At 69.6% G+C, this 54,349-nt stretch carries 57 protein-coding genes and 1 tRNA gene; 22 read left to right on the forward strand and 36 right to left on the reverse strand.

Going from position 1 to position 54,349, the window contains the following annotated elements; translation table 11 throughout:
- Positions 1-171: 171 nt before the first annotated feature.
- From lpdA to BM145_RS07960, 10 genes are all read right to left on the reverse strand, one after another.
- Positions 172-1,572, reverse strand: coding sequence for a dihydrolipoyl dehydrogenase (gene lpdA / locus BM145_RS07915; protein WP_093333077.1), 1,401 nt, complete (start codon positions 1,570-1,572; stop codon positions 172-174).
- 124 nt (positions 1,573-1,696) lie between these two features.
- The gene (gene odhB / locus BM145_RS07920; protein ID WP_093333078.1) at positions 1,697-2,938 is read right to left on the reverse strand and encodes a 2-oxoglutarate dehydrogenase complex dihydrolipoyllysine-residue succinyltransferase; all 1,242 of its coding nucleotides are present in this window, start codon (positions 2,936-2,938) and stop codon (positions 1,697-1,699) included.
- 128 nt (positions 2,939-3,066) lie between these two features.
- Positions 3,067-6,033, reverse strand: coding sequence for a 2-oxoglutarate dehydrogenase E1 component (locus BM145_RS07925; RefSeq protein WP_093333080.1), 2,967 nt, complete (start codon positions 6,031-6,033; stop codon positions 3,067-3,069).
- 92 nt (positions 6,034-6,125) lie between these two features.
- On the reverse strand, positions 6,126-7,010 hold the full coding sequence (gene sucD / locus BM145_RS07930) for a succinate--CoA ligase subunit alpha (RefSeq protein ID WP_093333081.1): 885 nt from the start codon (positions 7,008-7,010) through the stop codon (positions 6,126-6,128).
- Positions 7,011-7,065: 55 nt separating this feature from the next.
- Positions 7,066-7,338 carry a GIY-YIG nuclease family protein gene (locus BM145_RS07935; RefSeq protein WP_093333202.1) on the reverse strand — a complete coding sequence of 91 codons (273 nt, stop codon included), beginning with the start codon at positions 7,336-7,338 and terminating at the stop codon, positions 7,066-7,068.
- Positions 7,339-7,408: 70 nt separating this feature from the next.
- Positions 7,409-8,371 (reverse strand): malate dehydrogenase, encoded by a 963-nt coding sequence (mdh, locus tag BM145_RS07940; protein ID WP_093333083.1) that lies wholly within the window; start codon positions 8,369-8,371, stop codon positions 7,409-7,411.
- 103 nt (positions 8,372-8,474) lie between these two features.
- Positions 8,475-9,563: a cell division protein ZapE gene (gene zapE / locus BM145_RS07945; protein WP_093333084.1), complete on the reverse strand. Its 1,089-nt coding sequence runs from the start codon at positions 9,561-9,563 to the stop codon at positions 8,475-8,477.
- Between the two features lie 72 nt (positions 9,564-9,635).
- Entirely contained in the window at positions 9,636-10,127 is a 492-nt protein-coding gene (locus BM145_RS07950; protein WP_093333086.1) for a PaaI family thioesterase, read from the reverse strand.
- Between the two features lie 128 nt (positions 10,128-10,255).
- Positions 10,256-11,047: a succinate dehydrogenase iron-sulfur subunit gene (locus BM145_RS07955; protein ID WP_093333087.1), complete on the reverse strand. Its 792-nt coding sequence runs from the start codon at positions 11,045-11,047 to the stop codon at positions 10,256-10,258.
- 82 nt (positions 11,048-11,129) lie between these two features.
- On the reverse strand, positions 11,130-11,711 hold the full coding sequence (locus tag BM145_RS07960) for an ATP-dependent Clp protease proteolytic subunit (protein ID WP_093333088.1): 582 nt from the start codon (positions 11,709-11,711) through the stop codon (positions 11,130-11,132).
- A 371-nt stretch (positions 11,712-12,082) separates the two neighbouring features.
- On the opposite strand from BM145_RS07960, the gene BM145_RS07965 reads away from it, so the two are divergent.
- Positions 12,083-13,090: an SDR family oxidoreductase gene (locus BM145_RS07965; protein WP_093333090.1), complete on the forward strand. Its 1,008-nt coding sequence runs from the start codon at positions 12,083-12,085 to the stop codon at positions 13,088-13,090.
- A 160-nt stretch (positions 13,091-13,250) separates the two neighbouring features.
- Here the strand turns inward: BM145_RS07965 and BM145_RS07970 are convergent, their stop codons facing one another.
- From BM145_RS07970 to sdhC, 7 genes are read right to left on the reverse strand one after another with little or no spacing between them, the layout of a single operon-like run.
- A complete protein-coding gene (locus BM145_RS07970; RefSeq protein WP_245739179.1) occupies positions 13,251-14,129 on the reverse strand; it encodes a glycoside hydrolase in 879 nt (292 codons plus the stop codon).
- Complete coding sequence (locus BM145_RS07975; protein WP_245739181.1) at positions 14,129-14,302, reverse strand: type II toxin-antitoxin system HicA family toxin; 174 nt, start codon at positions 14,300-14,302, stop codon at positions 14,129-14,131. The genes BM145_RS07970 and BM145_RS07975 overlap by 1 nt, the downstream gene beginning before the upstream one ends.
- Before the next feature lie 23 nt (positions 14,303-14,325).
- Positions 14,326-14,571 carry a DUF1902 domain-containing protein gene (locus tag BM145_RS07980; RefSeq protein ID WP_093333093.1) on the reverse strand — a complete coding sequence of 82 codons (246 nt, stop codon included), beginning with the start codon at positions 14,569-14,571 and terminating at the stop codon, positions 14,326-14,328.
- The gene (locus tag BM145_RS15670; protein WP_143090136.1) at positions 14,572-14,829 is read right to left on the reverse strand and encodes a hypothetical protein; all 258 of its coding nucleotides are present in this window, start codon (positions 14,827-14,829) and stop codon (positions 14,572-14,574) included.
- Entirely contained in the window at positions 14,826-16,625 is a 1,800-nt protein-coding gene (gene sdhA / locus BM145_RS07985) for a succinate dehydrogenase flavoprotein subunit (protein WP_093333094.1), read from the reverse strand. The genes BM145_RS15670 and sdhA overlap by 4 nt, the downstream gene beginning before the upstream one ends.
- Entirely contained in the window at positions 16,622-16,999 is a 378-nt protein-coding gene (sdhD, locus tag BM145_RS07990; RefSeq protein WP_093333095.1) for a succinate dehydrogenase, hydrophobic membrane anchor protein, read from the reverse strand. The genes sdhA and sdhD overlap by 4 nt, the downstream gene beginning before the upstream one ends.
- A complete protein-coding gene (gene sdhC / locus BM145_RS07995) occupies positions 16,999-17,409 on the reverse strand; it encodes a succinate dehydrogenase, cytochrome b556 subunit (protein ID WP_093333097.1) in 411 nt (136 codons plus the stop codon). The genes sdhD and sdhC overlap by 1 nt, the downstream gene beginning before the upstream one ends.
- Before the next feature lie 143 nt (positions 17,410-17,552).
- Between sdhC and BM145_RS08000 the strand changes: the two genes are divergently transcribed.
- The 3 genes from BM145_RS08000 (at position 17,553) to BM145_RS08010 (ending at position 20,869) form a co-directional block, all read left to right on the forward strand.
- A complete protein-coding gene (locus BM145_RS08000; protein WP_093333098.1) occupies positions 17,553-18,917 on the forward strand; it encodes a methyl-accepting chemotaxis protein in 1,365 nt (454 codons plus the stop codon).
- Between the two features lie 310 nt (positions 18,918-19,227).
- Positions 19,228-19,917: an SDR family NAD(P)-dependent oxidoreductase gene (locus BM145_RS08005; RefSeq protein WP_093333099.1), complete on the forward strand. Its 690-nt coding sequence runs from the start codon at positions 19,228-19,230 to the stop codon at positions 19,915-19,917.
- Positions 19,907-20,869: a 50S ribosomal protein L11 methyltransferase gene (locus tag BM145_RS08010; protein WP_093333100.1), complete on the forward strand. Its 963-nt coding sequence runs from the start codon at positions 19,907-19,909 to the stop codon at positions 20,867-20,869. The genes BM145_RS08005 and BM145_RS08010 overlap by 11 nt, the downstream gene beginning before the upstream one ends.
- 302 nt (positions 20,870-21,171) lie before the next feature.
- Here the strand turns inward: BM145_RS08010 and phhA are convergent, their stop codons facing one another.
- Positions 21,172-22,026 carry a phenylalanine 4-monooxygenase gene (gene phhA, locus BM145_RS08015; RefSeq protein WP_093333102.1) on the reverse strand — a complete coding sequence of 285 codons (855 nt, stop codon included), beginning with the start codon at positions 22,024-22,026 and terminating at the stop codon, positions 21,172-21,174.
- Between the two features lie 52 nt (positions 22,027-22,078).
- Here phhA and BM145_RS08020 point away from each other — a divergent pair, with 52 nt between their 5' ends.
- Positions 22,079-22,717: a TIGR02117 family protein gene (locus BM145_RS08020; protein ID WP_342741798.1), complete on the forward strand. Its 639-nt coding sequence runs from the start codon at positions 22,079-22,081 to the stop codon at positions 22,715-22,717.
- A gap of 93 nt (positions 22,718-22,810) precedes the next feature.
- On the opposite strand, the gene BM145_RS08025 is transcribed toward BM145_RS08020, so the two are convergent.
- A complete protein-coding gene (locus BM145_RS08025) occupies positions 22,811-23,095 on the reverse strand; it encodes a hypothetical protein (RefSeq protein WP_093333103.1) in 285 nt (94 codons plus the stop codon).
- Positions 23,095-24,075 carry a glycerophosphodiester phosphodiesterase gene (locus tag BM145_RS08030; RefSeq protein WP_093333104.1) on the reverse strand — a complete coding sequence of 327 codons (981 nt, stop codon included), beginning with the start codon at positions 24,073-24,075 and terminating at the stop codon, positions 23,095-23,097. The genes BM145_RS08025 and BM145_RS08030 overlap by 1 nt, the downstream gene beginning before the upstream one ends.
- Before the next feature lie 105 nt (positions 24,076-24,180).
- On the opposite strand from BM145_RS08030, the gene BM145_RS08035 reads away from it, so the two are divergent.
- The 6 genes from BM145_RS08035 to BM145_RS08060 all read left to right on the forward strand — a co-directional run bounded on the left by BM145_RS08035 (position 24,181) and on the right by BM145_RS08060 (position 31,907).
- The gene (locus tag BM145_RS08035; protein WP_093333106.1) at positions 24,181-24,717 is read left to right on the forward strand and encodes a 2Fe-2S iron-sulfur cluster-binding protein; all 537 of its coding nucleotides are present in this window, start codon (positions 24,181-24,183) and stop codon (positions 24,715-24,717) included.
- Positions 24,714-25,700, forward strand: coding sequence for an FAD binding domain-containing protein (locus tag BM145_RS08040; protein ID WP_093333107.1), 987 nt, complete (start codon positions 24,714-24,716; stop codon positions 25,698-25,700). Before BM145_RS08035 ends, BM145_RS08040 begins: the two co-directional genes overlap by 4 nt.
- A complete protein-coding gene (locus tag BM145_RS08045) occupies positions 25,700-27,943 on the forward strand; it encodes a xanthine dehydrogenase family protein molybdopterin-binding subunit (RefSeq protein ID WP_093333108.1) in 2,244 nt (747 codons plus the stop codon). The genes BM145_RS08040 and BM145_RS08045 overlap by 1 nt, the downstream gene beginning before the upstream one ends.
- A gap of 43 nt (positions 27,944-27,986) precedes the next feature.
- Positions 27,987-30,203, forward strand: a complete 2,217-nt coding sequence (locus tag BM145_RS08050; RefSeq protein ID WP_093333109.1) for a xanthine dehydrogenase family protein molybdopterin-binding subunit — start codon at positions 27,987-27,989, stop codon at positions 30,201-30,203.
- A 146-nt stretch (positions 30,204-30,349) separates the two neighbouring features.
- Positions 30,350-31,282: an XdhC family protein gene (locus tag BM145_RS08055; RefSeq protein ID WP_093333111.1), complete on the forward strand. Its 933-nt coding sequence runs from the start codon at positions 30,350-30,352 to the stop codon at positions 31,280-31,282.
- Entirely contained in the window at positions 31,263-31,907 is a 645-nt protein-coding gene (locus tag BM145_RS08060; RefSeq protein WP_093333112.1) for a nucleotidyltransferase family protein, read from the forward strand. Before BM145_RS08055 ends, BM145_RS08060 begins: the two co-directional genes overlap by 20 nt.
- On the opposite strand, the gene BM145_RS08065 is transcribed toward BM145_RS08060, so the two are convergent.
- From BM145_RS08065 to BM145_RS08080, 4 genes are all read right to left on the reverse strand, one after another.
- The gene (locus tag BM145_RS08065) at positions 31,876-33,081 is read right to left on the reverse strand and encodes an ABC transporter permease (protein ID WP_093333113.1); all 1,206 of its coding nucleotides are present in this window, start codon (positions 33,079-33,081) and stop codon (positions 31,876-31,878) included. The genes BM145_RS08060 and BM145_RS08065 overlap by 32 nt on opposite strands.
- Before the next feature lie 141 nt (positions 33,082-33,222).
- A complete protein-coding gene (locus BM145_RS08070; protein WP_093333205.1) occupies positions 33,223-33,942 on the reverse strand; it encodes an ABC transporter ATP-binding protein in 720 nt (239 codons plus the stop codon).
- A gap of 101 nt (positions 33,943-34,043) precedes the next feature.
- A complete protein-coding gene (locus BM145_RS08075; protein ID WP_093333115.1) occupies positions 34,044-35,438 on the reverse strand; it encodes an efflux RND transporter periplasmic adaptor subunit in 1,395 nt (464 codons plus the stop codon).
- Entirely contained in the window at positions 35,439-36,956 is a 1,518-nt protein-coding gene (locus tag BM145_RS08080) for an efflux transporter outer membrane subunit (RefSeq protein ID WP_093333117.1), read from the reverse strand. It lies immediately after the preceding gene.
- A gap of 305 nt (positions 36,957-37,261) precedes the next feature.
- On the opposite strand from BM145_RS08080, the gene infA reads away from it, so the two are divergent.
- The 5 genes from infA to BM145_RS08105 all read left to right on the forward strand — a co-directional run bounded on the left by infA (position 37,262) and on the right by BM145_RS08105 (position 39,415).
- Complete coding sequence (gene infA / locus BM145_RS08085; RefSeq protein WP_093333118.1) at positions 37,262-37,480, forward strand: translation initiation factor IF-1; 219 nt, start codon at positions 37,262-37,264, stop codon at positions 37,478-37,480.
- Between the two features lie 106 nt (positions 37,481-37,586).
- The gene (locus BM145_RS08090; protein WP_218149638.1) at positions 37,587-38,174 is read left to right on the forward strand and encodes a Maf family protein; all 588 of its coding nucleotides are present in this window, start codon (positions 37,587-37,589) and stop codon (positions 38,172-38,174) included.
- Between the two features lie 6 nt (positions 38,175-38,180).
- On the forward strand, positions 38,181-39,128 hold the full coding sequence (locus BM145_RS08095) for a ribonuclease (RefSeq protein WP_093333206.1): 948 nt from the start codon (positions 38,181-38,183) through the stop codon (positions 39,126-39,128).
- Complete coding sequence (gene yacG, locus BM145_RS08100; protein ID WP_093333121.1) at positions 39,125-39,310, forward strand: DNA gyrase inhibitor YacG; 186 nt, start codon at positions 39,125-39,127, stop codon at positions 39,308-39,310. The genes BM145_RS08095 and yacG overlap by 4 nt, the downstream gene beginning before the upstream one ends.
- A gap of 29 nt (positions 39,311-39,339) precedes the next feature.
- A tRNA-Phe gene (locus tag BM145_RS08105) sits at positions 39,340-39,415 on the forward strand.
- A gap of 187 nt (positions 39,416-39,602) precedes the next feature.
- Here BM145_RS08105 and BM145_RS08110 read toward each other — a convergent pair.
- The 7 genes from BM145_RS08110 to BM145_RS08140 all read right to left on the reverse strand — a co-directional run bounded on the left by BM145_RS08110 (position 39,603) and on the right by BM145_RS08140 (position 44,751).
- Positions 39,603-40,169, reverse strand: coding sequence for an acyltransferase (locus tag BM145_RS08110; protein ID WP_093333123.1), 567 nt, complete (start codon positions 40,167-40,169; stop codon positions 39,603-39,605).
- A gap of 18 nt (positions 40,170-40,187) precedes the next feature.
- Positions 40,188-40,451 carry a hypothetical protein gene (locus BM145_RS08115; RefSeq protein ID WP_143090137.1) on the reverse strand — a complete coding sequence of 88 codons (264 nt, stop codon included), beginning with the start codon at positions 40,449-40,451 and terminating at the stop codon, positions 40,188-40,190.
- Between the two features lie 105 nt (positions 40,452-40,556).
- A complete protein-coding gene (locus BM145_RS08120) occupies positions 40,557-41,672 on the reverse strand; it encodes a sensor histidine kinase (protein ID WP_245739183.1) in 1,116 nt (371 codons plus the stop codon).
- 156 nt (positions 41,673-41,828) lie between these two features.
- Positions 41,829-42,848 (reverse strand): patatin-like phospholipase family protein, encoded by a 1,020-nt coding sequence (locus BM145_RS08125; protein WP_177200125.1) that lies wholly within the window; start codon positions 42,846-42,848, stop codon positions 41,829-41,831.
- Complete coding sequence (locus BM145_RS08130; protein WP_093333129.1) at positions 42,845-43,699, reverse strand: MBL fold metallo-hydrolase; 855 nt, start codon at positions 43,697-43,699, stop codon at positions 42,845-42,847. The genes BM145_RS08125 and BM145_RS08130 overlap by 4 nt, the downstream gene beginning before the upstream one ends.
- A 153-nt stretch (positions 43,700-43,852) precedes the next feature.
- Positions 43,853-44,176, reverse strand: coding sequence for a hypothetical protein (locus BM145_RS08135; RefSeq protein WP_093333131.1), 324 nt, complete (start codon positions 44,174-44,176; stop codon positions 43,853-43,855).
- 71 nt (positions 44,177-44,247) lie between these two features.
- Entirely contained in the window at positions 44,248-44,751 is a 504-nt protein-coding gene (locus BM145_RS08140) for a ferritin-like domain-containing protein (protein WP_093333133.1), read from the reverse strand.
- A gap of 219 nt (positions 44,752-44,970) precedes the next feature.
- Between BM145_RS08140 and BM145_RS08145 the strand changes: the two genes are divergently transcribed.
- The 3 genes from BM145_RS08145 to BM145_RS08155 all read left to right on the forward strand — a co-directional run bounded on the left by BM145_RS08145 (position 44,971) and on the right by BM145_RS08155 (position 46,578).
- Positions 44,971-45,252: a CsbD family protein gene (locus BM145_RS08145; protein WP_093333134.1), complete on the forward strand. Its 282-nt coding sequence runs from the start codon at positions 44,971-44,973 to the stop codon at positions 45,250-45,252.
- 171 nt (positions 45,253-45,423) lie between these two features.
- A complete protein-coding gene (locus BM145_RS08150; RefSeq protein WP_093333136.1) occupies positions 45,424-46,035 on the forward strand; it encodes a TetR/AcrR family transcriptional regulator in 612 nt (203 codons plus the stop codon).
- A gap of 138 nt (positions 46,036-46,173) precedes the next feature.
- Positions 46,174-46,578, forward strand: coding sequence for a hypothetical protein (locus BM145_RS08155; protein ID WP_093333207.1), 405 nt, complete (start codon positions 46,174-46,176; stop codon positions 46,576-46,578).
- A gap of 21 nt (positions 46,579-46,599) precedes the next feature.
- Here the strand turns inward: BM145_RS08155 and BM145_RS08160 are convergent, their stop codons facing one another.
- From BM145_RS08160 to BM145_RS08175, 4 genes are read right to left on the reverse strand one after another with little or no spacing between them, the layout of a single operon-like run.
- A complete protein-coding gene (locus tag BM145_RS08160) occupies positions 46,600-48,150 on the reverse strand; it encodes a DHA2 family efflux MFS transporter permease subunit (RefSeq protein WP_093333138.1) in 1,551 nt (516 codons plus the stop codon).
- Positions 48,150-49,319 carry an HlyD/EmrA/EmrK family protein gene (locus tag BM145_RS08165; protein WP_093333139.1) on the reverse strand — a complete coding sequence of 390 codons (1,170 nt, stop codon included), beginning with the start codon at positions 49,317-49,319 and terminating at the stop codon, positions 48,150-48,152. Before BM145_RS08165 ends, BM145_RS08160 begins: the two co-directional genes overlap by 1 nt.
- The gene (locus tag BM145_RS08170; protein WP_093333140.1) at positions 49,316-50,722 is read right to left on the reverse strand and encodes an efflux transporter outer membrane subunit; all 1,407 of its coding nucleotides are present in this window, start codon (positions 50,720-50,722) and stop codon (positions 49,316-49,318) included. Before BM145_RS08170 ends, BM145_RS08165 begins: the two co-directional genes overlap by 4 nt.
- The gene (locus tag BM145_RS08175) at positions 50,713-51,177 is read right to left on the reverse strand and encodes a MarR family winged helix-turn-helix transcriptional regulator (RefSeq protein ID WP_093333142.1); all 465 of its coding nucleotides are present in this window, start codon (positions 51,175-51,177) and stop codon (positions 50,713-50,715) included. The genes BM145_RS08170 and BM145_RS08175 overlap by 10 nt, the downstream gene beginning before the upstream one ends.
- A gap of 149 nt (positions 51,178-51,326) precedes the next feature.
- Here BM145_RS08175 and BM145_RS16015 point away from each other — a divergent pair, with 149 nt between their 5' ends.
- The 3 genes from BM145_RS16015 to BM145_RS08190 all read left to right on the forward strand — a co-directional run bounded on the left by BM145_RS16015 (position 51,327) and on the right by BM145_RS08190 (position 53,872).
- Positions 51,327-52,076, forward strand: a complete 750-nt coding sequence (locus BM145_RS16015) for a hypothetical protein (protein WP_093333143.1) — start codon at positions 51,327-51,329, stop codon at positions 52,074-52,076.
- A 217-nt stretch (positions 52,077-52,293) separates the two neighbouring features.
- Positions 52,294-53,028 (forward strand): hypothetical protein, encoded by a 735-nt coding sequence (locus BM145_RS08185; RefSeq protein WP_093333145.1) that lies wholly within the window; start codon positions 52,294-52,296, stop codon positions 53,026-53,028.
- On the forward strand, positions 53,021-53,872 hold the full coding sequence (locus BM145_RS08190; protein WP_177200126.1) for a phytanoyl-CoA dioxygenase family protein: 852 nt from the start codon (positions 53,021-53,023) through the stop codon (positions 53,870-53,872). The genes BM145_RS08185 and BM145_RS08190 overlap by 8 nt, the downstream gene beginning before the upstream one ends.
- A 4-nt stretch (positions 53,873-53,876) precedes the next feature.
- Here the strand turns inward: BM145_RS08190 and BM145_RS16615 are convergent, their stop codons facing one another.
- Positions 53,877-54,338: a winged helix DNA-binding protein gene (locus BM145_RS16615; protein WP_143090140.1), complete on the reverse strand. Its 462-nt coding sequence runs from the start codon at positions 54,336-54,338 to the stop codon at positions 53,877-53,879.
- Positions 54,339-54,349: the final 11 nt, after the last annotated feature.

Consider the following 54,349-nt stretch of genomic DNA (forward strand, 5'->3'; position numbering starts at 1 on the left):
CGGGGTGCTGCGGAAGCAAAGCGCGGTGGTCTTTTGGATGGCTATGAACGCGACTGGCTATGGTCGTTTCGCTCGACGGCCCGTCATTAGGAGTAAATCCCCATGACGTCGGACCGCGCGGGAGCGCCGCCGGCCGGGCCGTGACCGGCAAGCCCTGCGTCTAGCCGGAGGCTAGACGTGGATGGGCTTGCCGGTCACGGCCATCGCCGCTTCCTTGATCGCCTCCGAGTGCGTCGGGTGCGCGTGGCAGGTATAGGCGATGTCCTCCGACGTGGCGCCGAACTCCATCGCCTGCGCGACCTGCGCGATCATCGTGCCGGCGAGCGACGAGATGATCCAGGCGCCGAGCACGCGGTCGGTCTTCGCATCGGCGATCACCTTGACGAAGCCGTCGGTGTCGCGGTTGGTCTTGGCGCGGCTGTTGGCGGCGAAGGGGAATTTGCCGACCTTGATCTCGCCGACCTTCTCCTTCGCGGCTTCCTCGCTCAGGCCGACGCCGGCGATCTCGGGCATGGTGTAGACGACGGACGGGATCACGTCGTGGTTCACGATCCCCGTCTGGCCGGCGATGTTCTCCGCCACGGCGACGCCCTCGTCCTCCGCCTTGTGCGCGAGCATCAGGCCGGGCGCGACATCGCCGATCGCCCAGATGCCGGGCACGTTGGTGCGGAAATCGTGGTCGATGCCGACCTGGCCACGCTCGGTCAATTTCACGCCGGCGGCCTCCAGGTCGAGCCCGTCGATGTTGGGCTTGCGGCCGATCGCCACCAGCACGGCGTCCGCCGCCAACGTCGTCGCCTCGCCGCCCTTCGCGGGCTCCACCGACACGGTGGCGCGGTCTCCGTCCACCGTCACGCCGGTGACCTTGGTGCCGGTCATCAGCTCGAAGCCCTGCTTCTTGAACAGCTTGGCCGATTCCTTACGGACCTCGCCGTCGAAGCCGGGCAGGATCTGATCGAGATACTCGACCACCGTTACCTTGGCGCCGAGCCGCCGCCAGACGCTGCCGAGCTCCAGCCCGATCACGCCGCCGCCGATCACCACCAGATGCTCGGGCACCTTGGGCAGCGCCAGCGCGCCGGTCGAGTCGACCACCACCTTCTGGTCGATCTCGACGCCCGGCAACGGGGTCACGACCGAGCCGGTGGCGATCACCACGTCCTTGGCGGTGACGGTCTGGTCGCCGACCTTCACCGTGTGGCCGTCTTGGAACGCGGCGCGGCCCTTCAGCCACGTCACCTTGTTCTTCTTGAACAGGAATTCGATGCCGCCGGTCAGCTCCTTGACCGCCTTCGCCTTTTCAGAATGCATCTGGTCGAGGTTGAGCGTCGCGCCCTGGATCTCGACGCCGAACTTGGCGAGATGGCCGCCGGTCGCTTCCTCGTACAGTTCCGACGCGTGGAGCAGCGCCTTGGACGGGATACAGCCGACGTTGAGGCAGGTGCCGCCCAGCGTCTCGCGCGCCTCGGCACAGGCGGTGCGCAGGCCGAGCTGCGCGGCGCGGATCGCGGCGACGTAGCCACCGGGGCCGGCACCGATCACGAGGACGTCGTAGTCGTATTGGTCTGCCATGGTTCTTCTCACTTCCCCGGCGGAGGCCGGGGTCCAGTTGGGGGACATATGGGAAGAGTGTGGCGTGTCGTCACCGCCCCCTTCCCAACTGGACCCCGGCCTCCGCCGGGGTGGTGTTCCGGATTTATAGGTCGATCAGGATGCGGGTCGGGTCCTCGATCGCGTTCTTGAGCGCGACCAGGAAGGTCACCGCCTCACGACCGTCGATCAGGCGGTGGTCGTAGCTGAGCGCGAGATACATCATCGGGCGTACCACGACCTGACCGTTCACCACCACCGGCCGATCCTCGATGCGGTGCAGGCCGAGCACCGCCGACTGCGGCGGGTTGATGATCGGCGTCGACATCAGCGACCCGAACACGCCGCCGTTCGAGATGGTGAAGGTGCCGCCCTTCATCTCGTCCATCTTGAGCTCGCCCGACTTGGCGCGGCGGCCGAAGTCGCCGATCGTCTTCTCGATACCGGCGACGGACAGGTCCTGGGCGTCGCGGATGACCGGCACGACGAGGCCGTTGGGCGCGGAGACCGCGACGGAGATGTCGGCGTAGTCGTGGTAGACGATCTCGTCACCCTCGATCGAGGCGTTGACCGAGGGAATGTCCTTCAAGGCCATCGTCGCGGCCTTCACGAAGAAGCCCATGAAGCCGAGGCGAACGCCGTGCTTCTTCTCGAACAGATCCTTGTACTTGGCGCGCGCCTCGATCACCGCGGTCATGTCGACGTCGTTGAACGTCGTCAGCATGGCGGCGGTGTTCTGCGCTTCCTTCAGGCGGCGCGCGATGGTCTGGCGCAGGCGCGTCATCTTGACGCGCTCTTCCTTGCGGCGGGCGGGGGCGGAGTCCGCGTCCGCCCGGCCGGCGGCGGCGCCGTCCGACGGCGCGTTCGCGGAGGCGGACGCGGCGGGTGCCTGAGGCTTGGCGCTAGCGGCGGCGGCGACGTCCTCCTTGGTCAGGCGGCCGTCCTTGCCGGTGCCCTTGATCGTTGCGGGGTCGACGCCGTGCTCCAGCACCGCGCGGCGGACCGACGGCGACAGTGCCGCCGCGGTGTCGCCCTGTGGCTCGTCCTTCGCAGGTGCCGCGCTCTCGGTCACGGCCGGCTGCGGCGCGTCCGTCTTCGCCGGGGCGCTGCCGCCCGCGTCGACGGTCGCGAGCATCGCGCCGACCTGCACCGTGTCGCCGACCGCAACGGCGTGCTGCCCCATCACGCCCGCCACCGGGCTGGGCACCTCGACCGAGACCTTGTCGGTTTCCAGGCTGGCGATCGGCTCGTCGGCGGCGACGGCGTCGCCCGGCTGCTTCAGCCACTCGCCGAGCGTCGCCTCGGTGATCGATTCGCCCAGTGTGGGGACCAGAACTTCGGTTGCCATCTTCTCTGCCCTCGTACCCCGGCGAAGGCCGGGGCCCAGTTGCGGAACGATCATGATCGATCGTTGCGCGTGATTACTACCATTCTCCCGACTGGACCCCGGCCTTCGCCGGGGAACAGCCGCTCATGTCAGCTGCCCGCCTTGCCGCCCTTCTGGTCGGATTCGCGGGTCCGGCGTACTTCCTCGCGCACCGAATGGCCGAGCGCGTCGGCGACCAGCGCGCCCTGCTCCAGCTGGTGGCGCTTCATCAGGCCGGTGGCGGGCGACGCGGCGGCGGCGCGGCCGGCGTAGCGGGCACGCGACACGCCCGCCTTCGCCTGCCCCAGCGCTTCCTCGATCAGCGGCTCGACGAAGAACCAATAACCCTGGTTCTTCGGCTCCTCCTGCGCCCAGACGACATCCTGGAGGTTCGGCATGCGCGCGATGCGTTGGGTCAGCGGCTCGCCCGGGAAGGGGTAGAGCTGCTCGATCCGGACGATCTGGGTGCCCCCATCCACCTTCGGGTCACCCGCCGCGTCGCGCGCCTCGATCAGGTCGTAGGCGACCTTGCCGGTGCACAGCACCAGCCGCGTCGTCGCCTCGTCGGCGGCGCCGTTGGTGTCGGACAGGATGCGCTGGAAGTGCGTCTCGCCCTGGAAGTCGGCTGCCTGGCTGACCGCCAGCTTGTGCCGGAGCAGCGACTTGGGCGTCATCACGATCAGCGGCTTGCGGAACGACCGGTGCATCTGCCGGCGCAGCAGGTGGAAGTAATTGGCCGGCGTGGTGCAGTTGGCGACCTGCATGTTGTCGCCCGCGCACAATTGCAGGAACCGCTCCGGCCGTGCCGACGAATGCTCCGGCCCCTGCCCCTCGTAACCGTGCGGCAGCAGCATGACCAAGCCATTAGCGCGCAGCCACTTGGCTTCGCCCGATGCGATGAACTGGTCGATCATGATCTGCGCGCCGTTGACGAAATCGCCGAACTGCGCCTCCCACATGACCAGCGTCTTGGGATCGGCGAGCGCGTAGCCGTATTCGAAGCCGAGCACGCCGTACTCCGACAAGGGCGAGTCGAGCACCTCGAAGCGGCCATGCTCGCTGGTGGAGAGCGGCACGTATTTGTGCTCGTCGGTCTGGTCGACCCATACCGCGTGACGCTGCGAGAAGGTGCCGCGGCCCGAATCCTGGCCCGACAGGCGAACGCCGTACCCTTCCGACAACAGCGAGCCGAAGGCCAGTGCCTCGCCGGTCGCCCAGTCGAAATTGCCACCGCCGGCGAACATCTGGCGCTTGGCGTCGAGCACGCGGGCGAGCGTCTTGTGCACCGACAGATGGTCCGGAACCGTCGTCAGCGTGCGGCCGAGCGCGTCGAACAACTTGGGCGCGATACCGGTCTCGGCGGTGCGGCGCGCGGCCTCGCCCTCGGTCGGGGCGCTGAGACCGGTCCAGCGGCCGGCGAACCAGTCGGCCTTGTTGGGCTTGTACGACGCCCCCGCCTCGAACTCGCCTTCCAGCCGCGTCACATACTGGTGGACGTTGTCGTCGAGCCAATTCTGGTCGACCACGCCCTCGGCGGCGAGGCGCTTGGCGTAGATCGCGCTGACCGGCGGGTGATCCTTGATCGCCTTGTACATCAGCGGCTGGGTGAAGCCCGGCTCGTCGCCCTCGTTATGGCCGAAGCGGCGATAGCACCACATGTCGATGACGATGTCGCGGTGGAACTTCTGGCGGAACTCGATCGCCATCTTGGTGGCGAAGGTCACCGCCTCCGGATCGTCGCCGTTGACGTGGAACACCGGCGCCTGCACGCCCTTCGCCACGTCCGACGGATAGGGCGACGAGCGCGCGAACTGCGGGCTGGTGGTGAAGCCGACCTGGTTGTTGATGATGAAGTGGACGCAGCCGCCGGTATTGTAGCCGCGGATGCCGGAGAAGCCGAGGCATTCCCACACGATCCCCTGGCCCGCGAAGGCGGCGTCGCCGTGGATCAGCACGGGCAGGCCGCGGCTGTGGTCCTTGAGGTCGCTGGCGATCGTCTGGATCGCGCGCACCTTGCCGAGCACGACCGGATCGGCCGCCTCCAGGTGCGACGGGTTGGCGACCAGCGACATATGCACGTGATGGCCGTCGAACTCGCGATCGGACGAGGTGCCGAGATGGTATTTGACGTCGCCCGAGCCGCCGATCTCGTCGGGGTTGGCCGAGCCGCCCGCGAATTCGTGGAAGATCACGCGCAGCGGCTTGCCCATCACGTTGGCGAGCACGTTGAGCCGGCCGCGATGCGCCATGCCGAAGACGATCTCGTTGACGCCCATCGCGCCGCCATACTTGATGACCGACTCGAGCGCGGGGATCATCGACTCGCCGCCGTCCAGGCCGAAGCGCTTGGTGCCGACATATTTGCGGCCCAGGAACTTCTCCCACTGCTCGGCCTCGACGACCTTGTTCAGGATCGCCTTCTTGCCGTCGGCGGTGAACTCGATCGCCTTGTCCTGGCCCTCCATCCGCTCCTGGAGGAAGCGGCGCTCCTCCACGTCGACGATGTGCATGTATTCGAGGCCGACATTGCCGCAATAATTGCGGCGCAGCGTGTCGACGAGCTGGCGAATCGTCGCCCACTCATACCCCATCGTGCCGCCGAGATAGACGGGGCGATCGATGTCGGCGTCGGTGAAGCCGTAATATTCGGTGCGCAGATCCTCGGGCATCTCGCGCCGGGCAAGGCCGAGCGGGTCGAGGTTGGCGGCGAGGTGGCCACGCACCCGGTAGGTGCGGATCAGCAGTTGCGCGCGGATCGCGTCGGAGGCCGCACGGACGACGTCCGCCTCACTCGCGGCGGGGGCGGCGGGGGGCGCGGGCTTGCCCTTGGCGGGCTTGGGCGCGGGCTCCATCTGCGTCGGGTCGAGCCCGGCGGTGAGGTCGTCGGTGGAGGTCAGCGGCCAGCGGTCGCTCTCCCAGCTCGGCCCCTGCGGCCCTGCTTCGAGGCCCTGGAAGAAGCTCTGCCACGCCGGCTCCACGGAGCCGGGCGAGGTCTGGTACTTGGCGTACAGCGCCTCGATGAACGCCGGGCTGACGCCGCCGGCGATGTCGCTGAAATCCTGGCCTTCGTAGCCCATCGTATCACCTCCGCCACCACCCCGGCAAAGGCCGGGGTCCAGCATCGGGCCGCTCGCAACCGGACCCCGGCCTTTGCCGGGGCGGTTGGAGATCAGCCCTTCAGAACTTCCAGCAGCGTCGAGCCGAGCTCGCTCGGGCTCGCCGCGACCTTGATGCCGGCGGCTTCCATCGCCGCGATCTTGTCCTCGGCGCCGCCCTGGCCGCCCGACACGATCGCGCCGGCATGGCCCATGCGGCGGCCCGGGGGCGCGGTGCGCCCGGCGATGAAGCCCGCCATCGGCTTGGAACGCCCGCGCTTCGCCTCGTCGCGAAGGAACTGCGCCGCCTCTTCCTCGGCCGAGCCGCCGATCTCGCCGATCATGATGATCGACTGGGTCGCGTCGTCGGCCAGGAACAGCTCGAGCACGTCGATGAAGTTGGTGCCGTTGACCGGATCGCCGCCGATGCCGACCGCGGTGGTCTGGCCGAGCCCGGCGTTGGAGGTCTGGAACACCGCCTCGTAGGTCAGCGTGCCCGAGCGCGAGACCACGCCGACCGAGCCCTGCTTGAAGATCGAGCCGGGCATGATGCCGATCTTGCACTGGCCGGGCGTCAGCACGCCGGGGCAGTTGGGGCCGATCAGCCGCGACTTGGAGCCCGACAGCGCGCGCTTGACCTTGACCATGTCGAGCACCGGAATGCCCTCCGTGATCGTGACGATCAGCGGGATCTCGGCGTCGATCGCCTCCAGGATCGAGTCGGCGGCGAACGGCGGCGGCACGTAGATGACGCTCGCGTCGGCACCGGTCTTCGACTTGGCCTCGGCGACGGTGTTGAAGACGGGCAAGCCGAGATGCTCGGTGCCGCCCTTGCCCGGCGTGACGCCGCCGACCATCTGCGTGCCGTATTCCAGCGCCGCCTTGGTGTGGAAGCTGCCGGTCTCGCCGGTCATGCCCTGGGTGATGACCTTGGTGTTCCGGTCGACGAGGATGCTCATTGGTTCTCCGTTCTTGAACCACCCCGGCGAAGGCCGGGGTCTAGTCGGGAAACGATCATGGCTGCGCGATCCGGTCGTAAAGGTCTTCCCAATCGGGATTGAGCCCTTCGATCTCCCGCACCTTCCAGCTTCGCTTCCACTCCTTCATCTGCAGCTCGCGCTGCCGTGCGGCTTCCCAGCTACCGAGTACCTCGTACCACACGAGGGCCTTGCAGCCGTACTTCTTTGTGAACCCGGAGACGACGCCGTTGCGATGTTCCCACGCGCGTTTCGCCAGATTCCCCGTCGAGCCGAGATACAGCGTACCGTTCCTGCCGCTCGCCATCATGTAGACGCAGGCCTGTTCGCTCACTCGCAGGCACTCCGCTACTGGGCCCCGGCCTTCGCCGGGGTGGTATTCACTTCAACGTTTCGTCGATGCCCTTGCACGCGACCAGCAGTTCCTTGACCGCGTCGACCGACACCTGGAGGTTCGCCTTCGCCTCGTCGTCGAGCTTCACCTCGACGATCTCCTCGACTCCCCCGGCACCGATGATGACCGGCACGCCGACGTAGAGGCCGTCGACGCCGTACTGGCCCTCGACGTACGCGGCGCAGGGCAGCAGGCGCTTGGCGTCGTCGAGATACGCCTCCGCCATCGCGATGCCGCTGGTGGCGGGCGCGTAATAGGCCGAGCCGGTCTTGAGCAGCGCGACGATCTCGCCGCCGCCCGAGCGGGTGCGCTGGACGATCGCGTCGATCCGCTCCTTGGTCGAGCGACCCATGGCGATCAGGTCGGGCACGGGGATGCCGGCGACCGTCGAATACTGGACCACCGGCACCATCGTATCGCCGTGGCCACCGAGGACGAAGGTGTTGACGTCCTTCACCGCGACCTTGAACTCGTCGGCGATGAAGTGGCTGAAGCGCGAGCTGTCGAGCACGCCCGCCATGCCGACGACCATGTGGTGCGGCAGGCCGGAGAATTCGCGCAGCGCCCAGACCATCGCGTCGAGCGGGTTGGTGATGCAGATCACGAAGGCGTCGGGGGCGTGCGCCTTGATACCCTCGCCCACCGCCTTCATCACCTTGAGGTTGATGCCGAGCAGGTCGTCGCGGCTCATCCCCGGCTTGCGGGCGACACCGGCGGTGACGATGATGACGTCGGCGCCCGCGATGTCATGGTAATCGTTGGAGCCGGTGATGGTACTGTCGAAGCCCTCGACGGGGCCGCACTGCGACAGGTCGAGCGCCTTGCCCTGCGGGATGCCCTCCGCCACGTCGAACAGGACGATGTCGCCCAGGTTCTTCAGCGCCGCGAGGTGCGCGAGCGTGCCGCCGATATTTCCGGCGCCGATCAGCGCGATCTTCGCTCTAGCCATCCAATCCTTCTCCGTGTCGCCGGTGATTGGCAGTGGCGCGTACGCTTGTTGACGCTGCGGAGCAACCGCTAAATACGTTTAATGATATTGTTTCGCAGCATCATTAGGCAGCGCCATGGCCTTCGCACAGGTAATCGTCGGCGCGCATCTCCTCCAGGCGCGACACGGTGCGCTGGAATTCGAAGCGACCGTCGCCAGCGGGGTAAAGCTGGTCGGGCGGCGCATCGGCGGCGGCGAGGAGCTTTACCTTGTGCTCGTAGAGGGCGTCGATCAGCGACACGAAGCGCGCCGCCTCGTTGCGGTTCTCGGGGCCGAGCCGGGGAATGCCGACGAGTATCACCGTGTGAAAACGTCGGGCGACGGCGAGATAGTCGGCCGCCCCCCTCGCCTCGCCGCACAGCTTTCTGAAGGAGAAGACGGCGACGCCTTTGAGCGCCTTGGGCACGTGAAGCGTGCGGCCCTGGACCGTCAGATCCTCCGAGGGGATCGGCTCGGTCACCTCATGGTCGGTGAGGCGGAAGAAGGCGGCGGAGAGGTTTGCAGTGGCGGCAGGGCCGTTGGGGACGAGCCAGGTGTCCTGGCTGCCGAGACGGTCGCGGCGATAGTCGACGGGGCCGTTCAGGGCGAGCACGTCGAGACGGCTCTCGACCAGGGCGATAAATGGCAGGAAATGCTCGCGATTAAGCCCGTTCTTGTAGAGATCGCGCGGCGGGCGGTTGGACGTGGTGACGATCGTCGTACCGCCCTCGATCAGCGCGGTGAACAGCCGCGACAGGATCATCGCGTCCGGGCTGTTGGTCACCATCATCTCGTCGAACGCCAGGAACCGGGTCTCGCCGGCGATCGCGGCGGCCACGACCGGGACGGGATCGGGCGTGCGGCGCTGCCGCTCGGTGCCGAGGCGGGCGTGGACCTCCAACATGAACTCGGCGAAGTGGACGCGGCGTTTGCGGTCGATGGCGACGTGGTCGTAGACGAGATCCATCAGCATCGACTTGCCGCGGCCGACATCGCCCCACAGGTAGACGCCGCGCGCCGGCACCGGGCGTCGGCGGAAGAAGCCGGTGGTATGCGGGTGCTCCAGTTCGGCCGCGAGCGCGTCGAGGCGGCGGGCGGCGGCGGCCTGCTCGGGATCGGGGCGCAGTTCGCCGGCGGCGACGAGCGCGTCGTAGGCGGCGAGGACGGTGCTCACCTTCTTTTCACCCCGGCGCAGGCCGGGGCCCAGGTGGAAGCGGGTCGGAAAAGAGGCGTAGCGATCGCCAACTCAGGCCTTCCCAGCTGGGCCCCGGCCTTCGCCGGGGTGGAGCGTCGGGGGCGAGGGCTTGCGGATCGTCGCGGAGAAGGCGGCGACCTTGGCGCGCTCCTCGCCCTGGACCACCAGGCCGCGCAGGAAGAGGAGGCGGCCGGTCTCGCGCAGCACCTCGACCTCCGCCTCCAGCGGCTCGTCGATGCGGCCCTCGCCGATGAACTGGGTGTCCAGGCCGAGCGTCACCGCGGTGCCGGCGGTGACCAGGCCGAAGCCGCGCGCGGCGGCGAACAGCGCTACGTCGATGAAGGCGAGCGTGACGCCGCCGTGGACGCGGTCGCGGACGTTTGAGTGCTGATGCCGCGGAGTCAGGCGCACGCGCGCGACGTCGACGTCGACGCGGTAGCTGATCGGGCCGAGCAGCGAGTTGAAGCGGGTCGGGTCGGTGGGGTGCCAGTAACGCCAGCCGGGCTGGCCGGGCACCTCCTCCTCGGTGAAGGGGTCGGTCATGCGATAGGCGCTCGTGGTTCGTGCAGTAGCGACGTGGCAAAGCCACGCCGTCGGTCCTCGCTGGTGCGAGGCCGGCCGAGGTCGGACCCGCGACGCGGATCAGCGAACGCTGATCCGCTGGCCCGACCTCAGACGATCCGCTCGGCTTCCATCTTCTTGATCTCGGCGATCGCCTTGGCGGGGTTGAGGCCCTTGGGACAGACGTTCGCGCAGTTCATGATCGTGTGGCAGCGATAGAGGCGGAACGGGTCCTCCAGCTCGTCGAGCCGCTCGCCCGTCATCTCGTCGCGGCTGTCGGCGAGCCAGCGATAGGCCTGGAGCAGGATCGCCGGGCCCAGGAACTTGTCGCTGTTCCACCAGTAGCTGGGGCAGGAGGTCGAGCAGCAGGCGCACAGGATGCACTCGTAGAGGCCGTCGAGCTTGTTGCGGTCGTCGGGCGACTGGAGCCGCTCCTTGCCCGATGGCGGCGGCGATACCGTCTGCAGCCACGGCTTGATCGAGCTGTACTGCGCGTAGAAATGGGTGAAGTCGGGGACGAGGTCCTTGACCACGTCCATGTGCGGCAGCGGCGTGATCCGCACCTCGCCCTTCACGTCCTCGATCGCGGTGGTGCAGGCGAGGCCGTTGCGGCCGTCGATGTTCATCGAGCACGACCCGCAGATCCCCTCGCGGCACGAGCGGCGGAAGGTGAGCGACGAATCCTGCTCCGACTTCATCTTGATGAGCGCGTCGAGCACCATCGGCCCGGTCTCGTCCAGGTTCAGCTCGAACGTGTCGTAGCGCGGGTTCTCACCGCTGTCGGGATCGTAGCGATAGACCTTGAACTTGCGCATCCGGCCCTTCTCCGCCGAGGCGGTGGGCGCGGGATGGTGGATGCCCTTCCCGATCTTGCTGTTCTTGGGGAGCGCGAATTCGGCCATGGGGGTTTCCGACGAGGAGGTTTGCCGTTCCGGCTAGGCCCGTCGTCGCCGCGACGCAACCCTTGCGCCGCGCCGACGCAACTCAGATCACGTCGAGGACGAGTCCCAGCTCCTTGGCCTCCTGCGCCTCGATGTACCAGTTGGAGGGTGCCTTCTGGATCAGGTCGTCCAGCTTGACCTGCGTGCCCTTCACCAAGTCGGCGAACCCCTCGTTCTGGATGCGGATCGAATCCTCGATCTCGTTGAGCTTGGCTTCCAGCTTGTATCGGAGCGTGTTGAGCGGACCGTCCAGCTCGACGGTGGCGTTCATCTTGCGCTCGTGGATCATCAGCCGGCTTTCCTTGGTCAGGAAGCGGCTATGCGCGGGAAAGGCCGACATGAAGGTGGCGCCGGCCGAGTAAACCGCGACCTTGCCCAGGAACAGCGTCTCGCGGCCGGTATATTCGCGCAACAGGCGGATCGAATCGCCCATCGCGCGCGCCATCTCCGGATCGCCGCCGAGCGTGGTCAGCGACACCACCAGCGGCCCCTCGGTCGAGGCGTTCTGGAGCTGGGCGGTGAAATTGGCGTACATCAGCCCGTCGACCGGCCCGTGCAGCTGGATATGAGGCTGGGCGAGCAGCGGATAGTTGCGGGCGTTGCTGACGGGGGAGGTGTCGGTCATGGCGCGGCAACCGCTTCGCCGCGACCATGGTTCCGAAGCGGACGCGATCCGTCGTCGAGCAGGCTGACGGCGGGGCGACAGACCGACGCGCCGAGCGGCTGGCGCTTGCGCAGCGCACGGTTGACCAGCGCGTCGCCGAAGAAGGTCCAGACCGCGGTTACTCCGGCGGGTGGGCGGGCGGCACTTCCTGCCGGGCGCGGCCGGGCACGGCAATCAGCAGGCCGAGCAGCAAGGCGAGTGTCCGCAGCGTCCTGTTACCCCGTGCCCCCTGCCCTGCCTTCGGTGATCTTCGGCCACCGTCAAGCGGTTGCCGGAACTTGGGCGCCCCGCCCCCTGTTGCAGCCGCGACCTCTTGTTCGGGACCCTGCACCATGCGCATCCATCTGAAACCCCTCCGCGATCAGGTGATCGTCATCACCGGCGCCAGTTCCGGCATCGGCCTGGTCACCGCGCGCACCGCGGCGGCGAAGGGCGCCAAGGTGCTGATGGTCGCCCGGTCGGAAGACGTGCTGCGCGGGCTGGTCGCGGAGATGCAGGGCGCCGGGCACCGGGTGGAGGCCAAGGCGGCGGACGTCGGCGACGCCGCGGGCGTGCAGGCGGCGGCGGATTACGCGGTGGAGGTGTTCGGGCGGATCGACACCTGGGTCAACGACGCGGGCTCGGCGATCTTCGGCGCCGTGCTCGACACGCCGCTGGACGAGCAGGAACGGCTGTTCCGGACCAATTACTTCGGCACGGTCAACGGCTGCGTGGCAGCGGTGCCGTACCTGAAGAAGCAGGGCGGCGCCTTGATTACGGTGGGGTCGCTCGCCTCCGACATGCCGGCGCCGCCGATGGGGATATACTCGGCGACCAAGCACGCGACCAAGGCGTATGTCGAGGTGCTGCGGATGGAGCTGGCGGCGGACCAGGTGCCGATATCGGTGACGCTGGTGAAGCCGTCGGGCATCGACACGCCGATCGGCCAGCACGCGGAGAACCACGGGTCGGACGGCGAGGCGCAGATCCCGCCGCCGATCTACGACCCGCAGCTGGTGGCGGACGCGATCCTCGACTGCGCGGTCCATCCACGGGCCGAGGTGACGGTGGGCGGCGGCGGTCGCGCGCAGGTGCTGTTCTCGCAGCATTTCCCCGGCCTGTACGAGTGGCTGGCGCCGCGCGTCGCCAAGGGCGCCTACGCGCCGAACACGCCGCAGCCGCGGCCGTCCAACCTGAAATGGGGTGTCGGCGCCGGGCGCGAGCGATCCGGCGAGCATCCGCACGCGCGGAAAACCAGTCTCTACACCACCGCCGCGCTGCATCCGAAGACGACGGCGCTGGGGCTGGGCGGCCTGGCGCTTGCGGCAGGGTTGCTGATCGCGCGGCGACGGGACGCCTAAAGCGGATCGACATTCAACGCTTCGCCTCATCATCCACCCCCGGCGAAGGCCGGGGTCCGGTTGGGAGACGCGAACGGTCGGTCGTCGTACCTCTTCCACGACCTTCCCGACTGGACCCCGGCCTTCGCCGGGGTGGAAAAATGTCGAATGTCAATCCGTTCTAGCAGACCTCGGCGGTGTAGGCGGGGAGCGGGCCGGGCGGCACGCGGTCGGGGTGGTTGTGGAACAGGTCGCCCGCGGCCTGGTGGCCGCGATATACCTCGCTCAGCACCGCGTAGAGGCCGGGATCGTAGGCGCGCAGATCCGCATCCGACAGGACGCGGGTTTCGCCAAAGCTGGCGATGCGCGCGGTGTTGAACCAGTATTGGGTGCCGACCGCCCAATATTCGTCGACGGTGGTGGAGGCGTACTCGCCGGCCCACAAGCCCTTCTCCATGGCGCGGGCATAGGCGGCTGCGACGCGGGCGTGGAGCGCGGGATCGACCGCTAGCGCGGCGCGCAGGATGGCGTGGCTGAACTCGTGCACCAGGATGCTGGAGCCGTGATAGCGATCGTTCGGCCCGGCGAGCAAATTCTCCGCGCCGACCGAGGTGAGCGGGCCGCCCATGCCGCGGGCGCGCGCGTCCCAGTAGGTGCGGTCGGTGAGGGCGCCGATCCGTGTCGCATAATGTTTGCGCTCGCACCGTGTCAGGCGTGGATCAGTGGCGGCGGGCTTTTTCCAGTCGCGCTGCTCGGGGATGTCGAGCGTCGTCTCGTCCGGCGCCATGATCGCGACGCGCTGACCCTGGCGAACGAGCTCGGCGGCGAGGTCGGGCCGGGCGGAGAGCATCGACCGCACGATCTCGCGCGCGAGCAGGATTGCGCGGTCAGGCGTGCGGGTGGAGGCGAGGATCGGAATGCCGTCCGCATCGGCGTAGCGCGCGTAAAAGGGGTCGGTCGCCCATTTTGCGGGTGGCGCGGTGACGATGGGGCGCTGTGCGGCGGCGGGAGTAATGGCGAGGAGCAGCGCAACGGACACCTGCCGCGTGATCCGACGCATCAGACTCGCACCTTGATCCCAGCCTGCTTGAGGATCGCCTCCGCTGTAAAACGCTTGCGGGTGCCGGCATCGACGGTGAAGGTCAGGTTGGTAATCGGACTAAACCAGATCTCGTGATCGCCCTTGCCATGGCGGACGAAGCGGCAACCGTGGTCGAGGAGGATGCGCTTCAACTCCCGCCCATACGCGCCACCCATCAAGCGGCGACCGGGATGGTGCTCTCGTGGAAAGCGACCAGCCGCAGTTGATGCGGACCTTGCCGGCGATCGTCCGAAATCAACGCGGCATTATCCGCCAACAATTCCGGCATCACTGCGGCAGCTCGGTCGCGAAGCTTCTCTAAGGTCTCGCCTTCGGTTACGAGTCCAGGAACGTCGCAATCCATCGTGTACCAGACCCGAGCCTCCGGGTCATATGCAGCATGAAGAGTCCAGAGCGACATCTATTCAAACCAAATCGCGGCACCAGCACCGGCTAAGGCAAACATACCACCAAAACCCGCGGCAATGAAGGCACCAATGCCCAGCCATGGATCACTCATGTTCGCACCTGAGAGAAGCGATCCGATTGTCCAAATGATAACTGCGATGCTCGCACCCGCAATCAAACATACAGCTAAAGACATATTCCAGAAACGACGCAGCAAATAAGCCGGCAATATAGCCACTGCGTAAGTGGCCCATATTGTTAATTCGCTCAATACACCCGCTTCTTCGGCTTGATGTAGTCCACGTCGTCGGTCAGCGTGTAGTCGTGGACCGGGCGGTAATCGATCGCGGTCGCGCCGCCCTCGCCGCCCCAGCCAGTGAAGGTGGTAATGGTGTGCTTCATCCACTCGGCGTCGTTCCGCTCGGGAAAATCCTCGTGCATGTGGGCGCCGCGCGACTCGGTGCGGTTGGCGGCCGAGTTCATCGTCACCACCGCCTGGCCGATCAGATTGTCGAGTTCCAGCGTCTCGACCAGATCGGTGTTCCAGATCAGCGAGCGGTCCTTCACCGACACGTCGGTCATCCGCTTGTAGGTCTGCGCGATCTTGCCGACGCCCTCGGTCAGCAGTTCGGTGTCGCGGAAGACGGCGCAGTGCTTCTGCATCGTCTGCTGCATCTCCAGCCGGATCTGCGCGGTCGGCGAGCCGCCCGACGCGTGGCGGAACTTGTCGAGCCGGGTGAGCGCCAGCTCCTCCGAGCCCTTGGGCAGCGGGTTGTGCGGCGTCGACGGCTTCTGGATGTCCTTGATGCGCAGGCCCGTGGCACGGCCGAACACGACCAGGTCGATCAGGCTGTTCGAACCCAGGCGGTTGGCGCCGTGGACGGAGACGCACGCCGCCTCCCCGACCGCGAACAGGCCGGGGACGACGCTGTCGGGGTTGCCGTCCTTCAGGCGCACGACCTCGCCGTGGAAGTTCGTCGGGATGCCGCCCATGTTGTAGTGGACGGTGGGCGTGACGGGCAGCGGCTGGCGCGTCAGGTCGACGCCGGCGAAGACCTTGCCGGTCTCGGTGATGCCGGGCAGCCGCTCGTGCAGCACCTTGGGATCGATATGGTCGAGGTGCAGGAAGATGTGGTCGCCGTTCTTGCCGACGCCGCGCCCCTCGCGCATCTCCATCGCCATCGACCGCGACACCACGTCGCGGCTGGCGAGATCCTTGGCGGAGGGGGCGTAGCGTTCCATAAACCGCTCGCCCTCGGAGTTGGTGAGGTAGCCGCCCTCGCCGCGCGCGCCCTCGGTAATCAGCACGCCCGCGCCGTAGATCCCGGTCGGGTGGAACTGCACGAACTCCATGTCCTGCAAGGGCAGGCCGGCGCGCAGCACCATGGCGTTGCCGTCGCCGGTGCAAGTGTGCGCGGAGGTGGCGGAGAAATAGACGCGGCCGTAGCCACCCGTCGCCAGCACCGTCTGGTGCGCGCGGAAGCGATGGATCGAGCCGTCTTCCATGCACAAGGCGATGACGCCGCGGCAGGCGCCGTCCTCCATGATGAGGTCGAGCGCGAAATATTCGACGAAGAAGTCGGCGTCGTACTTCAGCGATTGCTGGTAGAGCGCGTGAAGCATCGCGTGGCCGGTACGGTCGGCGGCGGCGGCGGTGCGCTGGACCGGCGGCCCCTCGCCCATGTTCTGCATGTGGCCGCCGAAGGGACGCTGGTAGATCGTCCCGTCCTCGTTGCGGCTGAACGGCATGCCGGCATGTTCCAGCTCGTACACCGCCTGCGGCGCCTCGCGGCACAGATACTCGATCGCGTCCTGGTCGCCGAGCCAGTCCGACCCCTTGACGGTGTCGTACATGTGCCACGTCCAGTGGTCGGGCGAGTTGTTGCCGAGGCTGGCCGCGATGCCGCCCTGCGCCGCGACGGTGTGGCTGCGGGTCGGGAACACCTTGGTGATGCAGGCGGTCTTGAGGCCCGATTCGGCGATGCCCATGGTGGCGCGCAGGCCCGAGCCACCTGCGCCGACGACGACCGCGTCGTAGGTGTGGTCGATGATCTTGTAGGAGGTCACGCGGCGGCTCCGAGGGCGATCTTCATGATCGAGAAGAGGGCGACCGCGCCCGTCGCGATCACGAAGAAGTTGAGAAGGACCATCAGCACGACGCGGCTCTCGTCATGCTGATAGTCCTCGATCACCACCTGGAGGCCCAGGCGGAAATGGTAGAAGACGGAGACCACGAGCAACGCCATCGGGATCGCCACCCAGCCGCTCTCCATCCACATCCGCATCGCGGCATAGTCGAACGACGACTGCCGGGCGATGGAGATCAGCAGCCAGGACATGAGGAGGAGGTTGGCGCCGGCGGTCAGCCGCTGATACCACCAATGGTGCGTGCCTTCCTTGGCGGAGCCGAGGCCCCGAACACGTCCGATCGCGCTGCGCATCAGTTCAACCCCATCACGAGCCAGAAGATCGCGGTGAGCGCGACCGAGGCGACCATCGTCGCCATGGCATAGGTCTTGTTGGTCTTGAGCTCGTAACCGGCGCCGGTGTCGAGCACGAGATGGCGGATGCCGGTCATCATGTGCTGGAACAGCGACAGCGTCAGCCCGACCGCAACGACGAGGCCGATCACGTTGAGATGGCCGGCCTCCGTCGTGAATACGTCGCGGAAGGTGGCGTAGCTCTCCGCCCCGCCGGCCAGCGCGGCGAGCCACCAGACGAGCAGCAGCGTGCCCACGGTCGCCATGCCGCTGCCGGTGGCGCGGTGGAGGATGGAGACCAGCATGTGCGGGCCCCAGCGCCAGATCTGGAGATGCGGGCTGAGCGGCCGGGCGGGATTGCGGGATGCCAAGGGATGTCCTCGTCGCGGGGAAAGGCGGATGTCCCCTGCCCTATGAGACGCGGGGCAGCGCGATGCAAGCCGCGCCGCTCGCCCCTAACCGGCCGTTAACCTGTGCGTCTTAACCCGTGGCAGCCAAGCAATCAGGAACCACTATGCCCGCGAGCAGCATCGACCTTCCCGTGCCCGGCAGCATTTCGGCGGGCATCGACATCGACACCCGCATCGTCGCGTTCGGCAGCGACGAGTCGCTCGTCGCCAACGCGCGCGCATTGTGGGACGTGCTGAAGGAGGGCGCCGACGAGATCGTCGAGGCGTATTGGGGCAGCTGGCGCAAGTCCAACCCCGGCGAACCGGAGTTCTCGCCGCTCGACCAGGCACAACGGCGCGAGGCCGGGAAGGCCTATTTGCGCAATCGCTTCTGCGACATGGCGGGGCGCGCCTGGATCGAATCGCTGGAGCGAGCGGTCGCCTCCGCCTACGCGGCGAAGGTGCCGATCATGGAAGTGCTGGCGATGTCCTGCGCCAGCGACGGCGCCGCGCTGCGCTTGCTGATGGCGCGCGTTCCCGCCGACGATCCGCTGCGTACCGTCTATGTCGAGACGCTGCTGCGGATGTTCGGGATGGAAACCGAGCTGACCGTGGAACTCTATTCCGGGCATCAGGCGTACAGCGCGCAGATCGCGCGCGACCGCCTCGCCTCCGATTTCCGCGACAGCATCGCCGGCGCGGTCGAGGCGGCGACGGACGACGGCCGCCAGTTGCGCGACCAGAGCAGCCGCGCCTCCACCCACGCGCGCGGCATGCTGGGCAAGGCTTCCGAGGTGGCGGCCGCGGCCGAACAGTCGGCGGTGGCGATGCGCGAGGCGGCGCAGACCGCCGCCGGGCTGATCCGCGCGATCGAGGACGCGCGCACCGAGGTGGAGGCCGCGGCCGAGATCGCGACCCGCGCCAGCCACCAGGCGGGCGAGGCGGTGGGCATGTCGCAGACCCTGTCCGAGCACGCCAAGTCGATCGAATCGATCCTGGGCCTGATCCGCGACATCGCCGGGCAGACCAACCTGCTCGCGCTCAACGCCACGATCGAGGCGGCGCGCGCGGGCGACGCCGGCCGCGGTTTCGCGGTGGTCGCGCAGGAGGTGAAGAGCCTGGCCAACCAGACCGCGCGCGCCACCGACGACATCGCCGGCAAGATCGCCGCGATCCAGGCCGCCACGCGCTCCACCGTCGACACCAACGCGTCGATCAAGTCGACGGTCGCCGAGGTGCAGGAGAGCGCCGAGCGCATCCGCTACGCGATGGAGGCACAGGCGCAGACGGTGACGGCGATCACCGCCGCCGTCGACGAAACCGCACTCGCCGCCGATTCGATGTCGGGCACGATCGCCGCCATCCGCGAGGACACCGAGACGGTGGCCAGCAAGATCGAGGGCGTCGGCCGCGGCTTCGACGTGCTCGACGACCGGTTGGGCAATCTGAAGAACAGTGCGGGCGATTTCGTCACCAAGGTCGCCGCCTGACGGGGTGACGCACCCGCCGCCGGCGCGCCAGGGTTCAAACTCCATCAGGACAACGGTCGGGACGGAGCCCAAACCGGCGCACAGGTAGGAGCAAGAAGGGAGCGATGCCGAAGCATCGTGATCGACGCGCGACGACGCTGTGCGCCGGTTTGGACCCGCCGCGAAGCGGTCGTCCGGAGAAAGGCACTGGCGGCGTCAGGCCGCTTGCGCGTGGCGCCGCCACGCGACGGCGCAACCTTCCTTGCCAGTGCCTTTCTCCGGACGATCACGACCATTGGCCTGATGGAGTTTGAACCCTAGACGGCCGGGCATGACCATCCTCCTCACCGGATCGAGCCGCGGCATCGGCGCGGCGATCGACCAGGCGCTGCGCGACGCGGGCGCCACCGTGATCGGCCACGGCACGCGCAGCGGCATCCCCGCCGACTTCGACGAGCCCGGCGCCGCCGCCGCGCTGTGGGCGGAGGCGCTGGACCGTAGTGGCGGCGCGATCGACGTGCTGGTCAACAATGCCGGCGTGTTCGAGGCCAATCCGCTGGCGGCCGACGACTGGACCGCGGGCTGGGAACGGACGATGCGGATCAACCTGACCGCCGCGGCCGAACTATGCCGGCTGGCCGTGCTCCACTGGCAGGCACGCGGGGTCGGCGGCCGGATCGTCAACGTCGCCAGCCGCGCCGCCCATCGCGGCGACAGCCCGGCGCACTGGCACTATGCCGCGTCCAAGGCGGGCATGGTGGCGATGACCAAGACGATCGCCCGCGGCTACGCGCAGGGCGGCATCCTCGCCTTCGCCGTCTGTCCCGGCTTCACCATGACCGGCATGGCCGACGATTACCTGGCGAGCCGCGGCGGCGACAAGCTGCTGGCCGACATTCCGCTGGGCAAGGTCGCCGATCCGGCGGAGGTGGCGACCGCGGTGCGCTTCCTGGCGCTGGAGGCGCCGCCGTCGATGACGGGCGCGGTGCTGGACGTGAATGGGGCCAGCTATGTCCGCTGACGTCGGCGGCGGACCGGCGGGGTCGTGGAAGGTCACCCTGCCCTGCACGCGCGCCGAGGCGGAGGCGATCGATGCCGGCCCGGAACTGCCGCTCGATCCCGCGCCGACGCTGGCGACCAGCGAGGAGGTGCTCGACGACGCGGAGGCGTGGCGGCTCGACGCCTATTTCGCGCAGCAGCCGTCGGCGCACGCGATCGCCGCGATCGCCGCGCTGGCGCCGAGCGCGGGCGCCGCGCCGCTGGTCGAGCGGCTGGCGGACGAGGATTGGGTGACGATCAGCCAGGCCGGGCTGGCGCCGCTCCATGTCGGCCGTTTCTTCGTCCACGCCGGTGACGAGACGCCGCCGGCGGGCACGCGCGCGCTCCGCATCGCGGCCGGGCGGGCATTCGGGACGGGACATCACGAGACGACGAGCGGCTGCCTGGCGATGCTCGACGCGCTGGAGCGCGACGGCGCGGCGTTCGCGAGCGTCGTCGACATCGGCACCGGCACGGGGCTGCTCGCCTTCGCCGCCGCTTATCTGTGGCCGGGGGCGGCGATCGTCGCGACGGACATCGATCCGGTGGCGGTGGACGTCACGCGCGAGAACGCCGCGGCCAACGGGGTGGAGGGGATCGCGCTGGTGGTCGCCGACGGCACGCTCGACCCCGCGGTGGTCGGGCCGGCGCCGTACGAACTGGTGATCGCCAACATCCTGGCCGGGCCGCTGGTGTCGATGGCGCCCGAACTCGCCGCCATCGCGGCGCCGGGCGCGACGATCGTGCTAGCCGGGCTGCTGGAGACGCAGCGCGCCGCAGTGGTCGCGGCCTACCAGGCATGCGGCTGCGCGCTCGCCGAGGTGGACCGGCGCGGCGACTGGTCGGTCCTGCGCCTCACCGCCGGGGCGGAACGGTTCGTGCCGAGCGGGCCGTTCGATCCCAAGGGCCGCGACGGGTGGGCGCTCGATCTTTAGGAGAATTGTCTCGCGAAGATGCGGAGGCGCGGAGGCGATGCGTTTCCGGCAGTCGTCCGCCCGTCATCAATCAACCGCCGGTGAGAACGCGCATCGGTCAACCAACGCGTATCATCTCCGCGCCTCAGCGTACCCGAAAACCTTTTCGCGTTTTTAGGCCCAAATTCGATCAGGTGTATTCACTTCCGTTCGCCCTGAGCGAAGTCGAAGGGCACGCTTCCACAAGGTGCTTCGACTGCGCTCAGCACGAACGGATGATTAAAGCTGATCCAAGCCGAATCTAGCCTCTCCGCGCGGACGCCCTATTTCTTCGACGCCGCATATGCCTGCGTACCGCGCGTCAGCACCTCGTCGCCGTCGACGATCTCCGCCACGGGAATGTCGGGCAATGCCTTCAGTTCGTCGTAGAGCGGCGCGAAGTCGGTCTCCACCGTCAGCCGCAGCAACTCGTCGAAGCTGGGGATGACGAAATAGTTCTGCTGGAAATCGTCGATCCGGTACTCGGTCCGCATCACGCGGGCGAGGTCGAGCATGATCCGGTTGGGGCTGGGATCGTCGAGCGCGAAGCGGCTCTCCGAGAAGCTCGACACGATGCCCGAGCCGTAGATGCGCAGGCCTTCCGGCTCGGCGATCAACCCGAACTCCACCGTATACCAGTAGAGACGGCCCAGATATTTAAGCGCGTCGAGCCCCAGCGCACGCTGGCCGCCGCGGCCGTACGCCTCCAGGTAATCGGCGAACACCGGGTCGGCGAGCATCGGCACGTGGCCGAACACGTCGTGGAAGACGTCCGGCTCTTCCAGATAATCGAGCTGGTCGGGGCGGCGGATGAAATTGCCCGCGACGAAGCGGCGATTGGCCATGTGGTCGAAGAACACGTCGTCCGGCACCAGCCCCGGCACCGCCACCACCTGCCAGCCGGTCAGCTTCATCAGCCGCTCGCTCAGTTCGGCGAAGTCGGGGATGCCGGGCTTGTCGAGGCGCAGCACGTCCAATCCCTTCAGCCACGCGTTCGACGCGCGGCCGGGCAGCAGCTTCGCCTGGCGCGCGAACAGCGTGTCCCAGGTGGCGTGCTCCTCCGCCGTGTACCGGTCCCAGTTCTGCGCGATCGTCCAGTCGGGAGAGGCGGGTGCGTCGATGGTGTTGGTGTCGGCCATGGGACTGCCCTAGCATGATCGGGTGAGGACACGAAACGGGCGCGTAGGGAGGGTGGTTGCGATCGTCGGCTGGGCGATCGTGCTGGCCGTGATCTGTTTCGGGACGGCGGGGCTGGTCGGCGGCGCGGTGCCCGTCAACGCCGGCTGGCGCGAACCGGCGGACGGGATCGAGATCTTCGTCGAATCGAACGGCGTCCACACCGGCATCGTCGTGCCCAAGGTCGCCGCCGGGGTGGACTGGCGCCCCCTCGCCCGGCCCGAGCACCTCGCCGACCCGCGCTATGCCGGATACGACCACCTGTCGTTCGGCTGGGGCGAGCGGGCCTTCTACCTGGAAACGCCGACCTGGTGGGACGTGCGGCCGACAACGGTGCTGGCCGGGGCGATCGGCAGCCGCAACACGCTCGTCCATGTCGACCATGTGCCGCGTCCGGCGGAGGAGCCGGCGGTGCGGCGGGTGGTGCTGCGGCCGGCGGAGTATCGCCGGCTGGCGGCGTACATCCGCGCGTTCGTGGTGCCGGGCGGCCGGGTGCACCGCGGTTATGGGCCGTACGACGCCTTCTACGAATCGAACGGACGCTACAGCGCGGTGCGGGACTGCAACGCCTGGACGGGCGAGGCGCTGGCGGCGGCGGGCGTGCGGGTGGGCGCGTGGACGCCGTTCCCCAACACCGTGCTGTGGTGGTTCTAGGCTATCGTCATGCCGGGCTCGTCCCGGCATCCAGGGTCACGAACGTCGTCCTGCTTGGCTCTGGATGCCGGGACGAGCCCGGCATGACGGGGATCAGTCCCGCCCGGCCACGTAGCCCTGATAGCCGCGGCGGCAGGTGTCGCTGTCCGGCTCGCGGCGGCAGTGTTTCTCGAACTCGCGGCGTTCCTTGCCGTCGCGCGCCTCGGCCTTGCGCATCTTGCGGCCGTAGTTGCGGTCGGATTCCTCCTGGCTGGTGGTGCTCCAGTCGACCACCTGGCCGGCGGCCTGGAAGGGCGCCTTGACCACCGCGGCGGCGGTGCTGAGACAGCCGCCGGCGAGCAGCGGCAAGGCGAGAAGGGGAAGAAGGACGATACGCATCAGGAACCTCTTGCCGCGGCGTCGCGGGTCTCGACGCCGATTAGCGGATAGTCGGTGAAGAATCCGTCGATGCCCAGCGCCAGCGCGGCGGCGATCTCGCCGTGCAGGTCGCCGTGCGTGGCGGAATGGTCGCCGCGGCGGAAAGGCTCGGCCAGGAAGCCGTTCTCGGCGCGAAAGGTCCAGGGGTGGACGCGCAGCCCCGCGGCGTGCGCGTCCTGGACCAGCGCGCCCCCGTCAACCCCGGCGCCGAGCAGCGACTTGGCCGGGCCGATCCCCCAGGCGTAGCGCGCGACCTCCGCCAGCCCGGCCGGGGTGAGCATGTCGGCGTAGCGCGGCACCGCGCCGTCGGCAGGCCCGCCCTGCGCGTCGATCAGCTGGATCAGCCGCAGGGCGGTCATGCCGGCGAGCGCGCGCAGGTTCGCCACCTCGAACGACTGGATGAACACCGGCGCGGTCGCGTCGCGCCAGCCGGCGGCGTGGAGCTCGGCGACCAGCGGCGCATCGGTGCCGCGGCCGATCCCTGCGAAATAGGTCGGGTGCTTGGTTTCGGGATAGATGGCGACGCCGCGCCGTTTGGCGAGCGCGATCACCTCCGCCAGCGTCGGCACCTGATAGCGGCCGTCATGCGCGGCGTTGGCGGCGCGCAGTGCGGGGATACGCTCGCGCGCGCGCAGCGTCTTCAGCTCGGCCAGCGTGAAATCCTCGGTGAACCACCCCTCCACCGCCGCGCCGTCGATCGTCCTGGTGGTGCGGCGGCGGGTAAATTCAGGCCGGTCGGCGACGTCGGTGGTGCCGCCGATCTCGTTCTCGTGCCGTGCGACGAGCACGCCGTCGGCGGTGGGCACCAGATCGGGCTCGATCACGTCGGCGCCCTGGTCGATCGCCAGCTCGTAGGCGGCGAGCGTGTGTTCCGGCCGCTCGCCGCTCGCGCCGCGATGCGCGATGACCAGCACGCGATCCTCCAAAACGTTGTATTTCATTCGATATCGCGCTCGTGCTCCGCGTGAAAACGGTTCGCAACAGGAAACGCCGCCAACCGCTCGCGTTGTGTGCCCATATCATAGCCGAACCACGGGGCCGTTTGCATGCACTTCACGATCAACGGACAACGTCATGAGGCAGACGTCGACCTCCGCACCTCGCTGCTCGACCTGTGCCGCGAGCATCTGGGGCTCACCGGGTCCAAGAAGGGCTGCGACCACGGCCAGTGCGGCGCCTGCACGATGCTGGTCAACGGACGCCGCATCAACGCCTGCCTCAGCCTCGCGGTGATGCACCAGGACGACGAGATCGTGACGATCGAGGGGCTGGGCCAGGTCGGCAACCTCCACCCGCTCCAGGACGCGTTCGTGCGCCATGACGGCTATCAGTGCGGTTATTGCACGCCGGGGCAGATCTGCTCGGCGGTGGGGATGCTCGACGAGCAGAAGAAGGGCTGGCCCAGCTACGTGTCCGAGTCGCTGACCGACAGCGAGCTGACCGATGCGGAGATCAGCGAGCGGATGAGCGGCAACATCTGCCGCTGCGCCGCCTATCCCAACATCGTCGACGCGATCCGCGAAGTGGCGGGCAAGGGTGATCGCCAGCCGGTGCTCGAAGCAGCCAAGGAGATCGGCGCGTGAAGCTGTTCACCTACGAGCGCGCCGACAGCGCGCAGGCCGCCGCGACCGACGCCGCCGCCGCTGGCGCCAAGTTCATCGCGGGCGGCACCAACCTGCTCGACCTGATGAAGCTGCAGGTGGAGACGCCGACCAAGCTGGTCGACATCTCGCGCCTGCCCCTGGACAAGATCGAGGAGCGCGACGACGGCGGCCTGACGATCGGCGCGCTGGTGCCGAACAGCGACCTCGCCGCCGACGCCCGCGTAATCGAGCGGTACGAGGTACTGTCCCGCGCGCTCCTGGCCGGCGCTTCCGGCCAGCTCCGCAACAAGGCGTCGACCGGCGGCAACCTGCTCCAGCGCACCCGCTGCTATTATTTCTACGACACCGCCACCGCGTGCAACAAGCGCGAGCCGGGCTCCGGCTGCTCGGCGATCGGCGGGTTCAACCGCATCCTGGCGGTGCTGGGCACCAGCGAGCACTGCATCGCGACGCACCCCAGCGACATGGCGGTGGCGATGCGGGCGCTGGACGCGACGATCGTGACGCAGAAGGCGGATGGCGACCGGCGGCGGATCGCGATCGGCGACTTCTATCGCCTGCCCGGCGACACGCCGCACATCGAGAACGTGCTGGAGGCGGGCGAACTAATCACCGGGGTCGAACTGCCCGCGCCGGTCGAGGCCGCGCGCCACCTGTACCGCAAAGTGCGCGACCGTGCCTCCTACGCCTTCGCGCTGGTCTCGGTCGCGGGCGTGGTGGCGATGGACGGCGACACGGTGAAGAGCGCTTCGCTGGCGTTCGGCGGCCTTGGCCCGATGCCGTGGCGCAACCCCGCCGTGGAGGCCGCGATCGTCGGCAAGCCCGTGACCACCGCCAGCTTCGAGGCCGCGGCCGACGCACTGCTCGCCGACGCGCGCGGGTACGGCAGCAACGATTTCAAGATTCCGCTCGCGCGGCGCACGCTGATCGCGTCGCTCCGCGAACTGACGGGGACCAACTGATGTTCGAGAAGATCTTCGGCGCGGGCGACACCAACAGCCTGACCATGAACAAGCCGCATCCCGACAGCCTGCTCGACACGGGCGTGCAGGGCGTGATCTCGCGGCCGATCGACCGGGTGGATGGGCCGCTCAAGGTATCGGGCACCGCCACCTACGCGGCCGAGTATCAGCTGGACGGACTCGCCCACGGCGTGCTCGTCGGCTCGACGGTCGGCAAGGGGCGCATCGTCTCGGTCGACGCGGACGCGGTGCTGGGCATGCCCGGCGTGATCGACGTGGTCACCGACTTCGATACCTTCCTGCGCAACGCGCAGCAGGGCGGTGAGACGACCGCGCCGACGCAGGGCGTGCGCGACGTCGATTATTTCGGCGAGATCGTCGCCATCGTCCTGGCGGAAAGCTTCGAGGAGGCGCGCGCTGCCGCCTACGCGCTGCCGATCGAATATGAGAAGAAGGAGGGCCAGTACGCCTTTCAGGCGCACCGCACCGAGGGCGAGACCCCGCCCGACAGCGTCACCCCGGCCAAGTTCACGCAGGGCGATATCGACCAGGCGATGCGCGACGCGGCGGTGACGGTCGACGTGACCTACGTCACCCCCAGCCAGAATTCCGCGGCGATGGAGCCGCACGCGTCGATCGCGGTCTGGAACGACGATGCGCTGACGCTCTACGGCGCCTATCAGATGCCGACGTCGGACGCGCAGCAGCTGGCGAAATCACTGGGCGTGTCGGACAAGAAGGTCCGCATCATCGCGCGCTACATCGGCGGTGGGTTCGGATCGAAGCTCGGCATCGCGCCGGAGAGCGTCGCGGCCGCGGTGGCGGCCAAGAAGCTCGGCCGCCCGGTCAAGGCGGTGATGGCGCGCGGCCAAGTGTTCGACGCCACCGTGCGCCGCTCCAACACCGAGCAGCACATGCGGCTCGCTACCGATCGCAACGGCCGCCTCACCGCGATCGGCCACGATTCGCTCACCTCCAACCTGCCGGGCGAGGATTATTTCGAGCCCGTCGGCATCGGCACCCACCTGGCCTATGCGGGCGAGAACCGGTCGATCACGCACCAGCTGGTGCCGCTCAACCTGACGCTGTCGGGATCGATGCGCGCGCCGGGCGAGGCGGTGGGCATGATCGGCCTGGAATGCGCGATGGACGAGCTGGCCGAGAAGCTGGGCATGGACCCGATCGAGCTGCGCCGGATCAACGATCCCGCCGTCGATCCCGAGAAGGACGTGCCCTTCTCGTCGCGCGCGCTGACGCAGTCGCTCGACAAGGGGGCCGAGCTGTTCGGGTGGAACAAGCGCAACGCCATGCCGGGGCAGCGGCGCGAGGGCGAGTGGCTGATCGGCATGGGCGTCGCCTCCGCGGTGCGCGGCAACCAGTTGCAGCAATCGGCGGCGGGCATCGAGATCCGACCGGACGGAACCGCCACCGTCGCCTCGGCGATGACCGACATCGGCACCGGCAGCTACACGATCCTGGCGCAGATCGCGTCGGAGATCCTGGGCATCCCGCTCGACAAGATCACCATGAAGCTGGGCGACACGATCGATCCGCCCGCGGCCGGATCGGGCGGCTCGTGGGGCGCGGCGTCGGCGGGTTCCGCGGTCTATCTCGCCGCCGAGCAGGCGCGCAAGAAACTGGCGGCGGCGATGGGCGTCGAGGAGGCGGAGCTGACGCTGAAGGACGGCTACGCGATCGGTGACAACCGGCAGGTGCCGATCGGCGAACTCGTCGGCAGCGGGATCGAGGTCACCGGCGAGATCAAGCCGGGAAGCCAGGAGAAGCAGACGACGCAAGCCTCGTTCGGCTGCCACTTCGCCGAGGTGGGCGTGAACGCCGTCACCGGCGAGGTGCGCGTGCGGCGGATGCTGGGCGTATTCGCCGCCGGCCGCGTCCTCAACGCCAAGACGGCGCGGTCGCAGTGCCTGGGCGGCATGACCTTCGGCATCGGCGCGGCGCTGACCGAGGATCTGATCCACGACCAGCGCACCGGCAAGCTCGTTAACCGCGACCTCGCCGAATATCACCTGCCGGTGAACGCCGACGTGCCGCAGCTGGAGGTACATTTCATCGACGAGCGCGACATCCACGCCAACCCGATCCATGCCAAGGGGATCGGCGAGCTGGGCATCTCCGGCGCGGCGCCGGCGGTGGTCAACGCGATCTACAACGCGTGCGGCGTGCGCGTGCGCGACATGCCGATCACCTGCGACAAGCTTCTCGCCGGCCTGCCCCCGATGTGACCGGCGCTTGGTTGCGGCTGGCCTGCGCCCCATATCGCCCGGCATGACCGAGATGACGATGGATGCGGCGGCCGTGCCGTCGGGGCTGGCCGATCCGGGTACGGATCGGGGCGGTGGGCTGCTCGGGCGACCGATCGACCGGGTCGACGGTCTGTCGAAGGTGACCGGCGGCGCACCCTACGCCTTCGAGCGGGCGCCAAAGGGCGCAGCGGTGGCGGCGATCGTCGGCGCGCCCGTCGGGGCCGGCCGCGTCGTCGCGATCGACGTCGCGGCGGCGGCGGCGCTCCCCGGCGTGCTGGCCGTGATCGTCGATGATCCGCGCATGCCGGCGGGCCAGGCCAGTTCGGGCGCGTTGCCGCAGCAGGGTACGGACCGCATCTTCCACTACGGCCAGCCGGTCGCGATCGTCGTGGCGGAGAGTCAGCAGGTGGCGAACGAGGCCGCCGCGCTGGTCCGCGTCGAGGTGACGCCGGCGACGGGCCGCTTCGACCCACGGGGCGAGCCGGTGATCGACGAGCCCAGGATAGGCTTCCTGCCGCCCGTCGAGATGGGTGATGTCGACGCCGCGATGGCGGATGCCGCGGTGACGGTGGACGCCACCTACACCACCCCCGTGCACTTCCCCGCCGCGCTGGAGCCGCACGCGACCACCGCCTGGTGGGACGGTGACCGGCTGACGCTTCGATCGAGCAACCAGGTGATCGGCGCCGCGCGCAAGACGGTGGCGCGGGCGCTGGGGATCGAGGCCGAGCGGGTGCGCGTGCTCGCCCCCTATGTCGGCGGCGGGTTCGGCGGCAAGACCGGCGTGGGCGCGGAGGCGATCCTCGCCGCGATCGCCGCGGAGCGGGTCGGCCGCCCGGTCAAAGTCGCGCTGCCGCGGCGGCAGGTCGCCTATATGACGCATCACCGGTCGGACACGGTGCAGCGCATCCGCCTGGGCACCGATACCGACGGCAGGCTCCGCGCCATCGCGCACGAGAGCGTCGTCGCGCAGAACGACCAGGGCCGCTTCCTCGAACCCGTCCCCTTCGGCACGCTGCCGCTCTACGCCGGAGAGGCGCGGCGCTTCACCACCGGCCTCGTCCGCGTCGACCTGCCCGAGACGGGCGCGGTGCGCGCGCCGGGCGAGGCGGTCGGCACCTTCGCGGTCGAGTGCGGGATGGACGAGCTGGCCGAGCGGCTGGGCATCAATCCCCTGGAGCTGCGCCGGATCAACGAGCCGCCGGTCGACCCGACGACGGGCAAGCGCTTCTCTACCCGTCGCATGATCGATTGCTACGACGAGGGCGCGCGCCGCTTCGGCTGGCCGGAGCGGGTGCCCGATCCCGGTTCGGTGCGCGAGGGCGAGTGGCTGATCGGCATCGGCATGGCGGCGGCGCTGCGCGGCAATTTCACCGTCGAGGCGCAGGCGCGGGTGGTACTGGACGAGGGCGGTCGCGCCCGCGTCGAGTGCGACATGACCGACATCGGCACCGGCACCTACACGATCCTGGCGCAGGTCGCGGGCGAGATGCTGGGGCTCGGCCTGGACCGGGTCGACGTGGTGATTGGCGATACCGACCTACCGCCGACGGCGGGCTCCGGCGGCTCGTTCGGCGCCAACAGCTCGGCCTCCGCCGTGGTGCTCGCCTGCGAGGACATTCGCGCCGAACTCGCCCGCCGCATGAACGCCGCGCCCGAGGAGCTCGCGTTCGAGAATGGCTGCGTCCGCGCGGGCGGCCGCGAGACGCCGCTCGCCGACCTCGTGCGCGGGGAACCGATCGTCGGGCGCGGCCATACCAAGCCCGGTAAGGAGACGGAGGCGACCAGCCAGGCGAGCCACGGCGCGCAGTTCTGCGAGGTCGCGGTGAACGCCGTCACCGGCGAGGTGCGCGTGCGGCGGATGCTGGGCGTGTTCGACATCGGCCGCGTCCTCAACGCCAAGACCGCGCGCAGCCAGGCGATCGGCGGCATGGCCTGGGGCCTCGCCTATGCGCTGCACGAGGACGGCGTGGTCGACGTGCGCGACGGCCGCTTCGTCAATCCCGATTTCGCCGAATATCACGTCGCCACCAACGCCGACGTGCCGCAGCTGGAGGCGTGGTTCGTCGAGCAGGTCGACGCCTCCGCCAATCCGGCGGGCGCCAAGGGGGTCGGCGAACTCGGCATCTCCGGCGCGGGCGCGGCGGTGGTGAACGCGATTTACAACGCCACCGGCGTACGCGTGCGCGACATGCCGGTGACGCTCGACAAACTGCTGCCCGGCCTGCCGGCGGTATAACTCCATACCTCCCCGGCACGGGGAGGGGGACCGCTCGCGACAGCGAGTGGTGGAGGGGCAGCCCCGCACGCCCCCGCCCATAACTGCCCCTCCACCAGCTGCGCTGGTTCCCCTCCCCGTTCCGGGGAGGTAAAAGGAAAAGAAGAATGGCCGAGAACGACAGCGTCCTTCAAGCTGCCCGCGAATGGCGCGGCCAACCCCTCGCCCTCGCCACGGTGGTCTCCACCTGGGGCTCCGCACCGCGCCCCAAGGGCAGCCACATGCTGGTCCATGCCGACGGCCGCTTCGAGGGATCGGTGTCGGGCGGCTGCGTCGAGAGCGACATCCTGCAGACCGCGGCGGAGGTGATCGCGGGCGCGCCCTTCCAGGTGAAACGCTACGGCGTCGCCGACGACGCGGCGTGGGAGGTCGGCCTGCCCTGCGGCGGCGAGATCGCGGTGATGGTGCAGCCGGTGTCGGCGGAAGGCTTCGACCCCGAACTGTTCGATCGCATCGCAGAGGCACGTGACGATGGCCGCGCGCTCACCGTCCACACCGACCTCGCCACCGGCCATGCCGACCTCAGGCCCATCGAAACCGGCGAGGTGTTCGCCAACCGCTACGATCCGCCGCGTCGCCTCATCATCGTCGGCGCCGTACAGATCGCGCAGAGCCTGGCCGCGCTCGCCCGCACGCTGGGGATCGAGGTGGTGGTGGTCGACCCGCGCGCGCGTTTCCTGACGGAGGAGCGCTTCCCCGGTGTCACGCTGGACGACCGCTGGCCGGACGAGGCGGTCGCCGCCTATCGCCCCGGGCCCGCCACGGCGGTCGTCACGCTCAGCCACGATATCAAGATCGACGATCCCGCGCTGGTCGCGGCGCTGGCGGCGGACACCGCCTATGTCGGCGCGCTGGGCAGCAGGCGCAGCCATGCGGCGCGGCGGGAGCGTCTGGCCGCGGCAGGCGTTGCGCCGGAGAGGATCGACCGGATCGACGGCCCGGTGGGCATTGATATCGGCGCGATCGGCCCGTCGGAGATCGCGCTGTCGGTCGCCGCGGCGATGGTGAGGGCGTTTCACGATGAACCACGTTCCAGATGATCCGATCCGGCCGGAAGACACCGTCCTCATCCTGCTCGCGGCGGGCCGGTCGCAGCGGTTCGGCGATGTCGGGTCGAAGCTGACGGAGCCGTTCCTCAACCGGCCGCTCGGCCTGCACGTGGCGGTGGCGCTGGAGAGCCTGCCCTTCAAGGAACGGCTGGCGATCGTCGACGGCGATCGGCTCGACTATCGCCCCTACGGCTTTACCCAGATCCACAACGACGATCCGGGCGAGGGCATGTCGCGCTCGGTCCGGCTGGGCGTCGCGCGCGCCAAGGAAGCGGGCGCGCGCGCGGTGATGATCGCGCTCGCCGACATGCCGCGCGTCACCGCCACGCACATCCAGCGCGTGTTCGACGCCGCCGACGGCGGGTTGACCGTGGTGGCGTCGAGCGACGGCTGCGCGCCGATGCCGCCCGTCCTGTTCGGCGCCGACCATTTCGACTTTCTCCTCACCTTGACCGGTGAGGCGGGCGCCAAGGACCTGGTCGAGGGCGGTCGCCACGTCATCACCAGCCCGGCCGAGCTAATCGACGTCGATACGCGCGAGCAACTCGACCGACTGCGCGAACTCGTCCACGCACCGGAGGCGCTCACTCGTGCCGGAGCGCGTCGATCGGATTGAGCGCCGCCGCGCGCCGGGCGGGGAAATAGCCGAAGACGACGCCGATCACCGCCGAGATGGCGAAGGCGATCAGGTTGATCTGCGGGTCGAACGTCCACGGCACCTGCATCAAGGGGACGAGCGCCAAGATCACCCCCTGCGCCAGGATCAGGCCGATGATGCCGCCCAGGCACGACAGCGCCACCGCTTCGACCAGGAATTGCAGCAGCACCTCGCGCGCGACGGCACCGATCGCCAAGCGGATGCCGATCTCGCGCGTCCGCTCGGTGACGGACACCAGCATGATGTTCATGATGCCGATGCCGCCCACCACCAGGCTGATCCCAGCGACCGCCGCGACGATGCGGGTCAGCAGGGTCGTCGTGCCGGTCAGCGTGTCGCGGATCTGCGCGGTGTCGAAGATGTTAAAATCATCATCTTTGCCGTCGGTGATCCGCCGCCGCTGACGCAGCAGGTCGGCGATCTGCGCCTGCACCGTGTCGGTGGAATAGGCGCTGTCGACGCCGACCAGCATCAGCCGGATGTCGCGGCTGCCGGTAAAGCGGCGCTGCACCGCCTTGATCGGCATCACCACCACGTCGTCTTGGTCGCCGAACCCGCCCTGCCCGCGCTTGCTGAGCGTGCCGATCACGTCGCAGCTGATGTTGCCCAGCCGCATCCGCGTGCCGACCGCGTCTCCCCCGCGATACAGGTTCTGGCGCACGGTGTTGCCGATCAGGCAGACCGCCTTGCCCGCCTCCTGCTCGGCCGCCGTCCAGTAGCGGCCGGCGCTGAGCGGCCAGGGCTGCACCGTCAGAAAGGCGCTGGTGGTGCCGTTGATCGAGGTCGACCAGTTGGCCCCCTCGTAGATCGCGGTGGCGGTGGTCGATGCCTGCGGCGCGACCGCGGTGACGCCCGCGACCTGGTTGGCGATCGCCTCCACGTCCGCCTGGTCGAACTCCGGCGGGCGCGGCCCGCCGCCGCCGCGGCCGAAGCCCTGGCCGGGCCGCACCTGGAGCACGTTGGTGCCGAGCGCGGAGATCTGCTGCTGCACGGCGGCGGTGGTCGCCTTGCCCAGCGTCACCATGGTCACCACCGCGCCGACGCCGATGACGATGCCGAGGATGGTGAGGAACGAGCGCAGCAGGTGGCGGCGGATCGAGCGCAGCGCGAGGACCAGGGTGGTGCCGAACATGCTATTCCTTCCCCGCCCATTCCCGTTCGTCATTCCCGCGAAGGCGGGAACCCAGACGCGCGACGTTCCGCTTTCTACCCGGCACGTCGGCGGCTCTGGATCCCCGCCTGCGCGGGGATGACGGAGTGAATGGATGAGGGGTCACGCCTCCACCGCCTGTCCCTGCCGGTGGCGCGCCTCGATCCGTTCCACCAGCCCGTCCTTGAAATGCACCACCGTGCGCGCGAACGCGGCCATGTCGGGCTCGTGCGTCACCATCAGCACGGTGATGCCGTTGGTGCGGTTCAGGTCGGTGAGCAGCTCCATGATCTCCACCGACCGTTCCGAATCGAGATTGCCGGTCGGCTCGTCGGCGAGCAGCACGTCCGGGCTGGTCACGATCGCGCGGGCGATGGCGACGCGCTGCTGCTGGCCGCCGGACAGTTCGGCGGGCGTATGGTCCCACCAGCGGTCGAGCCCGACCTTCTCCAGCGCGCCCATCGCCGCCTCGCGTCGCGCGCGCTTGTCGTCGCCGCGATAGAGCAGCGGCAGCTCGACATTCTCCAGCGCGGAGGTGCGGCTGAGCAGGTTGAACCCCTGGAACACGAAACCGAGATAGCGCCGCCGGAGCAGTGCGCGCTGGTCGCGGTCGAGCCGCTCGATATGGTGGCCGCGGAACAGGAACTCGCCGGCGGACGGCACGTCGAGGCAGCCGAGGATGTTCATCGTCGTCGACTTGCCCGATCCCGACGGGCCCATGACGGCGACGAAATCCCCCGCCTTGATGTCGAGGTCGACGCCCTTCAGCGCCTGGAACTGCGTCGCGCCGCTGCCGTACACCTTGGTGACGTCGCGAAGGCGGATGAGCGGATCAGCCATCAGCGTTCCCGTCATGCCGGGCTCGTCCCGGCACCCAGGGCCAAGCAGCGCCGTCGTTCGTGGCTCTGGACCCCGGGACGAGCCTGGGGTGACGCGGCAGGGGATTACTGCCCACCGCCGCCGCCCTGCCGCCGCGAGCCGCCACCGCTCCGCCGCGACGATCCGTCGCCCGCGTCGCCGCCCGCCAGCTGGCCGGTGATGACCTCCTGCCCGGCCTTCAGGTCGCCGCCGATCACTTCGGTCACCGTGCCGTTGGTGTCGCCGGTGGTCACCTGCACCGGCGTCGGCTGCCCGTCGGCGCCCTTCACGTACACCGTCTGCGCCGCGCCGCGCGCCAGCGTCGCCGTTCGCTCCGGCCGGTCCCGCCGCGGGCGGAAGGTGAGCGAGCCGGCGATGCCGCCGCCCTGCCCGGCCCCGGCGGCGGCGGGCTTGAACCGCAACGCCGCGTTGGGAACGAGCAGCACGTTCTGGCGATCGGAGGTGACGATGTCGGCGGTGGCGGTCATTCCCGGCCGCAACCGGCCGGTCGGGTTGGCGACGCTCAGGTCGGCGGCGTAGCTGACCACCTGCCCCGTCGTCGCCGCGGCGCCGCTGGTCGACGAGGACGAGGCGGTGGCGCTGCTCACCGTCTGGTTCGATCCCAGGTCGACGCGGGTGATGGTCGCGGGAAACGTCTGGCCGGGAAAGGCATCCACGGTGAAGGTCGCCTTCTGGCCCAGCTTCACCTCGCCCACGTCCGCCTCGTCGATCGCGACCTCCAGTTTCATGCTCGTCAGGTCCTCGGCGATCACGAACAGGGTGGGTGTGTTGAACGACGCCGCCACCGTCTGGCCGGGATCGACCTGGCGCGCCAGCACGACGCCGGACACGGGGCTGCGGATGATCGCGCGGCTGCGCTGCGTCTGCGACTGCGCCAGCTGCGCGCGCGCCGCGGCGACATTGGCCTGCGCGACCCTGAGCGCCGCGACCGCGCGCTGCGCGTTGGCGCGGCCGGTCTGCAACTCGGTGGCGGAGGGTACGCGGCCGTTCGACAGGCGGTACACTTCCTGCAACCGGGCGAGTTGGGCGTTCGCCTCCGCCACGGTCGCCTGCGCCTGGCCGACCTGCGCCTGGTTGGCGGCGAGCGTCGCCTGGGCCGCCCTGATCTGGTCGTCGATCTGCTCGGGATCGATCAGCGCCAGCGGCTGCCCCGCGGTGACGCGGTCGTTGACGTCGACCACCACGCGCGTGACCAGCCCCGACAGCTGCGATCCCACCGTCACCTGGTTGGTCGGCGCCAGCTTGCCCGTCGCCGACACGCTGACGGTCAGGTCGCCGCGGCGCACGCGTTGCGTCGCATATTCCACCGCGTCGCTGCCGCCGAAGCAGCGCGCGAGGGTGAAGGCGATCAGCAGCAGCCCGGCCGCGACCAGCGCCCATTTCGCCCAGCGCCGCCACGCGGGCGGCGGGGTGACGCCCAGGAACGCGTCGAGGTTCTCAGGGGTGCTCTGGTCGGCCATCTAGCGCATCTCGCCCGAGGGAGGGGTGGTGGAAACGGGGACCGGCGCCGGGTTGGTGCCCGGCGCGGCGACGCGCGGCGGCGCCTCCGGCACGGTGCTCGCGTCCCAGCCGCCGCCAATCGCCACGAACAGCGCCACCTGCGCCGCCGCCGCGTCGGCGCGCGCCTGGGTCAGGCCGTTGCGCGCGTTGAGCAGCGCCGCCTCCTGCTGGTTCAGCGTGGTGAAGTCGGTCAGGCCCGACCGGTACTGGCTGCGGCTGAGCACGGCGGAGTTGTTGGCGGCGTCGAGCGCCACCGCGAACTCCCGCTCGCGCGCCCGCGCCGTTTGCAGCGCGACGATCGCGTTCTCGATATCCTCCAGCGCGAGCAGCACCGTGCCCTTGTAGGCGGCGAGCGCGACGTCGGCCGCCGCCTCCTGCGCGCGCACCTGGCTGCGCAGCCGGCCACCGTTGAAGATCGCCTGGGTCAGCCCGGCGAACAGGCTGCCGGTGATCGCCTCGCCGATGCCGGACAGCGAGGCGGCATTGGTGTTGATGTTGCCGCTGATCGCCAGCGCAGGGTAGAGCCGCGCCTTGGCGACGCCGATCTGCGCGGTGGCGGCCGCGAGCGTCCGCTCGGCCGCACGCACGTCGGGCCGCTGGCGCAGCGCGTCGGCGGGGATGCCGACGCCGATCGCCGCCGGGCCGATCGGGATCGGGCGCACCGGCGCGAGTTCCGCCTTCAGCGCGCCGGGCGCCTGGCCGGTGAGCACGCCGATGCGCGACAGGGCGGCGTTGAGCTGCTGTTCCAGCGAGGGAATGGTCGCGGCAGTCTGCGCCCGCTGCGCGCGCGCCTGCTCGCTGTCCAGGCTGGAGACGAGGCCCGCCTGCACGCGGAAGCCCGCGATTTCCAGATTGTCGTCCTGCAAACCCAGCGAGGCACGCGCGTTGGCGATCTGTGCCTGTAGGCCACGGGCGAGCACGTAGTTGCGCGCCGTCTCGCTCTGCACCGATAGCAGCACCGCGGCGTAATCGTAGCCGGACGCCTCGACCTGTGCTCGGCTCGCCTCCACCGTGCGGCGGACCTCGCCGAAGATGCCGACCTGGTAGCTCGCCGACAGGCCGACCGAGAAATTGTTGGCGCCGCCGCCGCCGGTGTCGACCACCGTGCCGTCGGGCAGCGTGAACGATCGGCCGCCGCCGCGCAGGTTCTCGTTGCGCTGATAGCCGCCGGAGCCCGACAGCGTCGGGAACAGCGTCGCGCGGCTCTGCACCAGCGCCTCGCGCGCCTGGCGCAGGCGGCCGACGGCCTGGGCCACGTCGGTGTTGTTGGCCGCTGCCTGCTCGACGAGGCGGCCGAGTGTCGGATCGTTGAACCGATCCCACCAGCGCGTCAGATCCTCGCGCGTCGGCGCGGCGGTGACCGACCAGGCGTCCGGCACGCCCAGCTCGGTCGCCGTGCGCGGGCGGTAGTCCGGACCGACGGTGCATCCCGCCAGCACGGCCGTACCGGCGAGCAGGAGGATGAGGGCGCGCGTCATGGCTGTATCGGATGACCAACACACCCGCTCTAGTCCAGCGCTTTTGTGTCGCAGTTTGTCGCGTGTTCCTCGTCATGCCGGGCCCGTCCCGGCATCCAGAGCCAAGCAGCGCTGTCGTTCGCGACCCTGGATGCCGGGACAAGCCCGGCATGACGGCCGCGCGCGACATTGCCGGAGAGCCGACGTGATCCTATCTCCTATTGCAGAAACGGAGCCGGCAGCGTCTGCGAATGCGGCGGTTCCTTTCCTTTTTGCGCCCTGTCGACTATGGCGCTCCCGATTCGCTAATCCGACGAGGTATTTGTTTGGCCAAGGAAGAACTGCTCGAGATGCGTGGCCGCGTGGTGGAGCTGCTCCCCAACGCGATGTTCCGTGTGCAGCTCGAGAACGATCACGAGATCCTGGGGCACACCGCGGGCAAGATGCGCAAGAACCGCATCCGCGTGCTGACCGGGGACGAAGTGCTCGTCGAACTCACTCCCTACGACCTGACCAAGGGCCGCATCACCTACCGCTTCAAGTAAGCTGGTGACGTTTGGACTCTGATCCCCCGTCATGCCGGGTCCGTCCCGGCATCCAGAGCCACGAGGGATGCCGCTGCTTGACCCTGGATGCCGGGACGAGCCCGGCATGACGGACTCGTCCGCTTTCTCCCTCGTCCTCGCCTCCACCTCGCCGCGCCGGCTGGAGCTGCTCGGCCGTCTCGGCGTCGTGCCCGACCGCCTCGCCGCGCCCGACATCGACGAGGCACCGCGCCGCGCCGAGCCGCCGCGTGCCTATGTGCTGCGCATCACCCGCGCCAAGGCCACCGCGGTGGAGCGTGCGCCGGACGAGGTGATCCTGGCGGGCGACACCACCATCGCCGCCGGCTCGCGCATCCTCGGCAAGCCCGCCGACGCCGACGAGGCGCGCGCGATGCTGCGCCTGCTCTCCGGCCGTCGCCACCGCTGCCTGTCGGCGATCTGCGTGATCGGCGCCGACGGGGCGGAGCGGACGCGATTGTCCGACACGATCGTCGCCTTTCGCCCGCTGGAGGCGGCCGAGATCGACGCCTATCTCGCCACAGACGAGTGGGTCGGCAAGGCGGGCGCCTACGCGATCCAGGGCCGGGCGGAGGCGTTCGTGCGCTTCCTCCACGGCAGCCATTCCGGCGTCATCGGCCTGCCGCTGACCGAGACGCGCACGCTGCTGCGCTGGGCCGGACTGCCGCTTGCCTGAATGACGATGATCGAATGGTTGTTCGAGGCCGGAATCGGCGAAGCGCGCGCCGCACTGGTCGAGGGCGAGCGCATCCTGGTCGCCGCGATCGAGCCCGACGATGCCGGCCCGCTGGTCGGGCTGGTGTCGCGCGCCCGGCTGGTCGAGCGGCTACCGGCGCGGCGCGGGCGTGCGACGCTGGACAACGGCGCCGAGATCCTGGTGTCCGACCTGCCGCCCGCGCTGACCCAGGGCGCTGCCCTCATGGTGGAGATCACGCGCGAGGCAATTTTCGAGGCCGGTCGCGCCAAACCGCCGCAGGGCCGGCCGAGCGATGCGCCTCCCGCCCCCGCTCCCGATCTGCTGGCGCGCCTCGTCGCCACCGGCCATCCGGTGCGGCACCTGCGCGCGCACGAGCCAGACCTGCTCGAACGGGCGGGCTGGTCCGAACTGCTGGAGGAGGCGGCGACCGGCGACATCGCGTTCGCGGGCGGCGCGCTGCGAATGTCGCCGACGCCGGCGATGACCTTGTTCGACGTCGACGGCGCGCCGCCGGTCGACGCGCTCGCGCTCGCCGCGGCACCGGTCGTCGCCGCCGCCATCCTGCGTCACGGCATCGGCGGCTCGATCGGCGTCGATTTCCCGACGGTGGAGGGCAAGGCCGCGCGGCTGGCGGTCGCCGCCGCGATCGACGCCGCCCTGCCGCCGCCGTTCGAGCGGACCGCGATGAACGGCTTCGGCTTCCTCCAGATCGTCCGCCCGCGCCCGCGCGCCTCCCTGCCGGAGAGGGTGCGCGCCACTCCCACCCTCGCCACCGCCCGCGCCGCGCTGCGCCGGATCGAGCGCGAGCCCGCCGGTGCGCCGCGCGCGCACGCGTTGCCCGCCCCCGTCCACGCCGCGCTCCTCGCGCGTCCGCACTGGCTCGCTGAGCTCGCGCGGCGCACCGGCGTCGTTCACCAGCTGGAACCCGCATGACCGCCACCGCCTGCCCGATCTGCGGCGAACCCGCCGCCCCCGATGTCCGCCCGTTTTGCTCGGCCCGCCACCGCGACCGTGACCTGCTGCAATGGCTGGGCGAGGGATATCGGCTGCCCGGTGGCCCCGCCCTCGACGCCGAGCGCGAGGACGGGCTGGACAAGCCCCGCGACCGCGACTAGGGACGCGCTTCCGATCGCCAGCCGATCGCGCCCAGGTAGCTCAGTTGGTAGAGCATGCGACTGAAAATCGCAGTGTCGGCGGTTCGATCCCGTCCCTGGGCACCATCTTCCGCCGATCTCCGCTTAAACGGCGCGTTAACTTGCCCCTAGACGCCATTTACCCCTGATCTGCTGATTTGCCCTCAGGCGAATGGTTCTGAGTAAGGGTGGCCGCGGATCGTCGCACAGGTATCCTATTTGCGAGCTGGCGCTCCTCATCGCCTGACCGCTTCCGATCGGTCGTGACCGCCATCTAGCTCCACGTCGCCGCGCGAATGAACGCGGCGGGCACCCCACCCCAGAGTTCACCCGGCGGGACGTTCTTGGTCACCACCGATCCTGCCGCGATCACCGCGCCGTCGCCGATGGTCACGCCCTTGAGCACGGTGACTCGTGAGCCGAGCCAGACGCGATCGCCGATGACGATCGGTCCGGCGGTCGTCCGCGCACCGGACAGCCGGTGGCGGTCGTCGTCGATCAGCATCAGTTCCGGACCGATCGCCACACCGTGCCCGATCCGCACGTCGAGGAAGCACGACACCGAGGCGTCGCCGTTGATGTAGCCGCTGCCGAGCATCAGCATCGCGCCATGGTCGACGGTGACGGTCGCACCCGAATGGATGCTGAAGTCGCCATCCACCCTGAGCGTCCCGCCTTCCCGCAGCACGAGATGCGACTCGCGGTGGAAGCGGCCGGGCCATTGTATCCCGAAACGGAGCGTGCCGCCTCCGGTCACCTCGCCGTCGATGCGCAGTTTCGCACGCCTATGACGTACGATCTGGCGTGGCGTCCCGGTCGGCCAGGGAAACGCGCGGATCATGATGGACGACGAACAGGATCAGCTGGGCTGCGCCTCGCTCTCGTCCGCCGCGTCGCCGCCTTCCGTGGGGCTCGCGTCGGTGGCGTCCTCGTCCGACAACGCCTTCATCTCGGCCTCGCCGGCGTCATCATCCTCCAAGTCCGCCGTGGTCGCCGCGCCTGCGGCCTCGCCCCGCGTCGTCGGGTTGGTGGGCGGCGACATGCCGGCCATCGCCGGGTCCAAATGGTCGCCGTTCTCCGCGACCAGCTTCGTGCCTCCGAAATTGTCGTCATTGTCGGACATGCTGCTCTCCTCATCCGCCACGCCTGTGCGGCGTTGTTCGAACGCGTCGATCGCCTGCTGGTCGCACCCGCCGGACCGGGAGTGGCGCTTGCCGCATCCGCGAAACTAGACGCCAGACGTGGCGAAAAGGCGCTCCGTCGAGGGTTGGCCCAGCAAGTGGGGCGGGAGGGTCAGCGTCGCCCGCGTCCCGCCCCGGCGTTCAAGCGCGAAGCCGCCGCCATGACCTCGCGCCAGGCTAGTGGCGATCTGGAGGCCGAGGCTGGTGGTCGAATTCCCGTCAAAATTCTCCGCCAATCCGTGACCGTCGTCGTCGATCGTCACGGCCAGGCCGTTCTCCCCGTCTCCCGCCACGGTGACGATGATTCGGCCGCTTCGCTCCCGGGCGAAGCCATGCTCGATCGCATTGGCGACGGCCTCGGCCACGATCAGCGCGGTCGGCACCGCGGCGTCCGGCTGGAGCAGCAGGCGTTCGTCACCCTGCATCGTCAGGGCGACGTCGTCGCGTCCGCTCGCCTCCACGACGTCGCGGCACAGGACCTCCAGGAACGGAAGAAGCGGCTGCGCCGCGCCGGACGGGTCGTAGAGCCGACGACTGATCCGGCCGACCAGCGCGATGCGGCCGGATGCCTCCTCCAGCGCCGCTCGGGCATCCGCGTCGGCAAGTCGTCTCTTCTGCATGGAGAGCAGTGCCGCCGCGACCTGGAGGTTGTTCGAGATGCGATGCTGCAACTCGCGGAACAGCAACTCCCGCGTCATCGCGAGCGACTGGCTCCGTTCCCGCTCGCGGGCGAGCTGCCGGTTCGCGTTCTGCATCCAGTGGACGAGGGCGAGATCGGTCGCGACCACGAACAGGTAGAAGCAGAGCGCGATGCCGGTCGTTCCGGTCAGCATGAAACTGTTTGGGGGCGGGATGAAGAAGTACCAGGCGAGCAGCCCGCACAGGATCGCCGATGCGCTTCCCAGCCAGACGCCGAACAGGAAGGAGGTGACGATCACCGCCGGGAAGAAGGTGATGTAGGGAAAGCCTGGAGGAAGCAGGGGGTCGGCGATCGTCCGGGCGGCCCATGCGAGCGCCACGATGGCGATGGTCGTCAGCGAGCCCAGCAGCGGCCGATCGCGCGCGATCGGAAGCCGCTCGGTCCAGCGGCGCCGATCCGATGCGATGGCGATCGATCCCCCCTCCATGCCGATGCCGTTACGAGCTTGTACTGACTTCGTCACGTTCCGTTGTTCCCGCGAAAGCGGGACGTACGCATCCAGGACATGAACCGCCTTGATCGAGATCGGGTCGAACAACGCAGGAGTTGACGTCGTGTCCCTCCCCGGTCCGATCGACCGCGATGCCGATGCAATCATGAACGTCCGAATATGGTTCGATCAGGTCGCCGGAACGATGTCATGGATGGAGAGCCCCGGCCGGCCGAGCGGCACGACGCCGCTCGTGAGATGGGTGACCAGTGCCGCTGCGTCGCGCATCCCGCTGTTCCAGCGCGCTCGTATCGTCGCCGGGGAGAAATCCATCGCCTTGCCCGCCACTTCCTGGCGCTGATCCGTGTAGGACAGCCGGACCAGCGTGACCGAGCGTGAAGCAGCATCCGGATCGGTCGCGTACGCGTCTCGCCAGCGATCGACTGCGCGACGCGACTGACCGCTGAACAGCAGGTCCTGTGTACGTCCGATTACTTCTCCCAGCGTCTGCGGCAGCGGCGCCGCATCGGGTAACAGGTCGATGGCGATACACAGCACCGGCCTTTCGCGAGCCGTGCCGAGCACCGCATCGATCGGCAGGTTCGCCGACAGGCCGCCGTCGACGAACAGCCGTCCGCCGATCGGCACGGCAGGAAAGGTCGGGGGCATCGCGGCACTCGCGCGGATATGGTCGGCGTCGATCCTCTGCTCGGCCGTATCGAACAAGGTTTCCCGACCACTGCCGAGATCGACGGCCAGGGCGCCATAGCGCACATGGCCGGCGTTCAATCGTTCGAAGTCGACGAGATGCGCGAGCGAACCGCGCATCGGCGCGGTGTCGTAGATCGCGGGCGTCGCGGCGGTTTGCGCCGCACTACCCGCCGGCGCGAACAATCCGGACCGTCCAGCGAGCATCGTCGTCAGCGCCTCTCCCGTCCGCCGCCACGTCTCCGGGATCGCTTCCCACCACATCGGCCAACCGCCTTCGGCGCGTGGACGCCACAAGCTCTCCAGGCGTGCCACCCGATCGCGCGGCGCGTTGCCGGCGATCACCGCGCCGTTGATCGCCCCCGCCGACGTGCCGACGATCCAGTCCGGCTCGATCCCGTGCTCGTGCAGCACCTGATACGCCCCCGCCTGATAGGCGCCGAGCGCGTTGCCGCCCGCGAGTACCAGCGCGATCCGGTGACCGGCCAGACGGTCGATCACAGCGGCGATCCCGCGCGGCATCGCTCCAGCTCGACGGGATCGTGCGTGCAGGTGACGGTGACCGCGTCGCGCCGCTCGATCGACAGCGCGCGCAGCCTTTCCTGATTGGCCATGCGGCTGACAGCATCGACCTCCATCAATCGCTGATAGGCGCGCAGCCCCGGCGTGCATCGCCGCCGCGCCCCGCGCATCTCGCCGCGGTAGAAATAGGCGTCGCCGGCGTGCAGCAGCCAACGCCCGTCATTTTGGCGGATGGCGACGCCGGCGTGGCCCCAGGTGTGGCCCGGCAGCGGCACCAGCAGGATCTCGGGCGGCAAGCCGTCGAGGTCGCGAACCGCGTCAAAGCCGAACCACGGCTCGCCGTGCGCGCCGTAGCGACGCCAATGCTGCACGTCGTCGAGCTGGCGCGGGCGCCAGCGGTTGCGCGCCACCACGCCGGCGCGCGGGCCCGTGGCATCGTCATACTCGCGCTGCATGACGTGCACGGCCGCGTTGGGGAAATCCTCCAGCCCGCCGGCGTGGTCGAAGTCGAGGTGCGTCGCGACGATGTGCCGCATGTCGCCGGCCTTGTAGCCAAGCGCCTCGACTTGGCGGATCGCCGTGTCGCGCTCGTGCAGCCTGATGTTGAGCATCATCCGCCACGGCAGGGTGATGCGCGGCTGCGGGTGGCGGTGCGGGTGCGCGACGTCGCGCAGGCCGTAGCCGGTGTCGACCAGCACCAGCCCGTGCGCGTCCGTTTCGATCAGCAGGCAGTGGCAGACGATCCGCCCGAACGGACCCAGGCTGCGCCCGTCGAACAGCGCGCCGCCCAGCGGACAGTCGGTGCCGCAATTCAGATGGTGGATACGCATGCACGGTCTCCTCACCATTCAGGTCGGTCGGCTGGTGCTCAACGCTCGCGCGCTGACAAAGTGTGCCTTCCCCATCGTGTCGCGCGCGTTGGCGAGCGACCAATGTAGGTAGCGGTGGCTCTCCGACGCATCGCGCCGGAGAGCCACCGCCCGTCATTGTATCGCCGGATCGGTTTCGACGACGCCGGCGGCATCGAACTCGCCGAAGGCGTCGCGGACCTTCTCCGCCATCTCCTCGCCCGACACCTCGACCGTGACGGCGACGGCACCGTTCAGCGGGGCATCGTCACGCGCCTCGGCACTGGGCTCGCCGGCTTCGGTATCGGAGCCCGCCTTCTCCTCACCGGCGCTGTTCTCGTCACCCTCGGCAGTGATGAAGATGGCGGCTCGATCCAGGTCGAACTGCTGGACCAGCCGCTCGACCGTCATCTCGGCCTCGCGGCGCGTGTCAAAGGTCGCACTCAGCATCACGGTCATGATCGTCTTCCTCGATACAGGGGACACCCGCCCGGACTGACCGGACGGTTCGCTCTCGGCGGCAGGATCGATCAGGCGTCCTCGGCCTGCATGTTGACCGACGTCTCCGCCAGTTGCGTCATATACTCGTCGCCGGAGTAGATCTCCTTGGTGGCGTCGCGCAGCTTCTTGTTGTCGTCCTTCAGCCCGAGCGCCTTGGCATAGGCCGCGGCGGTGCCGAAGCCGGCGATGCCGTAATGGGTCATGCGCTGGTACTGGGCGACGATCAGCACATCGAGCACGGGCCCCTTCTCCGGACCTTCCTCCAGCACGTGCTTGGTCGCCTCGGCGACGAGGCCTTCCATGCCCTTGCAATGCTCCTTGGAAACCTTCTCGTCCTGTCCGGCGATCAGCTCCTTCAGCACCGCGGTGTGCTTGGTGATGCCCTCGTACGACGCGGCCAGCATCTCCTTCAGCTTGGCATCGCTCGCCTTGGGCGTGATCTTCTTCAACACCTTCAGCATCTGGTCGTTGGCGGACCACAGGTCCTTCAGCTCGTCGACGTAGACGTCCTTCAGATTCTCGGGGGTCGACATAGCAAGCTCCTGACATCGCTCGGGCGAACTGCCCGGCACGCGGGAAGAGCGCCCCGCCATGGATGATGTTCCTGGCGGGCGGGCGGATAAGCCGATGATCTCGATCAGCGCGTCGCGGCCTGTCGCGCGTAATCCACCCGGGCTGGGGACCTTGTCGTTCAGCGCGCGTTGTCGCGGGCATCGCGCCCGGTATCGGGCGCGCGACAGGAGACAGGAACGATGAACAGCACCAGCACTAAGGGCGAAGGTCAGGATCTCGGCGGCAACGTCAAGGAAGCGGTGGGCACGGCCACGGGCGATCAGTCGCTGCGCGGCGAAGGCATCGTCGATCAACTCGCCGGCAACGCCAAGCAGATCGCCGGAGCCGCCAGGGAAGCGATCGCCGATCCCGCACCCGTCGTCGCCAAGGCCAAGGGTTTCGCCCAGGCACGGCCTTACGCGACGGCGGCGCTGGTCGGCGTCGTCGGTCTGGCGCTGCTGAACACGCTGCGCGGGAAATAGTCATACCCGCTGGATAGCAACCACGATGGCCTGCGCGGCGCGATGCTGCGTAGGCCATCTGGTCAGGCGGGATAGTCGACGCCGTTCTTCCGAGTTCCGCCGCCCCCAAGCCGATGCGGAAACCGCCGGGCCCTCGACGCGAACGGCGTCCGTCATTATATACCGACCGTTATGGACACGGCGCTCGCCCCCTCCCCTCGCGGTCGCCCGCGTGGTTTCTGTCCCGAGGCGGCGCTCGCCGCGGCGCTCGGCGTGTTCTGGTCGAAGGGCTATGAGGGCGCGTCGATGGCGGAGCTGACCGCCGCGATGGGGATCGCCAAGCCCAGCCTGTACGCCGCGTTCGGCAACAAGGAGCAGCTGTTCGGCAAGGCGCTGGATCTCTACGAGCGCGAGAAGCTGTCCTATACCCGCGAGGCGCTGGAACAGCCGACCGCGCGCGCCGTCGCCGAATTCTTCATGCGCGGCGCGATCCGGGCGCAGACCAGCACCTGCGATCCCAAGGGCTGCCTGGGCGTGATCGGCGCCACCGCCTGCGGCGCGGAGGCGGAGACGATCCGGGCGGAGGTCATCAAGCGGCGCGCCTCGTCCGCGGCGGCGCTGGTCGCGCGCTTCCGCCGCGCGCAGGACGAGGGCGACCTGCCCGCGCACGTCGATCCGGAGGCGCTGGCGCAGTATCTCTTCACCATCCTGCAAGGGATCGCGGTGCAGGCCGGCAGCGGCGCGAGCGGTGCCGACCTCGACCGGGTGGTCGAGACCAGCCTGGCGATGTGGCCCGGCCGGTAAATCATACCGCTCGGAACAGAAAGCGTTGACGCACCGCCGGTAGTTCTATACCAGCCGGTATGGAAGAGCGCAGGAGTGTTCTTCGATCAGGCGCACCGGCCGAGCCATCGGCAGGTCGCGCGAACGGGGAGCATCGCCATGGCCTATCTCGCCTTTCAGGACATCGGCGGCGCTTCCGCCATCCGCAGCGCGGCCGTGCCCGTCGTCCCGGCACCCGTGCACGACACCACACCGCCCCGCGACCGGCTCGATCCGCTCGAATGGTCGGTGGTGACGGTGGCGCGGCGCGATCGGCTGGCGACGCTGGAGCAGCCGGGACGCTGGGGCCTCCTGCTCCGCGCGCTGTTCAAGCAGCCCAACCCGATGCTCGCCGACGCGCGGCTGGAGGCGCTGCGCCGGATGGCGGTGCTGACCTGGCATCACGGCTACACCGTGCCCTCGCACGAGGTCGCCGCGTTCCTGCGCGCGGGGTTCACCGCCGACCAGTACGAGAGCGTCGCCGACAGCATCGGTGCCGCGCGGCTGGCGACGCAGCGCCGCTGACGGCCCTCCCGCGGCGGTGCCTCAGTCCGCCGCGATCGGCCCGCTCGGCGGTTTCGGCCGCCGCGTCAGCCAGACGAGCACGATCAGCCCCAGGCACAGCCAGGCCGAGACGCGGAACAGGTCGGTCGAGGCGAGCAGATAGGCCTGCCCCACCATCTGCCGCGTGACCGTCGCGGCCGCCTGCGTCTCGTTCAGACCGAGCCCGGCGAGCCCGTCGCGCGCCATCTGCCACGGCACGCCCCTGCCCACCGCCTCCGACAGGCGGCTCTGGTGCAGCGCCTCGCGCCGGTCCCACGACGTGGTGATGATCGAGGCGGCGAAGCTGCCCGCGGTGATCCGCGCGAAGTTGGAGATGCCGGTCGCCGAGGGGATGCGGTTGGGGGCGATGCCGTCCAGCGAGATCGTCACCATCGACAGGAAGAAGGTCGCCATCGCGATCCCCTGCACCAGCAGCGGCAGCATGAAATCGGTGAAACTGGCATAGGTGGTGTAGCCCGACCGCATCCAGTAGCTCGCTCCGAACGCCAGGAACGACACCGTCGCCAAGATACGCGCGTCGACCTTGCCCGACAGGCGCGCGACGAACGGCGTCAGCACCACCGCGACGAGGCCGCTCGGCGCCGCCACCAGCCCCGCCCAGGTCGCGGTATAGCCGAGCTGCGTCTGCAGCCACAGCGGCAGCACCAGCGTGTTGGCGAAGAACACCGCGTAGCCGGCGCAGAAGGCAACCGTGCCGAAGATGAAGTTGCGGCCCTTGAACAGCGACAGGTCGACGGTCGGATTGGCGTCGGTCAACTCCCAGATCACCCAGGCGACGAAGCCGATCGCGGCGAGCACGAACATCACGACGATGCGGGTGGAATTGAACCAGTCGTCGTTCTTGCCGAGGTCCAGCGCGACCTGGAGCGAGCCGACCCAGAAGACGAGCAGGATCAGCCCGGCCGTGTCGATCTTCAGCTTGCGCGTCGGCGTCTCGCGGTCCCGAAGGTTGGTCCAGCACAGGAACGCGCAGGCGACACCGAACGGCAGGTTGATGAGGAAGATCCAGCTCCAATGGTAATTGTCGGAGATGAAGCCGCCCAGGATCGGCCCCATGATCGGCGCGACCAGCGTCGTCATCGACCAGATCCCGAGGGCGGTGGAGCGTTTCTGCGGCGGGAAGATCGAGATCAGCAGCGCCTGGCTGCCCGGGATCATCGGCCCGGACACCGCACCTTGCAGCACGCGAAAGAAGATCAGCGAGGACAGGTTCCAGGCGATCCCGCACAGGAACGAGGCGAGCGTGAACAGCAGCACCGAGGTGACGAAGGTGCGCACCACCCCGAACCGCCCCATCAGCCAGCCGGTCAGCGGCACCGCGACGCCGTTGGCCACGGCGAAGGCGGTGATGATCCAGGTCGAGGTGTCGCTCGACACGCCGAGATTGCCCGCGATCGTCGGCAGGGAAACGTTGGCGATGGTCGAATCGAGCACCTGCATGAAGGTGCCGAAGGCGAGCGCGACCGCGGTGACGGCGAGTGCGCCGCCCGCCAGCGGCGGCGGACCGCCCTCGGCCGCGGCGGGGCCGGCCATCAGCGGTTCGCCGCGACGATCTGGCGGATGCGCACTTCCACCTGCGGGTCGTTGGCGGCGGTCGCCAGCGGCGGCGCGAAACGGCGTCCCGGCTGGCCGATCCGCGTGCCCGACCGGTCGGCCGTGTCGACCACCGCCGTCACCGACAGGCCGATGCGCAAGGGATTGGCGCGCAGTTCGCGCGGGTCGAGCATGATCCTGACCGGCACGCGCTGCGTGATCTTGATCCAGTTGCCGCTGGCGTTCTGCGGCGGCAGCAGCGCGAAGGCGTTGCCCGATCCAGCGCCCAGGCCGACGACGCGGCCGTGATAGACGACCTCGCCGCCGTACATGTCGGCGGTGATCGTCGCCGGCTGGCCGATGCGCAGGTCCTTCAGCTGCGTCTCGCGGAAATTGGCGTCGACCCACAGCCGGTCGAGCGGCACCACCGCCATCAGCGGCGTGCCGGCGGCGACCTGCTGGCCGATCTGCACGGTGCGCTGCGCGACCACGCCCCCGACCGGCGCGGTGATGTGCATGTGGCCGGCGGTGATCGCCGCGCGGCGATAGGTGGCGATGGCGGCGAGCACCTGCGGATTGGTGTCGACCGTCGTCCCCTGCACCGTGTTGCGCGACTGGGCCTGGCGGCTGCGCGCGAGTGCCAGGTTGGCGGCGGCGACGCGGACCTGGTCCTGCGCGTGGCTCAGTTCCTCGCCCGACACGGCCCCCTCCGCCGCGGCGCCGCGCCGGCGCTGGAGGTCGCCGCGCGCCTCGGCCAGCTGCGCCTCGGCCTGCGTCACCGCGGCGCCCGTCTCGTCCACCGCGGAGAAGCTGCTGCGGGTGGCGCGCACCGCACGCGCCAGGTCGGCCGCCGCGGTGGCGAGGCCGACATCGGCGGTCGCCGCATCCAGCTCGATCAGCGGCTGGCCGGCGCGCACCGTCTGCGTGTTGTCGGCCTGGATGGCGATCACCGTGCCGGGATCGCGCGCGGTGATCGCCACCACGTTGCCCGCGACATAGGCGTCGTCCGTCTCCTCCTCCGGCGTGGCGAGGAGGAAGTGGAACACCGCCCACACCGCCAGACCGACCAGCACGACCAGCCCGAGGATCAGCAGCCCGCGACGCCGCGCGCGCGGGTTGCCGGCCGGGGGCGGCGCCACGGAAGCGTCGGAGGCGGGCGTGTCGGTCATCGTGCAAGGTCCTGTGAAGCGTCGAAGCCGCCGCCGAGCGCCACCGCCAGCCGCACGCGCGCCTGCGCGGCGGCGACGGCGAGCGCGGCATCGGTCTGCTCGGCGTCGAGCGTGCGAATGTCGTTGTCGACCAGGTCGAGCCGGCTATCGAGCCCGCTCGACGCGCGGATCGCGTTAAGGCGGCCGGTCTCGGCATAGCCGCGCACCACCTCGCGCTGGCGGGCGCGGTCGGCGGCGAGCGCCTGCACCTGCGCGATGCCATCCGCCGCCTCACGCACCGCGCCGACGACGCGGTCGTTATAGTCGGCGGTGGCCAGGTCGAGCGCGGCGGCCGCCCCCTCCAGGTCGGCACGGCGCCGACCGCCGTCGAACAGCGGCAGGCTGATCGCGGGGCCGACGCCGACCGTGCCGGCGTCGAGCGAGAACAGATTGCCGATGCCGACCGCCTGCAATCCGGCGAGCGCGGCGAGGTTGACGTTGGGATAATAGGCGTGGCGCGCGACCTCTCGCCCCTCCCCCGCGGCGACGATGCGGGCCTGCGCGGCGGCGATGTCGGCGCGCCGGGCGAGCAGGTCGGCGGGTACCGCGGCGGGCAGCGGCAGGCCATTGTCGAGCCGCACCGCGGTCGGCCGGATGGTGGCCGGATAATCGACGCCGCGCCCAGCCAGCGCGGCGAGCGCGTTCTTCGCCAGCACCGCGTCGCTCCGCGCACGGACGAGCGACTGCCGCGCCTGGGCGAGCAGCGTCGCCGCCGCCTGCCGATCGAGCTGGCTGGCGAGGCGGTTGCGGATACGCACGTCGACCAGCCGCAGCGAACCGACACGCGCCTCGATCGTGCGCTGTACGATGCCGGCTTGCGCCTCCGCCCGGACCAGATCGAGATAGGTCGACACCACCGATCCCGCGAGCGCGAGGCGCGCCGCCGTCAGGTCCAGCGCCGCCGCCGCGGCCGATGCGCGCGCGCCGCGGATCGCCGCGCGCTGGCGGCCGAACAGGTCGAGGTTCCAGCTGAGATTGGCCAGCCCGGTGCCGACGAAGCGGGTCGACCCGGCGAAGGGCGGCGGGATGGTGTAACGGCCGCTGAGCCGGGAAAGCTGGCCCTGCGCGTCGAAGGTCGCTTCCGGCTCGGTCGCGGCGCGCCTGGTCGACAGCACCGCCTGCGCCTGCGCGACGCGGGCGAGCGCGGCGTCGAGCGTCGGGTTGCCGTCCACCGCGTCGGCCACTAGCCGGTCGAGCTGCGGATCGCCGAAACCGCGCCACCATGCCGGCGCCACGGCGGGCGCGGGGGTGGTGGCGACGAGGCCGAGCGCCGCCGGCTGCACCGGCGTCACCGCCTGCCGGGTCGCGGGCGCGGCGCAACCGGCGACCAGCGCGGCGAGCGAGGCGGACACGATCAGGCGCACGGAACCTCCGCCGCGGCGAGCGTGCCGCGCAGTTTCTGCAACAGGTCGATCAACCGCTCCACCTCGCCCTCCGGCCAGTCGGCCAGCCACTCGTTCCAGCAGGCGACCACCCGCGCCTTGCAGCGCAGCGCCACCGCGACCCCCTCTTCGGTCAGCACCAGACGGATGCAGCGGCGGTCCTCGGTGGTGCGCTCGCGGGTGATCCAGCCGCGCTCGGCCAACTGGTCGACCAGCCGCGTCATCGCGCCCTTGTCGTGCCCCAGGTCGCGCGCCAGCTCGGCCGCGGTGCCGCCGCGCCCGAACCAGATCGACACCAGCGCCTGCCACTGCGTTCCCGTCAGCCCCTCGGCCGCGAACACCGACTCAATCCCCGCGATGCCGAGCTGGTGTACGCGACGCACCAGATAGCCGATCGAGCGATCGGGGCGGAAATCCGATTCGTCGTAGAAGCCCATTAAGCTGCTTTGGCAACCATTGCCTGGGCAGTCAATATGCGGCGACGCATTCGGAACGGCGGCGAAGCGGCTCGAAATTGGATCAACCCGTGCTTGCCCGCGGCGGTGCACCGACGATCGATCCGGCGTTTCTCAGCCGGAGCCTTGCCATGACCCAGACCCACCTCGCCGCGCCTGCCGCGGTGCCTCTCCCGATCGACGCCGCCGCCCTCCACGCCGAAACGCGCGCGGCGGTGGCGTTGATCGGCCCACGCCTCTCCGAACCCGTCGGCCGCTGGCGCCGGTTCGTCTATCCCGAGCTGTTCCAGTCGCTCACCCAAGCGATGATCGACGACGACACCGCCCTGCTCCGCCGTCTGGAGCATCTGTCGAACGAGGAGGGCTGCGGTGCCGAGATCATCCGCGGCTTCGCCGACCGGCCGCCGCTCGCCGCCTACGCCAAGGGCTTCCACCGCCACGCCGACGACGAGATCGCGCACCAGCGCCGCTACGCCGGGCTGGCCGTCGAGCTGGCGGCGCGCGTCGGTGCGCCCGCGCCGCGCCTGCACGACACCGATCCGGAAGCCGATCTCGGCATCGATTTCGACGCCGAGCTGCACGAGCTGGTGCTGTCGATCCACCTGGGCGAGCTGCGCAACCTGATGAACATGGACCTGATGATCCCCCCGCTGCTCGCCGCGGAGGACGAGGGTCGCCGCCGGATCGGCGCCGCCATGCTGCCGATCCGCGCCGACGAGATCGAGCACATCCGCTATCTCTCGCGCATCGTGAACGGCTTTCTCGACCAGGGCCTGTTCGACCAGGCCAAGGTGGATGCGCTGGCCGCGGCGTACGACCGTTTCTGGTGGGCCGATATCGCCCGCGTCGCGACGCAGCTGGGCGGCGAACAGGCCGCCTGAGCCTTCCTAGTCGCCTCGAAAATCGAGGTTTCTCGGATCGACCGCCATCGCCTCGACCCTAACATGGCGGGCGGCGGACAGCGGGTCCGTCGATCGAGGAGCACCATCATGACCGATGCCAACGACCAGAACCTGCCACGCACGCGCTGGGTCTGGCCCTTCTGACCGACCGGGCGGCACCGCGCACACGGTGCCGTCCAACCGACGGAGTTTCGCCATGTACGCCGCACCGCCACCCGCGCCCGAGCGCCACGACGATCCGATGGCCGCCTGGCTGGCGGAGGCCGCGCCTGCGGGGCCGGCGGGCGACGCCTATCGCCGTTGCCTGGGCGAGGCGCTGGCCGCCGCGCCCGACTGGCAGGCCGCTTGGGCGCCGCTGATCGCCGCGCAGTTCGCGCGCCCCGCGATCCTCGCCGCCGAATTCTACCGCCATTCCGCGACGGAGGGCATCGGCGCCTCCACCATCGCGCTGGTCGCCGGGCAATGTGCCGATCCCGCGCTCGCCGCCGCCATGGCCGCGCACGCGCGCGACGAGGAGCGCCATTGCCGCATGTTCGACGCCCTGGCGCGCCACCTGGCGCCGGCCGAACCCAACCGCTTCGCCGACCTGCACGCGGACAACGACGCGTTTCTGGCTAGCTTCGGCGGCGACGTCGACTGGTTCCTGTGCGACACGCACATCGCCGAACTGCGCAACCTGGTGCTGCTCGGCCTCTACGTCCGCGCCGCCGAGGCCGCCGACGCCGAACCCTATGTGCGCCGCTCGCTGGAGCGGATCTTCGACGACGAGTGGCGCCACGTCGCCTACACCGCGCCGCTGGTCGCCGCCGTGATCGCCCGCGGCGAGGCCGATCGCACCGAATTCGCCGCCACCGTCACCGCCTATGCCGACGCGGCGATGGCGGACGCCGCCCGCATCCGACACGACCTGGAGGAACCCCGACATGCTTGACCAGACCAGCAACCGCGCCGGCTACGTCGCCGATGGCGTCCGCGTCGTGCCAAAAGTGCTCGCGCCCGCGCAGATCGTGCGTTTGCGCGCCGCGGTGGAGGACATCGTCGCGCAGGCGCCCGTGGTCCGCGACGGCGTCACCCCCTATTTCGCCGCCGACGGGACGCAGGCGGTCGCCTATGACGGCGGCTATTACGTCGAGTACCTGTCGCGCAACGCGCCGCGGCTGGCCGCGCTGCTCGGCGAGTCGGCGCTGCCGTCGCTCGCGTGCGAGCTGCTCGGCTGCGATGAGGTCATGTTCTGGCGCGACGAGATCCATTACAAGAACCCGGCGAGCAGCGGCAACGCGACGCCGTGGCACCACGGCGTCGGTTCCTTCCCGTTCAAGGGAGAGGACGCGCTGACGCTGTGGCTGCCGCTGACCGATGTGGGGCCGGACAGCGGGCCGCTGCTGACCGTTGCCGATACGCACCGCGACACCGGCTTCCGCTACCGCCCGCCGACCCGCTCGCCCGCGGCCGGAGACGACGGCAGCGCGTACCGGACGATCCCGGATTTCGACGCGGAGGCGGCGGCGGGCCGCTGCCGCATCGATCGCTGGACCATGCGCGCGGGCACCGCGCTCGGCTTTCACCCCTACACCGTCCACGGCTCGCTGCCCAACCGTGCCGAGACGCCGCGCATCGCCTATGTCAGCCGCTGGCTGGGCCGGGACGCGCGCTACGCGCCCGACATGTACAGCGTGCTGGAACCCGGCATCGATCCCGCCGCGCTGAAGGACGGGCTTCCCGACAGCCCGCTCTTTCCGCGCTTCGGCCGGGCGGGCCTGGACACGTCGACCTGACGCGTCAGGCCGCGCGGTCGATCATCCGGCGCATCAGCAGCTCGACCTTCTCGCGCGCGGGCGCGCTCAGCTTGATGAAGCTGCGCCGCCCGTCGTCGCGGTCGCGCTCGCGAACCAGCAATCCGTCGCGCTCCAGCATCCGGATCCAGCGCAGCGCCGTGGTGGTGGGCACGCCGGAGGCGATGCACAGGCTGGACACCGCGACGTGCCGCCCGGCGACCTGCGCGAGATACAGGTCGAGCAGCATGTCCCAGGCCGGCTCGGCGAGCAGTTCGGGCCCGAGCACCAGCCGCCGGTCGGTGCGGCGCCGCACCTCCTCGCGCGCCGCGGTGACCAGCTCGTTGTCCGCCGGCGGCTCGACGCTCGCCGCCCGTGCGCCGTTGCCCTGCTGCCCGCCCTCGATCAGCCGCAACGTCCCGGCTTCCGCCAGCAACGGCCGCCACGATCCATAAACCCCTTCGCGCATGATCGTCCCCC

It is taken from the genome of Sphingomonas rubra, assembly GCF_900115745.1.
In the GTDB taxonomy this organism is placed as follows: Bacteria; Pseudomonadota; Alphaproteobacteria; order Sphingomonadales; family Sphingomonadaceae; genus Sphingomonas; species Sphingomonas rubra.

What these genes read in the sequence shown, in the direction of transcription:
- BM145_RS08155 (WP_093333207.1), top strand. Translation starts at nt 46,174, where the DNA reads ATGGCCTATCTCGCCTTTCAGGACATCGGCGGCGCTTCCGCCATCCGC.
- BM145_RS16615 (WP_143090140.1), bottom strand. Translation starts at nt 54,338, where the DNA reads ATGCGCGAAGGGGTTTATGGATCGTGGCGGCCGTTGCTGGCGGAAGCC.
- BM145_RS08160 (WP_093333138.1), bottom strand. Translation starts at nt 48,150, where the DNA reads ATGGCCGGCCCCGCCGCGGCCGAGGGCGGTCCGCCGCCGCTGGCGGGC.
- BM145_RS08115 (WP_143090137.1), bottom strand. Translation starts at nt 40,451, where the DNA reads ATGTCCGACAATGACGACAATTTCGGAGGCACGAAGCTGGTCGCGGAG.
- BM145_RS08010 (WP_093333100.1), top strand. Translation starts at nt 19,907, where the DNA reads ATGTCCGCTGACGTCGGCGGCGGACCGGCGGGGTCGTGGAAGGTCACC.
- BM145_RS07955 (WP_093333087.1), bottom strand. Translation starts at nt 11,047, where the DNA reads ATGGCCGAATTCGCGCTCCCCAAGAACAGCAAGATCGGGAAGGGCATC.
- BM145_RS08075 (WP_093333115.1), bottom strand. Translation starts at nt 35,438, where the DNA reads ATGGCCGACCAGAGCACCCCTGAGAACCTCGACGCGTTCCTGGGCGTC.
- odhB (WP_093333078.1), bottom strand. Translation starts at nt 2,938, where the DNA reads ATGGCAACCGAAGTTCTGGTCCCCACACTGGGCGAATCGATCACCGAG.
- yacG (WP_093333121.1), top strand. Translation starts at nt 39,125, where the DNA reads ATGACCGCCACCGCCTGCCCGATCTGCGGCGAACCCGCCGCCCCCGAT.
- BM145_RS08165 (WP_093333139.1), bottom strand. Translation starts at nt 49,319, where the DNA reads ATGACCGACACGCCCGCCTCCGACGCTTCCGTGGCGCCGCCCCCGGCC.
- BM145_RS07925 (WP_093333080.1), bottom strand. Translation starts at nt 6,033, where the DNA reads ATGGGCTACGAAGGCCAGGATTTCAGCGACATCGCCGGCGGCGTCAGC.
- BM145_RS08065 (WP_093333113.1), bottom strand. Translation starts at nt 33,081, where the DNA reads ATGTTCGGCACCACCCTGGTCCTCGCGCTGCGCTCGATCCGCCGCCAC.
- phhA (WP_093333102.1), bottom strand. Translation starts at nt 22,026, where the DNA reads ATGGCCGACACCAACACCATCGACGCACCCGCCTCTCCCGACTGGACG.
- BM145_RS08095 (WP_093333206.1), top strand. Translation starts at nt 38,181, where the DNA reads ATGATCGAATGGTTGTTCGAGGCCGGAATCGGCGAAGCGCGCGCCGCA.
- BM145_RS08145 (WP_093333134.1), top strand. Translation starts at nt 44,971, where the DNA reads ATGAACAGCACCAGCACTAAGGGCGAAGGTCAGGATCTCGGCGGCAAC.
- BM145_RS08000 (WP_093333098.1), top strand. Translation starts at nt 17,553, where the DNA reads ATGCCCGCGAGCAGCATCGACCTTCCCGTGCCCGGCAGCATTTCGGCG.
- BM145_RS07980 (WP_093333093.1), bottom strand. Translation starts at nt 14,571, where the DNA reads ATGTCGCTCTGGACTCTTCATGCTGCATATGACCCGGAGGCTCGGGTC.
- BM145_RS08080 (WP_093333117.1), bottom strand. Translation starts at nt 36,956, where the DNA reads ATGACGCGCGCCCTCATCCTCCTGCTCGCCGGTACGGCCGTGCTGGCG.
- BM145_RS08060 (WP_093333112.1), top strand. Translation starts at nt 31,263, where the DNA reads ATGAACCACGTTCCAGATGATCCGATCCGGCCGGAAGACACCGTCCTC.
- BM145_RS08050 (WP_093333109.1), top strand. Translation starts at nt 27,987, where the DNA reads ATGACCGAGATGACGATGGATGCGGCGGCCGTGCCGTCGGGGCTGGCC.
- BM145_RS08135 (WP_093333131.1), bottom strand. Translation starts at nt 44,176, where the DNA reads ATGACCGTGATGCTGAGTGCGACCTTTGACACGCGCCGCGAGGCCGAG.
- lpdA (WP_093333077.1), bottom strand. Translation starts at nt 1,572, where the DNA reads ATGGCAGACCAATACGACTACGACGTCCTCGTGATCGGTGCCGGCCCC.
- BM145_RS08005 (WP_093333099.1), top strand. Translation starts at nt 19,228, where the DNA reads ATGACCATCCTCCTCACCGGATCGAGCCGCGGCATCGGCGCGGCGATC.
- BM145_RS08190 (WP_177200126.1), top strand. Translation starts at nt 53,021, where the DNA reads ATGCTTGACCAGACCAGCAACCGCGCCGGCTACGTCGCCGATGGCGTC.
- BM145_RS08025 (WP_093333103.1), bottom strand. Translation starts at nt 23,095, where the DNA reads ATGCGTATCGTCCTTCTTCCCCTTCTCGCCTTGCCGCTGCTCGCCGGC.
- mdh (WP_093333083.1), bottom strand. Translation starts at nt 8,371, where the DNA reads ATGGCTAGAGCGAAGATCGCGCTGATCGGCGCCGGAAATATCGGCGGC.
- BM145_RS08150 (WP_093333136.1), top strand. Translation starts at nt 45,424, where the DNA reads ATGGACACGGCGCTCGCCCCCTCCCCTCGCGGTCGCCCGCGTGGTTTC.
- BM145_RS07970 (WP_245739179.1), bottom strand. Translation starts at nt 14,129, where the DNA reads ATGCGTCGGATCACGCGGCAGGTGTCCGTTGCGCTGCTCCTCGCCATT.
- BM145_RS08110 (WP_093333123.1), bottom strand. Translation starts at nt 40,169, where the DNA reads ATGATCCGCGCGTTTCCCTGGCCGACCGGGACGCCACGCCAGATCGTA.
- sucD (WP_093333081.1), bottom strand. Translation starts at nt 7,010, where the DNA reads ATGAGCATCCTCGTCGACCGGAACACCAAGGTCATCACCCAGGGCATG.
- BM145_RS08045 (WP_093333108.1), top strand. Translation starts at nt 25,700, where the DNA reads ATGTTCGAGAAGATCTTCGGCGCGGGCGACACCAACAGCCTGACCATG.
- BM145_RS16015 (WP_093333143.1), top strand. Translation starts at nt 51,327, where the DNA reads ATGACCCAGACCCACCTCGCCGCGCCTGCCGCGGTGCCTCTCCCGATC.
- BM145_RS08130 (WP_093333129.1), bottom strand. Translation starts at nt 43,699, where the DNA reads ATGCGTATCCACCATCTGAATTGCGGCACCGACTGTCCGCTGGGCGGC.
- BM145_RS07935 (WP_093333202.1), bottom strand. Translation starts at nt 7,338, where the DNA reads ATGATGGCGAGCGGCAGGAACGGTACGCTGTATCTCGGCTCGACGGGG.
- BM145_RS08035 (WP_093333106.1), top strand. Translation starts at nt 24,181, where the DNA reads ATGCACTTCACGATCAACGGACAACGTCATGAGGCAGACGTCGACCTC.
- BM145_RS07965 (WP_093333090.1), top strand. Translation starts at nt 12,083, where the DNA reads ATGCGCATCCATCTGAAACCCCTCCGCGATCAGGTGATCGTCATCACC.
- BM145_RS08055 (WP_093333111.1), top strand. Translation starts at nt 30,350, where the DNA reads ATGGCCGAGAACGACAGCGTCCTTCAAGCTGCCCGCGAATGGCGCGGC.
- BM145_RS07960 (WP_093333088.1), bottom strand. Translation starts at nt 11,711, where the DNA reads ATGACCGACACCTCCCCCGTCAGCAACGCCCGCAACTATCCGCTGCTC.
- sdhD (WP_093333095.1), bottom strand. Translation starts at nt 16,999, where the DNA reads ATGCGCAGCGCGATCGGACGTGTTCGGGGCCTCGGCTCCGCCAAGGAA.
- BM145_RS08140 (WP_093333133.1), bottom strand. Translation starts at nt 44,751, where the DNA reads ATGTCGACCCCCGAGAATCTGAAGGACGTCTACGTCGACGAGCTGAAG.
- BM145_RS08090 (WP_218149638.1), top strand. Translation starts at nt 37,587, where the DNA reads ATGACGGACTCGTCCGCTTTCTCCCTCGTCCTCGCCTCCACCTCGCCG.
- BM145_RS08030 (WP_093333104.1), bottom strand. Translation starts at nt 24,075, where the DNA reads ATGAAATACAACGTTTTGGAGGATCGCGTGCTGGTCATCGCGCATCGC.
- BM145_RS07950 (WP_093333086.1), bottom strand. Translation starts at nt 10,127, where the DNA reads ATGACCGACCCCTTCACCGAGGAGGAGGTGCCCGGCCAGCCCGGCTGG.
- BM145_RS08185 (WP_093333145.1), top strand. Translation starts at nt 52,294, where the DNA reads ATGTACGCCGCACCGCCACCCGCGCCCGAGCGCCACGACGATCCGATG.
- BM145_RS08175 (WP_093333142.1), bottom strand. Translation starts at nt 51,177, where the DNA reads ATGGGCTTCTACGACGAATCGGATTTCCGCCCCGATCGCTCGATCGGC.